Below are 54,187 nucleotides of genomic sequence, written 5' to 3'. Positions count from 1 at the left end.
GATGCGCCAGCACCGCGCGGTCGTCGGCGGTCAGCGTGCCGTCGTCGAGGATCACCGCCCGTCCGCGCCCCAGCTGTTGCCGGAGGGATTTCACCGTGACCAGATAGGGCAGCAGCACTGCCGACCCGATCATCGAGAACAGGATGACCCCGTCATCGCTGCGCGGGATCGGCGGGGTGTCCAGCACGCGCCGCGCCAGCCGGCGATGCAGCCGCTGCTTGACGTGCCAGTTGAGATGTTCGGCGATCGACGGTGTAGCCATGATGCCGCTTTATCGTGGCCGCCTTAACCGCCGGTCAACGCCCGCTCATGCCTGCCGGATATAGGCGCGCATCGCATTCGCCTCCGCCTCGATCCCGTCGATGCGGTGCTTGACCAGATCGCCGATCGACACGAACCCGACCAGCGTGTCGCCCTCCACGACCGGCAGGTGGCGAATGCGCCGCTGCGTCATCAGCGACAGCGCGCCCAGGATCGACGCCGTTGGCGGCACGGTGACCACCGGGCTGCTCATCCGCTCACCGACCGCCATATCCAGCGCGTCCGCGCCGACCTCGACCAGGGCATGGACCACGTCGCGTTCGGAAAAGATGCCGGCGACCTTGCCCGCGACCAGCACCGGTACCGCACCGATCCGGTGCTGCGTCAGCAGTGCCACCACGTCCCGCACCGGCATGTCGGCGCCCACCGACACCACATCGCGTCCGCCCGAAATCGCTGCGATCGTCATCGCCCTCTCCCTTTTCCCGGCGCGGCGGTTCGCTCCCGCATCGCGTCCACGACCTTGAGAATTCCACGCTTCGGCCCCATTGAAAAGCCATGGCGAACGATCTGGACGATCCCGACTATGCCGCCTTCGCGTGGGGCCGGTTTCGCTGGCTGCTGAAGATCATGGCCGGCGTGTCGACCGTGGCCGCGCTGGTCGCGCTGGGGGGTATCTGGTGGTGGGTCGGGTCGATGAACTGGATCGTCGCCGCCGCGACCATCGGCGGAGTCGGCGGATCGGTGATGCTGGGCGGCGCGCTGATGGCGCTGGTGTTCCTGAGCAACGGATCGGGCCATGACGCCGCCGTCGATGCGTTCAATGCCGATCGCGATCCGGGGCGGGATTCGCGGGGGTAGGCGACATCGTGGCTTTGGGTGCGACCCACCCTTCTCGTCACTTTCGCGAAGGCGGAAGTCCATATCCGCTGGCGCCGATGCTCCTGCCGAAACGATAGCGGCTATGGATTCCCGCTTTCAAGGGAATGACAATGGCGGCAACAGCGCGCCGTGCCCCCAAACGCGAAAACCCGCCGGGCGCCTTGTCGGCCCCCGGCGGGTTTTCGCGGTAAACGACCGGCCCGTAATCGGGCCGGCAAGCGCTTACTTGATCTTCGCTTCCTTGAACTCGACATGCTTGCGCACGACCGGGTCATACTTACGGAAGGTCAGCTTCTCGGTCTGGTTGCGCGGGTTCTTCTTGGTGACATAGAAGAAGCCGGTATCGGCCGAGCTGACGAGCTTGATCTTGACGGTGGTCGGCTTTGCCATGACCCAAAATTCCCTTGGGCATGACGCCCGCAAATGACAATGGAAAGCGACCCGCCACGACGCGGGCTGCTGCAAGTTGGGGGCGCATGGGGCAATCCGGCCCCTGAGTCAAGGCCGGACGCCTTCACCGGACCGTAACCTCTGCGGTGCAGGTTGCGAATCAAACGGTTGGAGAGGCGGCAATGCGGATCGAGTCGGTGCATATCGATGCGGAGCGGGCGATGACGAAGGGCGGCATGGCCCAGCCCTTTGCCGAGATCGAGGCGATTCGCGCCATCGCCACCGCCGAATCCAGCCTGCCCGCGCTGTCGGTCCTGGCGCTGGTCGATGCCGCCATCGCGCGGGGTGAGCGTACCTCGCTCCAAGAATGGACCGCGCTGGCGCGCGATGCGGTGCGGTGCGGGCGGAGCGATGTCGCCACGGCACAGGCCTATGCCGCCGCCTGCTCGGTCCGCCTCGCCGGCTGAGCCCGCCTGACGCGATGGACCCGCTACTCCCCGCGCTCGTCGCGGTCCTGCTGGCGGGGGTCGGCGATCGCCCTGCGCTGTTGAGCGCGATCCTCGCCGACCGGCACGGATCTTCCGCGACCCTTGGCGGCATCGTCGGGCAGGCGACCGGATTTGCCTTGGCCGCGACCGGTGGCACGCTGGTGGCGCCCTATCTCACGCCCAATGCGCGCAGCCTGCTGCTCGCGCTCGCGCTGCTGTCGGCCGGCGGCTCGGCGCTGTTCGCCGCGCGGATCAAGGACCGGCTGGACCATTGGCGGCTGCCCGGCTGGCTGACCGGGTTCCTCGGCCTCGGCATCCTCGCGCTTGGCGATCGCGGGCAGTTCCTCGTCTTCGCGCTGGTCGCGCGCACGCCCGATCCGGTGGCCGGCACCATCGGCGCGACCCTGGCCATGATCGCCCTGTCCGCCGCCGCCGCGACGCTGGGCGAGCGCGGCTGGCAATCGCTGCCGTTCCGCCTGCTCCGTCCGGTGACGGCGGGACTGTTGCTGCTCGGCGGCGCGGTCGTCGGCCTCGGCGCGCTGCGGCTGCTGTGATCCAGCCGGTCGATCAACCTATCCAGAAATTTCGGACAGATCGGATGGGAAAGATTCGGCAGCGCGATCGTTGCTGAACCGAATCATATCCAGCCGGAGATTTTCCCGTGACCAACCCCGCGCTCGACACCCCTACCGACCTGCCGAACAACAAGGTCGCCAGCGTCGCCGACGGCCTGAACGCCGCGCTCGCCGACTGCTTCACCCTGTATCTGAAGACGAAGAACTTCCACTGGCACGTCTCCGGCCCGCATTTCCGCGACTATCACCTGATGCTCGACGATCAGGCGGCGCAGATCCTGGCGGTAACCGACGTGATCGCCGAACGCGTGCGCAAGACCGGCAATACCTCGCTGCGCTCGATCGGCGACATTGCGCGGCGCACCGCGATCAAGGACAATGACAAGGACTTCGTGAAGCCCGACGACATGCTCGCCGAGTTGCGCGACGATAATCTCAAGCTGGTCGAACGCCTGCGCGAAGCCCGCGAAGCTGCCGAGGAAGCGGGCGACACCGCCACCAGCAGCCTTGCCGACGACTGGATCGACGAAGCCGAGGAACGCGCCTGGTTCCTGTTCGAAACCGCGCGCAAGGGCTGATCACTTCCGCTCGGCGTAATGAAAGCCCGCCGGTGCCATGCGCATCGGCGGGCTTTTCGGTGCGACGGGAACCCCGACCGTCCCCCACGCGCTACTGGGGCAACGGGGCGATCCTGCCCCATCGGAACGGGAACACCGCAATGTTGAAATGGGCCGTCATCTTTCTGGTACTGGGTCTGGTGCTGGGCGCGCTGGGCTTTGGCGGCATTGGCGGCGCGTTTGTCGGCATCGCGAAAATCCTGTTCTTCGTCGCCATCGCGATCTTTGCCGTCCTGCTGGTCCTCGGCCTGCTCGCCGGCAAGGGCGTGAAGAACGCCATCGACTAAGCTCCCAGCGATGCGCGCCTTTGCCGATCTGCTCGACCGGTTGATCTACACCCGGTCGCGCAACGCCAAGCTGGCACTGATCGGCGCCTATCTGCGCGACACGCCCGACCCTGACCGAGGTTGGGCGATCGCCGCCCTTACCGGCGATCTCGACATTCCGGCGGTCAAGTCCGCCACCATCCGCGCGCTCATCACCGAACGCACCGATTCGGTGCTGTTTGCGATGAGCCGTGATTTCGTCGGCGATACGGCGGAAACCGTCGCGCTGCTGTGGCCCGAACCGCCGCCGGGCAGCGTTGCCGACAGCGATCCGCTCACGCTCGACACCGTCGTCACCCGCCTCGCCGGCCTGTCGCGCTCCGATGCGCCCCGCGCGCTCGCCGACATGCTCGACCGGCTCGAATCGGACGAACGCTTCGCTCTGTTGAAGCTCGCGACCGGGGGCCTGCGCGTCGGCGTGTCCGCCCGCCTGGCCAAGACCGCGCTGGCGCAGGCGTTCGGCCTCGACGTCGATGCGGTGGAGGAGGTGTGGCACGGCCTTGCCCCGCCCTATGCCGAACTGTTCGATTGGGCGGAGGGGCGCGCCGAACAGCCGCACGCCGCCGACCTGCCGGTGTTCCGCCCGTTCATGCTCGCCCATCCGCTCGACGACGGCGTGGTCGACCTCGCCGACTATGCCGCCGAATGGAAATGGGACGGCATCCGGGTGCAGCTGGTCCATGTCGGCGGCGAAACCCGGCTCTACAGCCGCGCGGGCGACGACATCACCGCCGCCTTTCCCGAAGTCGCCGCCGCCTTTCGCACCCCCGGCGTCCTCGATGGCGAATTGCTGGTGCGGGGCCAGGGGCAGGGCGACGCGCTCCATGCCGACGACACCGGCGCCGCCAGCTTCAACGCGCTGCAACAGCGACTGGGGCGCAAGATCGTATCGAAGGCGATGCTGGCCGACTATCCCGCCTTCGTCCGCCTCTACGACATCCTGTTCGACGGGCCTGAGGACCTGCGCGAGCGCCCGTGGCACGAACGCCGTGCCCGGCTGGAAGCGTTCGTTCCCCGGCTCGATGCAGCCACGTTCGACCTTTCCCGCCTGATCGATGCCGTGACCTTCGCCGACCTCGCCGATATTCGCAGTCGCGCGCGCGATTCGGCGATCGAGGGGGTCATGCTGAAACGCCGCGACTCGCCCTATGTCACCGGGCGCCGGGTCGGGCTGTGGTATAAATGGAAGCGCGATCCGCTCGTTGCCGATTGCGTGATGATGTATGCCCAGCGCGGGTCGGGCAAACGCTCGTCCTTCTATTCCGACTATACCTTCGGCTGCTGGACCGCCGACCCGGCGCAGGGCGGCGAACTGTTGCCGGTGGGCAAGGCCTATTCGGGCTTCACCGATGCCGAGCTGAAGGACCTCGACCGCTTCGTGCGCCAGCATACCGTCAACCGCTTCGGCCCGGTGCGCGAGGTGGAGAAGACCCTGGTGCTGGAGGTCGCGTTCGATTCGATCCACGCGTCGAAACGCCACAAATCGGGCGTCGCGATGCGCTTCCCCCGCATCAGCCGTATCCGCACCGACAAGCCGGCGGCAGAGGCAGACCATGTCGCGACATTGCTGAAATGGGTGAGTTAGCGGCACCCAGTCCCGATTCGACCGCCGATAACGTCACCCCAGCGCAGGCTGGGGTCTCCCGGTGATAGGACGGGACAGGAGCCGCCGGATACCCCAGCCTGCGCTGGGGTGACGGTAGAGCGGAACTACTTCACCGGCTCCAACGCAATCTCGAACAGCGTCGGCCACCATTTCCCCGTCACGAACAGCCGCTTGCCCGCCGCATCCCACGCAATCCCGTTCAGCACCGCCTCCGGGTCGAGCAGCGGCCCCAGCTCGGCACGCAGCGGCGCCAGGTCGACCAGCGCATCGACCTCGCCGGTCGCCGGGTCGATCCGCACGATATAGTCGCGGTGCCAGATATTGCCCCACAGCTTGCCGTCGATCATCTCCAGCTCGTTGAGGTTATGCACCGGCCGGCCGTTGGCGGTGATCGTCACCCGCCGCTGCTCCCGGAACGTCTTCGGGTCCATGAAGCGCAGCGTCGGCGTACCGTCCGACAGAATCAGCGATGTGCCGTCGCTCGCCAGCCCCCAGCCCTCGCCCGCATAGCGCGCGCGACCGACTGCTTTCAACGTCTTGCGGTCCCAGCGATGCGCGATCCCGTCCTGCCACGTGATGCTGACCAGTTGCGGGCCATCGACCGCCAGTCCTTCGCCGAACTGCAACCCCGGCAGCTTCGTGCGCGCCAGCACCTTGCCATCGCTCAACCGCACCCGCCGCACGTCGGACACGCCCGGCTGGCCGGTGCTTTCGAACAGGCTGCCGTCCTGCCACACCAGCCCCTGCGTAAACGCGGTTCGGTCATGCGGATAGCGCGCGACGATTCGCGCGCCGATCGCCTCGACCGGGACCGGCACATGGGCGGCGGGGGGCGCGCCGGTCTGGGCGACAGCGGCGGTCGCGAGCGCGAGGCCCAGCGGCAGTGTCCAGCGGATCATGCGCATTCCTGTCGTCGCCCCATGCTTGCCACCGGCTGAACCGTTCAGAACGGCACCGCCGGCCCGGCCGGCACAATGCCGGTCGGATTGATGTCCTTGTGGCTGCGATAATAGTGCGTCTTGATCTGGTCGAGGTCGATCGTGTCGGCGACGCCGGGCAGCATGGCGATTCGTTCGGTCAACGCGCGCAGCCGCGGATAGTCGACTAGCCGCCGGACATTGCACTTGAAATGCCCGTGATACACCGGGTCGAACCGCACCAATGTCGTGAACAACCGCACATCCGCCTCGGTCATCCGGTCGCCGACCAGCCAGTCGCCGGTCAGCCGATCCTCCAGCCAGTCGAGCGATGTGAACAGCGCGACGACCGCTTCGTCATAGGCGCCCTGCGTCGTCGCGAAGCCGGCACGGTACACGCCGTTGTTCACCGTATCATAGACCCGCGCGTTGACCGCATCGATCTCGCTTCGCAGCGCGGACGGGTAATAATCGCCCGCTCTGGCGCCCAGATCGTCAAACGCAGTGTTCAGCATCCGGATGATCTCCGACGATTCGTTGTTCACGATCCGCCGGTCCTGTTTGTCCCACAGGACGGGCACCGTAACCTTTCCGGTCATCCCCGGACTGGCCATCGCATAGAGCTGGTGCAGGTGATCGACGCCGTTGACCGGATCGCCCGTCCCGCCGAACGCCGGCGCAAAGCTCCACCCCTGCGCGCCCATCAGCGGTCCCACGACCGTCACCGGCAGCATCGCCTCCAGCCCCTTCAGCGCGCGCACCACCAGCGTACGATGCGCCCAGGGACACGCCAGGCTGACATAGAGGTGATAGCGATCCGCCGCCGCCGGAACCCCCGCCCGCCCGTCGGGACCGGGCGATCCGTCACGGGTCAGCCAGTCGCGAAACCCGCTTGCCGCGCGCTGGAACGTGCCCGACGCATCGGTCGGCGCAACCGGGGTATCGTTGGTCCATGCCCCGTCCTGCAACATTCCCATCGGCGATCTTCTCCATCCTGATTGCCGGAAGGAACGCGTTCAGCCTGCGTCCGGGTTCCCGCTATCGCGCCGCGCCGCACTTTCGCGCTTGAGCGGCCGCCCCACCGGGCAGACTTCCAGTACGAACCCGTTCAGCGTGTTGGTCAGATTGTCGGGCACCAGCCGGTAATAGACGAACTGCCCGCGCTTCTCGCTGCTGACCAGCCCCGCCGATTCGAGGATCGAGAGGTGCTGTGAAATCGACGGTTTGGACATGTCGAACCGCGCCGCGATCTCGCCAGCGCTCAATTCCGCATGGGCCAGATAGGCAAGGATCTTGCGCCGGGGCACCGACGCCAATGCTTCGAACACGCGCTGCATGGCGCCACAGATAGGCACCGCGTGCCGCCTTGACAAACATGCTTCGTTATTTAGGTTATTTCCTAATTACCGAAGGGGGCGACATGGATGACCGTTCGACGCTGCGGATGAAGGCGACCGCGACCAGCAACGCCGTCCATGGGCAGGTGCGCTGGGCGCCGGGGCGATCGCTGTGGATCGGCGGCATGACGCTGGCCGCGCTGACCCTCGCGCCGTTCCATGTCACCTTTGGCAGCGTGGCGTTGTTCCTCGTGACCAGCGGCATCACGTTGTGCGCCGGCCACTCCGTCGGGCTGCATCGGTTGCTGATCCATCGCAGCTTCGTCGCACCGCGCTGGCTCGAACGGCTGCTCGTCTATTTGGGCACGCTGGTCGGAATGGCCGGGCCGCTCAGCATGGTCCGGCTGCACGACATGCGCGACTGGGCACAGCGCCAGCCGGAATGCCACCCGCTCCACGCCCATCGCGCCCCGATGGCGAAGGATGCGTGGTGGCAGATGCATTGCCGGCTCGACCTCGACCATCCGCCGCGCTTCGTGCCCGAACCCTATCTGCGCGACGACCGCTTCCTGCACTGGCTGGAGGCGAGCTGGATGGCGCAGCAACTCCCCTGGGCATTGCTGTTCTGGTCGATCGGCGGTCTGCCGTGGCTGGTCTGGGGCATACCGGTCCGTGTCGCGGTCGGCGTCACCGGCCATTGGCTGGTCGGCCACATCACCCATCGCACCGGTCCGCAGGGCTGGGTGATCGACGGCGCGGGCGTGCAGGGCCACGACCTGCCCGCCGCCGCCCTCCTCACCTTTGGCGAGGCATGGCACGGCAACCACCACGCCTTTCCCGAATCGGCGCGGCTGGGGATCTTGCCGGGCCAGCATGATCCGGGCTGGTGGCTGTTGCTGGCGCTGCGCCGGGTCGGCTGGGTCAGCGCGCTGAACGAACCGGCGCACCTGCCGCCGCGTGCGGGGCTGCGGCGGGTACATCCACGGCGGATCGCAAAAGGACAGGTCGCATGACCAGCGATATCGATCCGACCCCATCACTTGGCCACCGGGTGGCAATCCTCTGCCTCGTCGCGGTGGTCGGCGTAACCGTCAATGTCGTGCTATGGCAGTTGGGACCGATACTGGCCAATCCGCACATAGGCCTGCCCGCACATTGGCCCCCTCTATCCTTCTTCGTCCTGTGCATCGTCGTCGGATCGTTCCTCGCGATCCCGATGTGCCTCGCAGTCGGCCTGCCGCTGTGGAGGCTCGCCCAGCGTTGGCAGCGACACAGCCTGGCCGATGCGCTGGCGTTCGGTCTGGTTGCCGGCGCGATCATCGGCATCGTCATGGCACTGCCGGAGCTCGCCGGGGAGGCACCCTGGTCCGCGATCGATCGCAGCGACCTGTTCATGCTCGCGGGATATTGCGTTGCAGGCATGTGCGGGGGCGGGCTTGCCCACCGGCTCGGCTATCCGCAAACCTGAGTTGCTCCGTTCGGTTCGAGCAGCTGCGAGCTTGTCGAGAACCCCGGCCCGGCGAATGTACCAGCCGCACCTCTCAAGGATTCTGGATCAACCGCAACAACGAGCAATCGGGATCGAGCAGCGCCCCGATCCGCAACCCGTTCTGCGGCACCGGCGGCTGCAGCCGGGGAAAACCGGTGGCCTGCTCGGGCACCCCGGCGGCCTGCGCGATCGCATAAAAGGCATCGACATCATCGAGTCGCAGGCAGCTGCCATAGCCGCTGGTCGTCGGATCGAAGTCCGGCCATGCGAAGAACTCCAGCTGCAGGTCGCCGCGCGTCAGGATCATCCATCCCGAATCGCGCCAGCCCTCGACGAAGCCCAGCTTGGCATAAAAAGCCGACGTCACCGTAAAATCGCGCGACGGCAGGTTTGGCGTTGCCCGCTCCATCATCCGTCTCCCATGGCTGAGTAGGGCCGATCGGCGGGTGTGCCGCGGCACCGGTCCCAAACGAAAAAGGGCCGGCTATCCCAACGGACAGCCGGCCCCGATTTCATCGCCGAAGCGAGAACCTCACAGCTTGTTGAGGTTCACCGCTGCGTGCTTGCCGCGACGATCGACTTCCAGCTCAAATTCGAGCCGGTCACCTTCGTTGAGCGTCGGCAGACCCGCGCGCTCGACGGCCGAGATGTGGACGAATGCGTCCGGCTGGCCATCGTCGCGCTGGATGAAGCCGAAGCCCTTCATCGCGTTGAAGAACTTCACGACGCCGCTCGCGCGCTCGCCGGTCAGCTGCCGCTGCGGGCCGCCACCGAAGCCGCCGCCGCGGGGTTCCCGCGGTTCGCGCGGAGCGCCGCCGCCGGTGACTTCCATCGGCTCGCCGTCGATCTTGAGGTCGGTCGCCGAGATGCGGCCGCCACGATCGACGAGGGTGAAGCCCATCGGCTGGCCTTCGGCAAGGGCACTGAGGCCCGCCTGCTCGACGGCCGAGATGTGAACGAACACGTCTTCGCCGCCGTCATCGCGCACGACGAAGCCGAAGCCCTTCTGCGCGTTGAAGAACTTGACCACGCCGGTTGCCTCGCCGACGACCTGCGGGGGCATCCCGCGGCCACCGCCGCCGCCGCCACCGAAGCCACCACCGCCGCCACGGAAGCCGCCGCCACCACCGCCGCCGAAGCCGCCGCGATCACCGCCACCGAAGCCGCCGCGGTCGCCGCCGCCATAGCCGCCACCGAAGCCGCCACGATCACCGCCGCCGAAGCCGCCGCCACCGAAACCGCCACGATCGCCGCCGAAGCCGCCGCCGAAGCCACCGCCGCCGTAGCTGCCGCCTTCGTCACCAAAACCGTCGCGCTTGTCCCTGCCGCGCCCACCGCGCTCGCCGCGCCGTCCTCGATCGAAACTCATTGCCCTGTTCGTCTTCCCGGTTCGCCCAACTTCATCGTAAACCCAAGCGTCGAGCGAAAAACGCAGGTGTCCGGGCACCGCCAAACCGGGTGCCACTCCCCTGCCATAGCCTAAAACACCGCAGGCCCAAACCAATTTCGCCGCAGCAATGCGTCCCGTCGTCCCGAACCTTGTACAATTGTGGCGAAACCGGCACAGATTCGCCCCATGGATACCATTTTCGCACTTCTGACCGACCCCACCGCGTGGGCCGCGTTCCTGACGCTAGTCGTGCTGGAGGTGGTTCTCGGCATCGACAACCTGATCTTCATCTCGATTCTCTCGAACAAGCTGCCCGCGCACCAGCAGCAACTCGCGCGGCGAATCGGGATCGGGCTGGCGCTGGTCATGCGGTTGCTGCTGCTGTCGATGATCGCGTTCATCGTGTCGCTCACCACGCCGGTGTTCGACCTGGGCATTCAGGGCGCGGCCGACGGCTATGGTCGCCCGACCTTCGAAACCGCCTTTTCGTGGCGCGACCTGATCCTGATCGCGGGCGGGCTGTTCCTGGTGTGGAAGGCGACCAAGGAAATCCATCACACGATGGACGAAGAACCGAGCGGCGATACGCTGGACAAGAAGGGCGCGGCCGCGATCGGCTTCAGCGCGGCGATCGCGCAGATCGTCGCGCTCGACATGGTGTTCTCGATCGATTCGATCCTGACCGCGGTCGGCATGACCGACGAGGTACCGATCATGATGGCCGCCGTCATCGTGACCGTCGGGATCATGCTGGTCGCCGCCGACCCGCTGGCGCGCTTCATCAACGCCAACCCGACCGTGGTCATGCTGGCGCTGGGCTTCCTGCTGATGATCGGCGCGGTCCTGATCGCCGACGGCTTCGGCGTGCATGTGCCCAAGGGCTATATCTATGCCGCCATGGCCTTTTCCGCCGGCGTGGAGACGCTCAACATCGTATCGCGCCGGTCCAAGGCACGGAAACGCCTGGCGAGGGAAGCCATGGAACGCGAGGCTTCTCGTTGAGGCGTTGCCGGCACCGCAAAACTCGCGTGAGCGAGTTTGCAAACCCTGCTCCAACCGCTAGGCGCATCCGATGACCGTTTACTTCCACGAAGAAGACCTGCCCGCCGACGTCTTCGCGCCCGGTGCCGACATCGCCGTCGATACCGAGACGATGGGCCTCATCACCCCGCGCGACCGGCTGTGCGTCGTGCAGCTGTCTGACGGCGGCGAGGACCAGCATCTCGTCCGCTTCAACCCCGGCAGCACCTATGCCGCGCCGAACCTGAAGGCGGTGCTGGCCGACCAGACCCGCGTAAAGCTCTATCATTTCGGCCGGTTCGACCTGGCGGCGATCGAATATTATCTGGGCGTCGTCGCCGCCCCGGTCTTCTGCACCAAGATCGCGTCGCGGCTGGTGCGCACCTATACCGACCGCCACGGCCTGAAGGAGCTGGTCCGCGAACTGCTCGGACAGGATATTTCCAAGCAGCAGCAGTCGTCCGACTGGGGCGGCCCGGTCCTGTCGGAGGCACAGCGCGACTATGCCGCGTCGGACGTGCGTTTCCTTCACGCGCTGCGCACCGAACTGGCCAAGCGGCTCGACCGCGAGGGGCGTACCGAGCTGGCACAGGCCTGTTTCGACTTCCTGCCGCACCGCGCACGGCTGGACATCGCCGGCTGGCCGGAAACCGATATCTTCGCGCACATGTAAGGAAGCCCGATGTCGGACATCGCCCGCCAGGAACGAACGCGTCGGCAGCGCCGCGCTGCGCCTGGCAGCGCGCATGACCGGCTGATCGCGCTGTTGATGGTCGCCTTGCCGATCGCCATCGGCGTGCTGGCCGCGTTCCTGGTCATGGCGCCGCTGTTCATGCGTGGCGATACCAGCTTCGTCCTCGACAAGAACAAGGTCGATGTCGCGCAGGAACGGATGCGCCTGCGCGCCGCCGAATATCGCGGACAGGATGCTAAGGGACAGCCCTTCGTCCTCGACGCCGGCTCGGCAGTACAGAAGAGTTCGGCCGAACCGGTGGTGCAGTTGCAGCAGCTGGCCGCCGGCATCCGCCTGCCCGACGGTCCCGCCCGCCTCACCGCGCCGCGCGGACGCTATGACATGCGGTCCGAACAGGTCGATGTGCTGGGCCCGATCCAGTTCCGCGCGGCCAATGGCTACTCGCTCGACACCGTCAACGCGACCGTCGACCTGAAGACCCGCAAGCTGCAAAGCGGCAGCGCGGTCACCGGCACCACGTCGATGGGGAATTTCAGCGGCGACCGGCTCGATGCCGATCTCGAAGCGCGCACCGTGCGCCTGACCGGCAATGCGCGCTTGCGCATCGACCTCGCACGCACGAAATAGTCGCCCATGATTCGTTCCGCGCTCCCCGGCCTGATCGCCACTTTCGGCCTCCTTTCGATCGCGGGTTCGGCCCCGGCGCAGACGCGGCACGATTCGAACGCGCCGATCGACGTATCCGCCAACGCCATCGAACTGCAGGACAAGCAGCAGCGCGCGGTCTTCACCGGCGGCGCGGTGTTCCGCCAGTCGACCATGACGCTGACCGCCGACCGCGTGGTCATCGCCTATAGCGGGCAGATCACCGATGGCGCGCCACAGGCGACCCGGATCGACGCGACCGGCAGCGTAACGCTGACCCGGCCGGACCAGACCGCGAAATCCCGCTTCGCCGTGTACGACATCAACCGCCGCGTCGTGACGATGATCGGCGGGGTACGGCTGACGCAGGGGGCCAACACGCTGAACGGCGGGCGGCTGTCGATCGACCTCGACACCGGGCGCGCGACGATCGACGGATCGGGCGTCGGCAGCACCCCGGCGCCGGGCGGCGGCGTGCAGCAGAGCGGCGGGCGCGTTACCGGCCGCTTCTCGGTGCCCAAGCGGAATTAAGGCTTAGCGATCGAAACGCTTGAGCCGAACCGTCGCCCCAGCGAAGGCTGGGGCCTCAACCGGCTCCTGTCCCGCGCTACGACCAGGAGATCCCAGCCTCCGCTGGGATGACGCCTTGGGCAAAAGAACATGGATCGGACTTTGCGTGCAGCTGGCCCGGTTTTTACCGCACTCCCTGCCCGAACCACCGATCGACTCTTCCCTTTTCCGCCCATCCCCTGCAATAATCCTGCCAAAGTCGCGGCGCCAACGCCCCGATACCCATCGCCCAAGCGATCAGGACGTTGCCGATGCCCGACACCACCCTGTTGACCCCCGCCACCGAAGCGCGGCCCTTTGCCGAAATTCCGTCGGACCGTGGCCTGTCGGTCGTGTCGATCGCCAAGTCGTACGACAAGCGGGTAGTGCTATCCGACGTGTCGATGTCGGTCGGCCGCGGTGAGGTCGTCGGCCTGCTCGGCCCCAATGGCGCGGGCAAGACGACCAGCTTCTATTCCGCGATGGGCCTCGTAAAACCCGACGCCGGCCGCATCCTTTTGGATGGCGAGGATATCACCGCGCTGCCGATGTACCGCCGCGCAATCCTGGGCCTCGGCTATCTGCCGCAGGAAACCTCGATCTTTCGCGGGCTGTCGGTCGAAAAGAACATCCTCGCCGTCCTCGAACTGGCCGAACCGGACAAGGCGGCGCGGGCCGCGCGGCTGGAACAGCTGCTCGACGAATTCGGCCTTACCCGCCTGCGTGCCGCCTCCGCCATGGCATTGTCGGGCGGCGAGCGGCGGCGCGCCGAAATCGCCCGTGCGCTGGCGGCCAATCCGACGATCATCCTGCTCGACGAACCCTTCGCCGGCATCGACCCGATCTCGATCGCCGATATTCGCGATCTGGTGATCCAGCTCAAGTCGCGCGGTATCGGCGTCCTCATCACCGACCATAATGTCCGCGAAACCCTCGAAATCGTCGACCGCGCCTACATCATCTATGACGGTCGCGTGCTGTTCGCCGGATCGCCCGCCGAACTGGTCGCCGACGCCAATGTCCGCCGGCTGTATCTGGGCGAAGGGTTCGAACTCTAACCGCCATGAGCCTCGCCCCTCGCCTCGACCTGCGCCAGTCGCAATCGCTGGTGATGACGCCGCAGCTGCAGCAGGCGATCCGCCTGCTTGCGCTGTCGAACCTCGAGATCGAGGGATTCATCGCCGAAGAGGTCGAGAAGAACCCGCTGCTCGATTCCGGCGGCGGCGGCAGCGACGATGACGGCCCCGCCTACGAAGCCGCCGAACCGGTCGCGTCGACCGGCGAACCCGCCGGATCGGACGAATTGCTGGGCATCGGCGCGGCGAGCGGCGAATCGCTCGACCTCGATCTGGGCGACACCTTCCACCACGACAGCCCTTCGGATGGCGTCGGCTCCCTCGACGGCGGCTTGGGCCTCGCCGCGACCGGCGGCGGCGGGTTCGACGAGGCGCCCGACCTCGACGCCTTCGCCAGCGACGACATCTCGCTCGCCGACCATCTGCTGCAACAGGCGGGGACCGCCGTCGCCGGCGCCGACCTGTTCATCGCCAGCGCGATCATCGATCAGATCGACGAATGCGGCTATCTGTCCGGATCGCTGCTCGACATCGCGCATCGGTTGGGCGTGCCGCTCGCTCGCGTCGAAGCGGTGCTGGGGATCGTCCAGACCTTTGATCCCAGCGGCGTCGGCGCGCGCAGCCTCGCCGAATGCCTGACGATCCAGGCGAGGGAGGTCGACCGCTTCGATCCGTGCATGGCGCGGCTGATCGACAATCTCGACCTGCTCGCCCGCGGTGCGTTGCCGCAACTGCGCCGCATCTGTCAGGTCGATGAAGATGATCTGGCCGACATGATCCGCGAGCTGCGCGACTACGACCCCAAGCCCGGCTGCCGCTTCGGCGGGGAACGCACCCAGTCGGTCGTGCCCGACCTGTTCGTGGCACCGCGCAAGGATGGCTGGGCGGTCGAGATCAACGGCGCGACCCTGCCACGCGTGCTGGTCAATCGCGGCTATTTCGCCGAACTCAGCGCCAATGGCGACAAATCGTCCAAGGCATGGCTGTCCGACTGCCTCGCCAGCGCCAACTGGCTGGTCAAGGCACTCGACCAGCGCCAGCGCACCATCCTGAAGGTCGCGACCGAGATCGTGAAGCAGCAGGAGGCATTCTTCCGCCAGGGCGTCGCCCATCTCCGCCCGCTGACGCTGGCCAAGGTGGCGGAAGCGATCGAGATGCACGAATCCACCGTCAGCCGGGTGACCTCGAACAAATATCTCTCCTGCCCGCGCGGGCTGTTCGAGCTGAAATATTTCTTCACCTCGGCGATCCAGTCGGCCGATGGCGGCGAAGCGGTGTCGGCACTGGCGGTCAAGGACGCGATCCGCACGCTGATCGCGAACGAGGATCCCAAGAAGATCCTGTCCGACGACACGCTGGTCGAACTGCTCAATGCCAAGGGCTTCGATATCGCCCGGCGAACCGTAGCCAAGTATCGCGAGGCGATCGGGCTGGGATCGTCGGTCCAGCGGCGGCGGCAAAAGGCGCTGGGCGGGTAGGACTTTCCTACACGGGGCGGCGTCGCCATGATGGCCGGCGCTCTTTCCCACCATCCATTCGCGTCCGTCTACGGGCAAGGTCACGCACGCTGCAAAACGCGCACGAGTGTGAACTTAGTGAACTTTGAAACGTGCGTTTCCGCTAAATGATTGAAATCATTCAATCCCGTTTGGTTCGAGTAGCGATCGAGCCTATCGAGATGAACCAGGTGAACATGCCCCCGGCATGTTCAGGATTGTCCGGGCGGACAATCCGACCTGTTTCATCGTATCGAGAACGGGGTTCCGCTGGACAGGCGTTCTCGACGGACGCTTCTCGACAAGCTCGAAGCTGCTCGAACCCAACGGGGGATTTGGGGAGGGAAGACCCCTAAACGTCCAGCTTCTCGTAATCCGCCGGCGGCGGCACGCCTTCCATCCGCTCGGCCAGCAGCGGGCGGAAGCTCGGGCGGCTCTTCATGCCGACATACCAGCGCTTGGCCAGATCATGCGTCTTGAAGTCGATCCCGCCCAGATAGTCGGCAATCGAAATCTGCGCCGCCGCCGCGAGGTCGGCGAGGCTCATCGTCGCGCCGCCGATCCACTGCCGATGGTCGAGCAGGTAATCGATATAGTCGAGATGCTCGACCGCCGCCTTCATCGCCTCGCGCAGCACGCGGGTGTCGGGCGTCTGGCGGTGGACGATGCGCTTCTCCATCCGCTCCATCAGCAACGGACCCGTGATCTCGCGGTAGAATTGCGTGTCGAACCACGTCACCAGCCGCCGCTGTTCCGCCCGGTCGGCGGCGCTGCCGTTCAGCATCGCCGGCTTGTCGCCCGTCTCCTCGATATATTCGCAGATCGCCATCGAATCGATCAGCCGGATGCCGGCCGCATCGTCGATCATCACCGGGGTCTGCCCGGCGGGATTGATGTGCAGGAATTCGTCGCGCCGCGCCCACGGCGATTCGCGCACCGGCTGATAGCCGATGCTCTTTTCCGCCAGCAACAGGCGGACTTTTCGCGAAAAAGGACATAGCGGGAATTGCAGGAGCTGCCACATGGCCCCGTGTTAGGCGGCAGGCCCGCCGGGCGGAAGGGGATTCGTGTGGGGTTGCTCGCAAGCCTGTTGTGGTTGATCGCGGCGATCATGCTGGCGAACCGCTCGCCCCGCCCTTGGGTGCAGGCGGTCGCAGTGGTCTGCGCAGGGATCGCCGGCACGACGCTGCCCGATCTCGACCTGCTGCTGCCGATCGGCCATCGCAGCGGCCTGACCCATTCGCTGCTGCCGCTGGCGCTTGCGCTGTTCGCCACGGCGTGGCGGCCGGTGATGGCGGGCCTCGCGATTGGCATCGGCCTGCACCTTGCCGCCGATACGTTCCCCAACGCGATGCGGGGCTATGCGACGGTCAAGCTGCCCGGCCTCGATTCGCTCGGGGTCGCCGGCTCCTATGCGTGGCTGGGGGTGCAGGCAATCGTCGCGACGCTGGCCGGCGTGGGGTTGCTGGCGGCGGCACTGCCGCTGCGCTTCGCCCTTCCGACAGCGGCGGCGTTGGCGTTGGTCGGGATCGCCTATCTGTTCGCGACCGATGGCGGCTGGCCGGCGCTGGCCATCTATGCCGCGTTCGGCTGGCTGGCGGTCCGGCGGGGCCGGTCGAGCTAACCGGCTGGCAAGATTTTTCGGATATGCCCGATCGCATGGAAGCGACCTTTTCGATCGTCAACGACATACCCCATGGGTTGATGCGGATCACCATGGCCGGCTTTTTCGCGCCTGCCGACATCGCGCGCTTCATCGCGGCCCGCGACCGCGAACTCGCCGCGCTGCGCACGCGCCCGAACGAGCATCTTACGCTGGTCGATATTCGCGCCATGGACATTCAGGCGGCACAGAGCGTGGCCGCGTTCGGCCAGCTGCTGGCCGATCCGCGTACCGTTTCCCGCCGGATCGCCTTCGTCGTCGGGCGATCGCTGTCGGCGATGCAGATCCGCCGCGCCGCGCAGGGTCGCGACAGCCGCTATTTTGCGGAACCCGACGAGGCCGAACGCTGGCTGCTTGCCGATCGGCCTGCGGAACGAACGGCGTACCGGGCCGGCTGACCGACCCGGCACTCGCGATCAGGCGGCAACCTCCGCCTGCTGCGCCACCGCCGCTTCATCGCTCAACGGATGCGCCACGCGGGTCAGCATTTCCTTGGGCACAACCTGCCAGAAGTGCCGCTTCGCCCGGTCCCAGTCCTCGAGGATCGCACCCGACCAGCGGCTGTCGGTCATCGCGTGATGTTCGGCGATCAGCCCCTTCAGCACGCCTTCCCAATGCGCCGACGCCAACCGGTGGAGCGTGATATTTTCCGGGTTGTGGTTGCGTTCGAAGCTGGCGTCCTGGTCATAAATGAACGCCATGCCGCCGGTCATGCCCGCACCGAAGTTGGTGCCGGTCCGCCCCAGCACGACCGCGACGCCGCCGGTCATATACTCGCAGCCATTGGCGCCGCAGCCCTCGACCACCACGGTCGCGCCCGAATTGCGGACGGCGAAGCGCTCACCGGCCTGCCCCGCTGCGAACAGCTTGCCCGACGTCGCGCCGTACAGGACGGTGTTGCCGACGATGGTGTTCTCATGGCTCTTGAGCGGCGACGACACCATCGGGCGGACGGTGATGATCCCGCCCGACAGCCCCTTGCCGACATAGTCGTTGGCGTCACCGAACACCTCCAGCTTGATCCCCTTGCACAGGAATGCGCCCAGCGACTGGCCGGCGCTCCCGCGCAGGCGGACGGTGACATGCCCGTCGGCCAGCTTGCTCATGCCGAACTTGCGCGTGATCTCCGAGGACAGCCGGGTGCCGACCGCGCGGTGGGTGTTGCGCACCGAATAGGTCAGCTGCATCTTCTCGCCGCGCGAGAACACCGCCGCCGCATCCTTGATCATCTGCGCATCGAGGCTGTCGGGCACTTCGTTGCGGAAGGTCGACAGGCTGAAGCGCCGCTCGCTCTCGTCCGCATCGACCTTCGCCAGGATGGGATTGAGGTCGAGATCGTCGAGATGCTCGGCCCCGCGGCTGACCTGCCGCAGGAACTCGGTCCGCCCGACCACCTCGTCCAGCGATCGGACACCCAGCCGCGCCAGGATCTCGCGCACTTCCTCGGCGATGAAGGTCATCAGGTTGATGACCTTTTCCGGCGTGCCGGTGAACTTGGCGCGCAGCCGTTCGTCCTGCACGCACACGCCGACCGGACAGGTGTTGCTATGGCACTGGCGCACCATGATGCAGCCCATCGCCACCAGCGACAGTGTGCCGATGCCGAACTCCTCGGCCCCCAGGATCGCGGCGGCAACGATGTCGCGCCCGGTCTTGAGGCCGCCATCGGTGCGCAGCACCACGCGCCCGCGCAGGCCGTTCAGGGTCAGCGTCTGATTGACCTCGCTCAGCCCCATTTCCCACGGCGTGCCGGCGTACTTGATCGACGTCTGCGGGCTGGCACCCGTCCCGCCGACATGGCCCGACACGAGGATGACGTCGGCGTGAGCCTTCGCCACGCCCGCCGCGACCGTGCCGATCCCGGCCGAGCTGACCAGCTTCACGCACACCCGCGCCTTCGGGTTGATCTGCTTCAGGTCGTAGATCAGCTGCGCCAGATCCTCGATCGAATAGATGTCGTGGTGCGGTGGGGGCGAAATGAGCGTCACGCCGGGCGTCGCATGGCGCAGCTTGGCGATGAATTCGGTCACCTTGAAACCGGGCAGCTGCCCGCCTTCACCGGGCTTGGCGCCCTGTGCGACCTTGATCTCGATCTCGTCGCAGGCGTTGAGATATTCGGCGGTGACGCCGAACCGGCCCGACGCCACCTGCTTGATGACCGAATTGCCGTTGTCGCCATTCTCGTACGGCTGATACCGGATCGAATCCTCACCACCCTCGCCCGACACCGCCTTGGCACCGATGCGGTTCATCGCGATCGCCAGCGTCTCATGCGCTTCCGGGCTCAGCGCGCCCAGCGACATGCCCGGCGTCACGAAGCGCTTGCGGATTTCGGTGATCGCCTCGACCTGATCGATCGGCACGCCGGTATCGGGGAAGTTGAACTCCAGCACGTCGCGCAGATACACCGGCGGCAAATCCCGCACGCCCCGCGAAAACTGCATGTAGGTCGAATAGCTGTCGGTCGCGACCGCCGTCTGCAACAGGTGCATCAGCTGCGCCGAATAGGCGTGCGCCTCGCCGCCGCCGCGCTGGCGATAGAAGCCGCCGATCGGCAGGTTCACGACCGCGCTGTCGAACGCCGCGTCATGGCGCTGCGTCGCGTTGACGTGGAGCGAGTGATAGCCCTCGCCCGAAATCTTGGCCGGCATTCCGGGGAAGAAATCGTTGACCAGCGCGCGCGACAGTCCGACTGCCTCGAAATTATAGCCGCCGCGATAGCTGGAGATCACCGCGATCCCCATCTTCGACAGGATCTTCAGCAGCCCCTCGTCGATCGCGGTGCGATGGCGCTTCAGCGCCTCGTCCATGCTAATCTCGCCGAACAGGCCGCGACCATGGCGGTCGGCGATGGCGGCTTCGGCCAGATAGGCGTTCACCGTCGTCGCCCCGACCCCGATCAGCACCGCATAATAATGGGTGTCGAGGCATTCCGACGACCGCACGTTGATCGACGCGTACGACCGCAGCCCCTTGCGCACCAGATGCGTATGCACCGCCGCCGCCGCCAGCACCCCGGCGATCGGCACCTTGGTCGCGTCCAGATGCTCGTCGGTCAGGAACAGCTCGCTGCGCCCCTCGCGTACCGCCTGTTCGGCCTGCGCGCGGATGCGGGCGATGGCGGCGCGCAGCGCCTCCGGCCCCTCGCCCGCCGGGAAGGTGCAGTCGATCTCCGCCGCTTGGCTCCCGAAATGGCTCTTCAGCCGCAGCCAGTCGGTGTTGGTCAGCACCGGGCTGTTCAGCACCAGCACCGCACTGCCGCGATCGGCGGTGTCGAGGATGTTGGCGAGGTTCCCGAACCGCGTCTTGAGCGACATGACGTAGCGCTCACGCAACGGGTCGATCGGCGGGTTGGTGACCTGGCTGAAATTCTGGCGGAAGAAATGGCTGATGAGCCGCGGCTTGTCGGAAATGACCGCCAGCGGCGTGTCGTCGCCCATCGATCCGATGGCTTCCTTGCCGCCTTCGACCATCGGCGACAGGATCAGCTCCATATCCTCCAGCGTCTGCCCGGCGCACACCTGTCGCCGCGCGAGTTCGGCGCGGTCGTAGCGGAGCGGTTCGGCGCTGGCGGCGGGGAGGTCGTCGATGGTCAGGAACTTGGCGGTCATCGCGGCATAGTCCGCTTCGCCCGCGATCTTGTCCTTGATCGCGCGGTCCTTGTAGAGCCTGCCTTCGGTCAGGTCGACGGCGAGCATCTCGCCCGGCCCCAGCCGCCCCTTCTCGACCACCGTCGCTTCGGCGACCGGGACCATGCCCGCTTCCGACCCGACGATCAGCAGCCCGTCGCCGGTCAACGTGTAGCGCAGCGGCCTGAGCGCGTTGCGGTCGAGACCGGCGACCGCCCAGCGGCCATCGGTCATCGCCAGCGCCGCCGGGCCGTCCCACGGCTCCATCACGCTCGCCAGATAATCGTACATCGCGACATGCGCCGGCGGCATGTCGGGCGCACCCTGCCATGCCTCGGGCACCAGCATCAGCTTGGCGGTCGGCGCGTCGCGGCCCGAGCGGCAGATCGTCTCGAACACCGCATCCAGCGCCGCCGTGTCCGACGCGCCGGCCGGGATCACCGGCTTGATGTCCTCGCTGCGCTCGCCGAACGCGATGCTCGCCATCTTGATCTCGTGGCTGAGCATCCAGTTCTTGTTGCCGCGGATCGTGTTGACCTCGCCATTATGCGCGAGGCACCGGAACGGCTGCGCCAGCCACCATTGCGGGAAGGTGTTCGTCGAGTACCGCTGGTGAAAGATCGCGACGCGCGATTCGAAGCGTTCGTCGGTCAGGTCGGGATAGAAATCCGACAGGCTCTCCGCGAGGAACAGCCCCTTGTAGATGATCGAGCGGCACGACAGCGAACAGAAATAGAAGCCGGTGATCTGCGCGGCGATGATCCGCTTCTCGATCCGGCGACGGACGAGATACAGGTTCTTCTCGAACTCTGCCTCGTCCATGTCCTCGGGCGCCGGGCCGGCGATCATGATCTGCTCGATCTCGGGCCGGGTCGCCTGCGCCTTCATGCCGATGACCGACACGTCGACCGGCACCTGTCGCCAGCCATAGATCGACCAGCCCGCCTCGATGATCTCCGATTCGACCAACGTCCGGCAGGTTTCCTGCGCGCCCAGATCGGTGCGCGGCATGAACACCATCCCGACCGCGAGCCGCGCATGGAGCGGCTTGTGCCCCGATGCGGCGATCGCGTCGTCGAAGAAGCGGTGCGGCAGGTCGACATGGATGCCGGCACCGTCGCCGGTCTTGCCATCGGCATCGACCGCGCCACGATGCCACACCGCGCGCAGCGCATCGATCGCCGACTGGACGACGCGGCGCGACGGCTTGCCGTCAGTCGCGGCGACCATGCCAACCCCGCAGGCATCGCCCTCGAACTCGGGGCGGTACATGCCTTCGGTGGCGAGGCGGATGCGTTCGGATTCGAGGGTCATGTCAGTTTCCCTTCGCGGGGGCGGCCAGCGACCGCATCGTCATCATGATCGACTGGGTAACCGCAGGCGTGATCGCCTGCCCCAGCTTGTTCGTCTCTTCGGTCACCGCCGCCTGAAGCTTTGGAACGACCGCCTGGAACCGGCGACCGGTGTCGGTGGCACTGAACTTCGCCAGTTCGCTGACCTGCGCCGGCGTCATCGCCTGTAGCGAGCCGACCATATTCATCGATCCGGTCAGGTCGTTCGTCGTGAGCTCGCCATTGGCCTGCGCTGCTGCCGCAATCTTTGCGGTATCGACATTGGCGGCCACCGCACGTTGCAGCGCCTGCCCGGTCGGCGACAGCAAAAACCGCGTCAATTCCTTCAGGTCCGCATTGGAAAGATCGGCGGCCGCCACCGCGCCGACACGCTGCTGCATGGCCGGCAGGCGTTCGCGATAGATCCGCTCCACCACGGCAGCACCGGCGTCGAGCAGCTTGGCACGTATCCCCGGCGTGCGCTGCTCCATCGCCACGAGCGCCGGCTGCTGCGCCAGTGCGCGCCCACCTTCGGTACGAAACGCGGCGACGGCCGCGCGCGTGGTCATTTCGGCCGGGACATAGGCTTCGCCAAAGGCCCGCGCCTCGGCCGAAAGCGCTGCGGTCGTCACGGGCGGCGGAGCGGGTGCAGCTGCCGGAGCCTGCACCAGCAGCAGGGCAAGCGCACCGATCATGCCGCCTGCCTTTCGGCCTTGGCCTTCGCCTTGAGATAACCGTGCATCCGCTCGGTCACGTCGCGCCCGTCACGGATCGCCCACACGACCAGGCTCGCCCCGCGCACGATATCGCCCGCCGCGAACACACCGTCGAGCGAGGTCATCATCGACTTGCCATCGACCCGCACCGTGCCCCAGCGCGTCACCCCTAGCTCAGGCGCGTCGAACAGCGTCGGCAGGTCCTCGGCATCGAAGCCCAGCGCCTTCACGACCAGATCGGCCTTCAGCACGAACTCGTTACCCGGATCGGCCTCCGGCGCGCGGCGGCCGCTGGCATCGGGCGCGCCCAGGCGCATACCGGTCGCGCGGACCTGCACCACTTGTCCGTCGCGTTCATCGAATGCGGCGGGGGCGGAGAGCCAGACGAACTCGACGCCCTCTTCCTCGGCATTGGCGACCTCGCGCTGCGACCCCGGCATGTTGGCGCGGTCGCGGCGATAGAGGCACTTTACCGACTTGGCCCCTTGGCGGATCGCGGTGCGCACGCAGTCCATCGCAGTATCGCCGCCACCGACGACGACGACATGCTTGCCCGCTGCATTGAGCGAGCCATCGTCATAGGCCGGCACGCTGTCACCAAAGCCAACCTTGTTCGACGCGGTCAGATAGTCGAGCGCATCGACCACGCCGCCGCTGCCGACGCCGGGCGCCTTGATCGCGCGGGGCTTGTAGACGCCGGTCGCGATCAGGATCGCGTCATGCTTCTGCCGAAGTTCGTCGAGCTTCGCGTCGCGGCCGACCTCGAACCCTTCGTGGAAGACGATGCCGCCTTCCTTCAGGCGCTCGACACGGCGCATCACCACCGGCTTTTCCAGCTTGAAACCCGGAATGCCATAGGTCAGCAGCCCGCCCGCCCGGTCGTAGCGGTCATAGACATGGACGTCATAGCCGAGGTTGCGCAGCCATTCCGCCGCCGCCAGCCCCGCCGGACCCGCGCCGACGATGCCGACCGACTGGCCCCGCGCCGGGCCAACCGCGACCGGCTCGACCCAGCCATTTTCCCACGCGGTATCGGTGATGAACTTTTCGACCGACCCGATCGTGACCGCGCCATGGCCCGAAAATTCGATAACGCAATTGCCCTCGCACAGCCGGTCCTGCGGGCAGATGCGGCCGCAGATCTCGGGCATGGTCGAGGTGCTGTTCGACAGCTGATACGCCTCCTGCAACCGCCCCTCGGCGGTCAGGCGCAGCCAGTCTGGGATATGGTTGTGCAACGGGCAATGGACCGAGCAATAGGGGACGCCGCATTGCGAACAGCGCCCCGCCTGATCCTTGGCGGTCGGCGAGGCGTAGCGCTCCGCGATTTCGCGGAAATCCTCCGCCCGCAATTCGGGTTCGCGCTTCGCAGGATAGGATTGCGCACGCGAAACGAACTTCAACATTGCTTGATCGGCCATACTGCCCTCCGAACACCCGGAAAGCATATTTTAGGCCTCAAGTCACGCAACAAACGATCTATAGGTAAGTATAGCTGACTTATCTCTAGGTGAGGATATTACAGTCCTAGTCAAGAAGTTACGTCGTCACTATTTTATGGCCGCATCGGACCTATCGCAGTACCAGCCACACCAGCGCCGCCGAACCTACGACGATGCGATACCATGCGAACGGCGCGAAGCCGAAGCGGCTGACGACCTTCACGAACGCCTTGACCACCAGCAGCGCGACGACGAACGCAGCGACGAAGCCGATCGCGATCCCGTGCAGATCGTCCAGCGTCAGCAGCGCCCGATCCTTGTACAGCGAATAGACCGTCGCCGCGATCATCGTCGGCACGGCCAGGAAGAAGCTGAACTCCGCCGCCGTCCGCCGTTCGACCCCCATCAACAGCGCGCCCATGATCGTCGCGCCCGACCGGCTGACGCCCGGCAGCATCGCCAGGCACTGCATCGCGCCGACCGACGCGGCCTTGCCGACGCTCATCTCCTCGACCGAGCGGATGCGCACGTGCTTCACCATCCGTTCGATCAGCAGGATCAGGATGCCGCCGACCACCAGCGCGGTGGCGACGATCGCCGGCCGCTGCATCACCGCACGGATGCCGTCGTAGAACAACGCGCCCGCAACCAGCGCGGGCAGGAACCCGATCAGGATGTTGCGCGTGAAGGCGATCGCCTGTCGATCCCCGCGCGTCAGGCCCAGTGCGACGCCGGTGAAGCGCTCCCGATACGCCACCAGCACCGCCAGGATCGCGCCGAGCTGGATCGCGATCTTGAACACGACCGAACTGTCGTCGGTATAGCCGAACATCTCACCGGCCAAAATCAGGTGACCAGTGGACGATACCGGCAGGAATTCGGTCAGCCCCTCGATAATGCCGAGGATGACATAGGTGATCCAGTCCATCAGGCGCCCTTCAACACCGTGCGACGCCCGAAGCGCCCGTTCTTGCGGTAGACGACCAGCCAGTCGGGGGCGACCGTCGCCAGCGGCACCGGCCGCACGCCGAACGCCTCGATGCCGGGCAGGTCGTCGCCGACCACATTGTCGCGCGACAGCATCGCCCACTGGTCCTTGCTGATCGGGGTGAACGGCATCGCCGCGATCGCACCGCCCAGGTCGTTGGGAATGTCGAGGAAGCGCACGTCGCGGCCAATCGCCCCGGCGATCCAGCGGTTCAACTCACCCATCGAGATCACATCGGGGCCGCCGATCGCATAGCTGTGTCCGCCGAACGTCTCCGGCTCGGCCAGCGCCTTGACGACGACCTGCGCCAGATCGACGACATAGAGCGGCTGGAACTTCGTCGCCGCCGCCATCACCGGCACCAGCGGACGGCCGATCAGCGCCGGCGCACCCGAGATCATGCCGGCGAAGCGATTGACGAAGCCGTCCTCGCGCCCGAACACGATCGACGGGCGCAGGATGATCGCGGTCGGGAACGCGGCACGCACCGCCGCCTCGCCCGCGGCCTTCGACCGGCCATAGGCGGAGGGCGACGCGGCATCGGCACCGATCGCCGAAATCTGAACGAACGCCTTCGCGCCCGCCGCCGCGGCGGCTTCGGCAACGGTCTGTGCACCCGCGACATGCACCTTGTCGAAATCTCCTTCGAGGATGCCGACCAGGTTCACGACCGCATCCGCGCCCGCCACCGCGCGCGCGACCGTATCGGGCCGCGACAGGTCGGCGGCGACGAACTGCGTCTGCCCCAACCCGCCCTGCGTCCGCAGGTACAGCGCCTGACGCGGATCGCGCTGCGCGATGCGGACGCGCGCGCCCGCCTTCAACAATTCCTGCGCGACATAGCGGCCGACAAAGCCGCCGCCGCCGAACAGCGTCACCAACTGGTTCTTCATCGAGTCCGCCTTTGCCTGTCTCACTCCTCAGGCCCCATGCCGCTCCTGCAGCAAAACGGCAAGGACAACGTAAAAATCGCAAAACAAGTTGTTGACACCCCCGGCGACGGCCCGTAGAGGCGCCCTCCTACCCCGTGCCCAGATGGCGGAATTGGTAGACGCACCAGCTTCAGGTGCTGGCGATCGCAAGGTCGTGGAGGTTCGAGTCCTCTTCTGGGCACCATTTTCGCACAGCGTCGAAAACGCTCGGGGATCGTCGGAACGACGGTCCCCCGAGAGCCTTTGCGATAATTGCTTGCGAGCGTCGGCTGCTCCATCAGCCGTACCCGGATCAGGTAAATGCCGCGAGCCGATACTGGCGTGCGCTATTGATGGCGGGCGAACAAGGTTCGCTGCGCCGGGTTTATGGAGGACCGATCCTGGTCTACCTCCCGCTTGGTCGCCGGGATTTCGCGGTTCTGATTATCGTAGAACAGGGTGCCGTGAATGCCCTGCGCGTCCCGCTTCAGGATCGGTCGCTGCCATAGCGCGCCGAGGACCTTGCCCGCTTCCTGCTGCCCGAGCCGTTTGGCAAGGTCTTCGATCAACTCCATGTCCGTACCAGCCGGAAAGATGGCGGCAAATTCCGCATCGGTCGCCTGAAAGATGCTGAAGGTCGCATTCGATGCGCCATCGATGATCTGGACGTTCTTCATACCGGGACTTTGCCCGATACGAGTCTTTCCGCAAGCCAGCCGTCCGCACGTGCCCATTCCCCCGCGGCACGGGCATCCTATATTGGCGCAATGACCACGACCGACCCCCGTTCGTATCTCTATTCCGGCGACCTCGATCCTGCCGCCGCCCTGCGCGCTACGCAGGCGACGCTCTCGCAAGCCGAGGATGGCGAACTCTACCTCCAGTATCGCCGATCCGAGGCGTTCGGGTTCGACGATGGCCGGTTGAAGACGGCATCGTACGACACCCATGCCGGATTCGGCTTGCGCGCCGTGTCGGGCGAGACAACGGCCTTCGCGCACGCCAACGAGCTGTCCGAAGCCGCCATTCGCCGTGCGGGCGAGACGATGGCGCTGATCGATCCGGCGAAGGGCGCCAAGGCGCCGCCACCGCGCGGCAATAACCGGCACCTCTATACCGCGGCCGATCCGCTCGACCTGATCCCGTTTGCCGACAAGGTGGCGTTGTGCCAGTCGATCGATGCCGCCGCCCGCGCGCGCGATCCCCGTGTCGTGCAGGTATCGGCCAGCCTGATGGGGTCGTGGACCGTGGTCGAGATCGTACGGCCCGATGGCTTCCTTGCCACCGATGTCCGCCCGCTCGTGCGGCTCAACGTATCGATCGTGGTAGAGGCAAATGGCCGGCGCGAGAGCGGGAGCTTCGGAATCGGCGGGCGGTATCTGTACGATTCCCTGTTCGCGGAAGCGACGTGGAACCGCGCGATCGACGTCGCGCTGGGGCAGGCACTGGTCAATCTGGAGGCGGTCGACGCGCCGGCGGGCGAGATGACGGTACTGCTCGGCGCTGGCTGGCCGGGCATCCTGCTGCACGAGGCGATCGGACACGGGCTGGAGGGCGATTTCAACCGCAAGGGCACCAGCGCCTTTTCGGGCCGGATCGGCGAGCGGGTGGCGGCATCAGGCGTGACCGTCATCGACGACGGGTCGATCGCCGACCGGCGCGGATCGCTCAGCATCGATGACGAAGGCACGCCGACCCAGGAGAATATCCTGATCGAGGACGGCATCCTGAAGGGCTATATCCACGACCGGCTGAACGCCCGGCTGATGGGCGTCGCACCGACCGGCAACGGGCGGCGGCAGGATTTTTCGCATGTTCCGATGCCGCGCATGACCAACACCTTCATGACCGGCGGCAAGGATGATCCCGCCGAGCTGCTGTCGCGGGTGAAGAACGGCATCTTCGCCAAATCGTTCGGCGGCGGACAGGTCGACATCGTGTCGGGCAAGTTCGTCTTCTCCTGCACCGAAGCGTACCGGGTCGAGAATGGCCGGATCGGTGCGCCGATCAAGGGCGCGACGCTGATCGGCGACGGGCCGGAAGTATTGAAGCAGGTGCGTGGGATCGGGAACGACTTCGCCTTGGACGAGGGGGTCGGCATGTGCGGCAAGGCGGGGCAGTCGGTACCCGCAGGCGTGGGCCAGCCGACGCTGCTGATCGACGGGCTGACCGTTGGCGGGACGGCCTGATGGCGCTGACCGAACTGGGACGGTTTCCGCGGATCGAGGCACAGATCATCGTCGGCAGACTGGAAAGCGAGGGCGTGCCGGCAGTCGCCTTCGATGGTGAGGCGAGCATCGGCGACGGCAGCTGGCTGCTGATCCCGGTGCGGGTGATGGTCGATGCCGACGATCTCGACGCTGCCCGCGCGATCGTGGACAGCGCTGCCTGAAAAACAGGCAATGTTGCCGCGCTGCACAAATTAACCGCGCATTAAACAGGTGCCTGCGGTCATAACGCCCGGAAAATCCAGCCGGGCGGCTTTGGCACGGTCGTTGCGGTACCCTTTGTCGAGCAACATGTGACACGGGGGGCGACATGAAATTAGTCATCGCCATCATCAAGCCGTTCAAGCTGGATGAGGTACGCGAAGCACTGACCGAGATCGGCGTCGCCGGCATGACGGTGAGCGAAGTGAAGGGATTCGGGCGGCAGAAGGGCCAGACCGAAATCTATCGCGGGGCCGAATACAGCACCAACATGGTGCCCAAGATCAAGATCGAGGTCGTGTGCGACAGCGACATCGCACCCCGCGTGGTCGAGGCGGTGCAGGCTGCCGCGAACACCGGTGCCATCGGCGATGGCAAGATTTTCGTCCTCGACGTCGGACAGGCGGTACGCATCCGCACCGGCGAAACCGACCTGACCGCGCTGTGATGGGGGGCATCATGCAACATCCGAAGAAACTGATGGCCGGCGCCGCGCTCGGCCTGTTCGCCGCGCTGCCCGCCTGGGCGCAGGACGCCGCGCTGCAGGCACCGGCGGCGGCCGCGCCGGCGGCGACCGTGAACAAGGGTGACACTGCGTGGATGCTGGTGTCGACCGTCCTCGTGCTGATGATGATCGTGCCGGGCCTCGCGCTGTTCTATGGCGGCCTGACGCGGACCAAGAACATGCTGTCGGTGATGACGCAGATCGGCGCGGTCGCGTCGCTCGCGATGCTGATCTGGGTGATGTACGGTTACTCGCTGGCGTTCGGCCCCGATGTTGCGAACGCGACGTTGGCGAACTTCATCGCCAGCCCCGGCAAGGCGTTCCTTGCCGGCGTCACCGCCGCGTCGCAGGCGGCGACCTTCACGCCGGGCGTCGAAATCCCCGAATATGTCTTCATCAGCTTCCAGATGACCTTTGCCGCGATCACCATCGCGCTGGTACTGGGATCGGTGATCGAACGGATCAAGTTCGCCGCCGTCATGGTCTTCGCGATCGTGTGGCTGACCATCACCTACCTGCCGATCGCACACATGGTGTGGGCATCGAGCGGCTATTTCTTCAAGGCGGGCGCACTCGACTTCGCCGGCGGTACAGTGGTCCATATCAACGCCGGTGTCTCGGCGCTGGTGCTGGCCATCCTGCTAGGCAAGCGGATCGGTTTCCCCACCGAGCGCATGGCGCCGCATTCGCTGACGCTGACCATGGTAGGCACCGGGCTGCTGTGGGTGGGCTGGTTCGGGTTCAACGCGGGTTCCGCGCTGGAAGCGAACGGCACCGCCGGCCTGGCGATGATCAACACCTTCGTCGCCACCGCATCGGCCGGCCTGTTCTGGATGCTCGCCGAGAAGTTCTCGGGCCACAAGGGGTCGGCGCTGGGCTTCTGCTCGGGCATCATCGCGGGCCTCGTCGCGGTAACCCCGGCGGCGGGCAATTCGGGTCCGTTCGGCGCGATCGTGCTGGGCGCCATCGCCTCGATCGTCTGCTTCTTCGCGGTCACCGTCCTCAAGCCCAAGCTCGGCTATGACGACTCGCTGGACGCCTTCGGCATCCACGGCGTCGGCGGGATCATCGGCGCGATCGGTACGGCGGTCGTCTATGCCCCGTCGCTGGGCGGTCCGGGTGCGGCCGATTACGACATGGGCGCCAAGCTGGGCGTGCAAGTGTTCGCGGTGCTCGTCACCATCCTCTGGGCGTCGATCGGCACTACCGTCGCCTGGTTCGTCGCCAAGGCGCTGACCGGCGGCCGGGTGTCGAAGGAAGTCGAGCTGGAAGGCCTCGACCTCGGCGAACATGGCGAGCGCGCCTATAATTACTGAGTTTCTCCTCTTCCGGGCGGCGGCCTAGTCCCCTGTCGCCCGGACCCACAGTTTCCTCCTGCGGAAAACCCCTGGGCCGGTGTGGCGACACACCGGCTCTTTTTTTGTCTGTTGGTGCCAAGGAAGAAAAGAAGGGCTCACGCGAAGGCGCGGAGACGCGGAGGGGTTGCGTTCGCGGACCTGTCGCGCGTCAGCGCTATCGGTTCGTCCGGTTGCAACGGGGATGAGGCCGCTGGCGCGGGTGACGGCGCAGCAATCGCAACCCCTCCGCGTCTCCGCGCCTTCGCGTGAACCCCTTTTCCTTCTCCCGCTTTGCAGCCTAAGACTGCGCGCCATGACGCCTTACCTCGATCTGATGCAGCGCGCCCTCGACCATGGCGTTCCGACCGATGACCGCACCGGGGTCGGCACCCGGTCGGTATTCGGGCACCAGATGCGCTTCGACCTGTCGGCCGGCTTTCCGGTGCTGACGACCAAGAAGCTGCATTTGCGATCGATCATCATAGAGCTGCTGTGGTTCCTGCGCGGGGACACCAATGTGCGCTGGCTGCAGGAGCAGCGGGTCAGCATCTGGGACGAATGGGCCGATGCAAACGGTGACCTGGGTCCGGTGTACGGCAAGCAGTGGCGCGACTGGGTGGCGGCGGACGGGCGGCATATCGACCAGATCGCCGAGCTGATCCACACCATCCGTACCAACCCCGCGTCGCGCCGACAGATCGTGACCGCGTGGAATCCGGGCGAGCTGCACGCGATGGCGCTGTCGCCCTGCCACTGCCTGTTCCAGACCCATGTCGCCAATGGCCGCCTGTCGTTGCAGCTGTACCAGCGCAGCGCCGACATCTTCCTCGGCGTGCCGTTCAATATCGCAAGCTATGCGCTGCTGACCCATATGCTGGCGCAGCAATGCGATCTGGCGGTCGGCGAGTTCATCTGGACCGGCGGTGACTGCCACCTGTACGAAAACCATCTCGACCAGGCGCGCGAGCAGTTGACCCGCACGCCTGGCCCCCTCCCCCGGTTGGAGATCGTGCGGAAGCCCGACGCGATCGACGGCTATGTCCTCGAGGATTTCGTGCTGCACGATTATGTCGCCCAGCCGCATATCAAGGCGGCGGTGGCGATATGATCGACGCGATCCTGGCGCGGGCCGACAATGGCGTCATCGGGGTCGATGGCCAGTTGCCCTGGCACCTGCCCGCCGACCTGAAGCGGTTCAAGGCACTGACCATGGGTCGGGCGATGGTGATGGGGCGCAAGACGTTCGAGAGTTTTCCATCGCCCCTGCCCGGACGGCGGCACATCGTGCTGACGCGCGACCGTGCCTGGCAGGCGACGGGCGCGGAGGTGGCACATGATCCGGATGCGGCGCTGGCGCTGGCCGGGCCGCAAGCGGCGGTGATCGGCGGCGCGGAGATTGTCGCGCTGCTGCTCCCCCGGATCGAGCGGGTCGAGCTGACCGAGGTCCATGCCCACCCGGCGGGCGACGCGATCGTCCCGCCCTTCACCGGCTGGGTCGAGGCGTGGCGCGAGGATCACAGTGCGCAGGGAGAACGCCCGGCGTACAGCTTCGTCACATTGCTCCGCCCGGCCCCCACCGCGTAAGGAACCGGCGGCACCGCGACCGGTGGCCGAAGGAGGAGCGGATGCGCAGGGCGATCTGGTGGGGCGTGGCGTTGCTGGCGATTGTCGCCGCCGCCTTCTTTGCGCTGGTGCCCGGCATCGTCGAGCGGTCGATGAACAAGGTCGAACCGGCCGGATTGCCGACGGTGCGGCCGGGGATCGCCGGCGTGCAGCGCGTCACCGACATCGTCGACCTGCACGCCGATACCTTGCTGTGGTCGCGCGACGTGCTGACGCGGGGCGACCGGGGGCAGGTCGACCTGCCGCGCCTGCAGGCGGGCAATGTCGCGCTGCAGGTCTTCTCGTCGGTGACGAAGACGCCGCGCGGGCAGAATTACGACAGCAACGACGGCGACAGCGACAATATCACCCCGCTGGTGATCGCACAGTTGCAGCCAGTACGGACGTGGGGATCGCTGCTCAACCGGTCGCTATGGCATGCGACGAAGCTCAGGCGGGCGGCGGCGCAGTCGGACGGGCAGCTGTGGCTGATCCGGTCGGCCGCCGATCTCGATTCGCTGCTGCGCGCGCGAGAGGCGCAAGCCATCGCGTTCCATGACAAGCGACCGGCACCGGTCGGTGCGCTGCTGTCGATCGAGGGACTGAACGGGCTGGAGGGGAGCCTCGCCAATCTCGATCGGCTGTATCGCAGCGGGTTCCGCATGGCAGGCCTGACCCATTTCTACGACAATGCGGTCGCCGGATCGATGCATGGCCGGGCGAAGGGCGGTCTTACCCCGTTCGGACGACAGGTCGTCGCCCGGATGGAAGACAAGGGCATGATCGTCGATGTCGCGCATCTGAGCCATGCCGGTATCGCCGACGTGCTGAAGATCGCGCGGCGGCCGGTGGTGTCGAGCCATGGCGGGGTGCAGGCGACATGCCGGGTCAACCGCAACCTGACCGATGACGAAGTGCGCGGCATTGCGCGGACCGGCGGCATCGTTGGCATCGGATATTGGGCGGGCGCGGTGTGTTCGACCGATCCCAAGGCGATCGCGAAGGCCATCGCCCATGTCCGCGACCTTGTCGGGATCGACCATGTGGCGCTGGGTTCCGATTTCGACGGCGCGGTGACGACGGCGTTCGACACCGCGCAACTGGCGCAGGTGATTCAGGCGCTGGCCGATGCCGGGTTCGACCGCGACGAAGCCGCCAAGGTGATGGGCGGCAATGCGATCCGGGTGCTGCGCGCCGGGATGCAGCCTCTTTCGCCGGCAGCCCCCGCCCGCTAAGGGGCGGCAATGCAGCGTCTGGACGGGGGCGCGGCGGTTCCCGGCCCTTTGCGCGGGGGCATCGTCGCACTGGGCAATTTCGATGGATTCCATGCCGGGCACCAGGCGGTGGTCGGGCGAGCGGTCGAACGCGCGCGGGCCGAGGGGCGGCCGGCGATTGTCGCGACGTTCGACCCGCATCCCCGCCGCTATTTCCAGCCGGGGCTGCCGCCGCTGCGGCTCACCAGCCTCGACCAGCGCGAGCGGCTGTTCGCGGCCGCCGGGGCCGATGCGATGCTGGTGTTCGGCTTCGATGCGGCGCTGGCCGGGCTGTCGGCGGTGGAGTTCGCTGCCGAGCGGCTGGTCGGGCGGATGGGTGTCGGCGGGGTGGTGACCGGCACCGACTTCACCTTCGGCAAGGCGCGCGGCGGCAATGTCGGGGTGCTGAAGGCGCTGGGCGATGCCCATGGCTTTTCGGCCGAGACGGTCGCGCCGGTCGGCGACGGACAGGCGGTGGTGTCGTCGTCGCGCATCCGCGATGCCTTGCGCGAAGGCCGTCCGCGCGAAGCGACCGCACTGATGACCCGCCCCTTCGCGATCGAAGGCGTGGTGGAGCATGGCGCGAAGCTCGGCCGGCAGCTGGGCTATCCGACGGCGAACCTGTCGATGGGCGGCTATCTGCGGCCCGCCTATGGCATCTATGCGGTGACCGGGCGGTTGCCCGACGGGCGGGTGCTCAATGGCGCGGCCAATCTGGGCATCCGGCCGACGATCGAGGGCGAGCCGGTCGAGCTACTCGAACCCTATTTCTTTGATTTTTCCGGCGATCTGTACGGGCAGACGATCGAGGTCGCGTTGATCGACTATCTGCGCGGTGAGGCGAAGTTCGAGTCGCTGGAGGCGTTGAAGGTCCAGATGGCGGCGGATTGTGTGACGGCGCGGGCGGTGTTGGCGCTGTAGAATAAGGTCGTTTTCGCGCGGAGACGCGGAGGGGTAGCAAAGGTGGAACCAGCACCCGCGCCAGCGCTCCTTCGACGCGTTGCCACGATGCCGGGCGTCTCCCAGTCGCCGGGCCTTTGCCAGGATCGCAACCTCCTCCGCGTCTCCGCGCCTCCGCGCGAACCCCTTTCTTCTTCCGGCATAGCGTCGCCCGACCGACATCGCCCCTGTAGGAAAGCGGTTTGCGTGGGGCCGCGCATCGGCTAATCGCGGGCATTCCTATGACCGACACGCCCGAACCGACGCGCGACTGGCGCGATACCGTCTTCCTGCCGAAGACCGACTTCCCGATGAAGGCCGGCCTTGCCGCCAAGGAACCCGCGATCCTCGATCGCTGGGCGACAATCGGGCTGTACGATCGCCTGCGTGCCGAGCGGCAGGGCCGCGAGCGCTTCCTGCTGCACGATGGCCCGCCCTACGCCAATGGCGACATCCATATGGGCCATGCGATGAACAAGGTGCTGAAGGACATCGTCGTCCGCACCCAGTCGCTGATGGGCAAGGATGCGCCCTATATTCCGGGGTGGGATTGCCACGGCCTGCCGATCGAATGGAAGATCGAGGAAGCCTATCGCGCCAAGAAGCGCAACAAGGACGAGGTGCCCCCAGCGGAGTTCCGCGCCGAATGCCGCGCCTATGCCGCCAAATGGGTCGATGTGCAGAAGGGCCAGTTCCAACGGCTCGGCATTCTGGGCGACTGGGAAGACCCGTATCTGACCATGAAGTTCGACGCCGAGGCGACCATCGCCGAGGAATTGTTGAAGTTCGCCATGTCGGGCCAGCTCTATCGCGGCGCCAAGCCGGTGATGTGGTCGCCGGTCGAAAAGACTGCGCTGGCCGAGGCCGAGGTCGAGTATGAGGATGTCGTGTCGACGCAGATCGACGTGGCGTTCGAGATCGTCGATGCGCCGAATGCGCCGGAATTGGTCGGCGCACATGCGGTGATCTGGACGACGACGCCGTGGACGATCCCGGTCAATCAGGCTTTGGCTTATGGGCCGGAGGTTGAGTATGTTCTGCTTCCGGCTAACGGAAAGCGCTATTTGGTCGCGCAACGACTGGCGCAGCAGTTCGCTGACCGTGCCAATCTCGGCTACTCCGATGTAACCGAGTTCTTCGATAAGTTCATTAATGAGCGTGGACAGTTCATCCAAGGCTCCGACCTTGTCGGCGCGACCGCCCGCCACCCGATGCACGCGCGCGGCGGGTTCTTTGCCAGGCCGCGGCCGCTGCTGGCCGGTGATTTCGTCACGACCGATGCCGGCACCGGCCTCGTCCACATGGCGCCCGACCATGGCGAGGACGATTTCGAGCTGTGCAAGGCACATGGCATCGAGCCGGTGTTCGCGGTGCAGGGCGATGGCCGGTATCGCGACGACTGGGCGTGGCTGGGCGGCGAAGGCAGCGTCATCAACCCGAAGTTCGTCGCCGCGGGACGTGGCGGCAAGCTGGAGGAAGGGCCGATCTGTCGCGACCTGCGCGAGGCGGGCGCGCTGCTGGCGGCGTCGGACGACTTTGCGCACAGCTATCCGCATAGCTGGCGGTCAAAGGCGAAGGTGATCTTTCGCGCGACGCCGCAATGGTTCATCCCGATGGACCGTTCTTCTAAGCCCTCTCCCCTCCAGGGGAGTTCGGGGTCAACAGCGCCCCGCGCTGTTGAGGTTGTGCCGGGGGCACAACCGACCCCGAACTGGTTGGGAGAGGGGGTGTCGGGCGATCCGTTGCTCTCGGTCACTCACCTCGACGGTAGTCCCCTCTCCCCTGAAGGGGAGAGGGAGTCGAACGGGGCTACGTTGCGTGAAATCGCGCTCGACGCGATCGAACGCACGCGGTTCGTGCCGGAGAAGGGCCGCAACCGGATCGGGGCGATGGTGTCGGGGCGGCCCGACTGGGTCATCAGCCGGCAGCGGGCGTGGGGCGTGCCGATCGCGATGTACGTTAACCGGGCAACCGGCGATTACCTGCGTGACGAGGCGGTCAACGACCGCATTCTGACCGCCTTCCGCGAGGGCGGGGCCGATGCGTGGTATGCGGCGGATCATCAGGCGCTGCTGGGGCCGGACTATGCCCTTGCCGACTATGAGGTCGTGACCGACATCCTCGACGTGTGGTTCGATTCGGGCTGTACCCATGTCTTCACGATCGAGAAGCGCTTCGGAGCGGGCACCCGCGCGAACCTCTATCTCGAAGGGTCGGACCAGCATCGCGGCTGGTTCCAGTCGTCGCTGCTGGAAAGTTGCGGCACGCGGGGACAGGCGCCCTATGACGCGGTGCTGACGCACGGCTTCGCGCTGGACGGCAATGGCCGCAAGATGTCGAAGTCGCTCGGCAATGTCGTCGATCCGTTGAAGGTGATCGGCGAATCGGGCGCGGACATCCTCCGCCTGTGGGTCGCGCAGACCGATTATTTCGAGGATGTGCGGATCGGCAAGGAAGTGCTGGCCGGCACCGGCGACACCTATCGCAAGCTGCGCAACACCTTCCGCTACCTGCTGGGCGCGCTCGACGGGTTCAGCGAGGACGAGCGGGTGCCGGTGGCGGAGATGCCGGGGCTGGAGCGCTATGTCCTGCATCTGCTGGGCACGCTCGACACCGAATTGCGATCGGCGGCGGAGGCGTATGAGTTCAACCGCTATGCGCGCGCGCTGACCGATTTCGCCAACGAGGATCTGTCGGCGTTCTTCTTCGATATCCGCAAGGATTCGCTCTATTGCGATGCGGGTGACGACGTGCGGCGGCGGGCGTATCGCACCGTGCTGGACGTGCTGTTCCACGCCCTCGTCCGCTATGCCGCACCGATCCTCGCGTTCACCGCGGAAGAAGTGTGGCAGGCGCGCTTCCCGAGCGAGGATGGGTCGGTCCATCTGCTCGAATGGCCCGAACTGCCGTCGCTGCCGGCCGACCAGCCGCTGGGTACCGCCTGGGCCGAGGTGCGCGTGCTGCGCCAGCAGGTGACCGAGGCGATCGAGCCGCTGCGCCGTGCCAAGACGGTGCGCTCCAGCCTGGAAGCCGAGGTTACCGTGCCGTCACTGCCGCTGCCCGCGGAGGAGCTGGCCGAACTGTTCATCGTCGCGAAAGTGACCGAAGCCGATGGACCGATCACGGTGACGCGGACGGAGGAGGCCAAGTGCGGGCGCTGCTGGCGGCACCTCCCCGACGTTAGCGTCGATGGCGACCTGTGCGGCCGCTGTGCGGAGGTGGTGGCATGACGTTGCGCAAGATGGCGGTCGTGGTCGCGCTGGTCGTGCTGATCGTCGACCAGTTCGTCAAATACTGGGTCACCGGCCCGATGGGGATCGATTATCCCGGCGCCGAGCTGAACCTGCTGCCGGTGTTCACGCTGCGCTTCGTCCAGAATTTCGGCGTGTCACTGGGGCTGTTGCAGGCTGGCAGCGAATTCGCGCGCTGGGCATTGGTCGCGATGACCGCGATCATCGCCACCGGCGTGGCGGTATGGATCCGGCGCGAGACGCAGAAGCCCGAACTGATCGGCCTGGGGCTGGTGCTGGGCGGGGCGCTGGGCAACATCATCGACCGGGTGCGCTTCGGCTATGTCGTCGACTATGCCGACTTCCATGTTTTCGGCTACAGCCCGTTTCTGGTATTCAACATCGCCGATGCGGCGATTTCGATCGGTGTCGTGATCCTGCTCGTCCGCGCGCTGTTCACGCCAAAGCCGAAGCACGATGTTCCTGTGGAGAAGGCCAATGCGTAAGTTTGTCGTCATCAGCAGCCTCGGCCTGATCCTTGCCGGGTGTCAGGGCAATGCCCTGAACCGCCAGCGTCCCGACGAATTCGCCGTCGCGCGACAAGCGCCGCTGGTGATCCCGCCCGATTATGCGCTAGTCCCGCCGCAGCCGGGCGCCCCGCGTCCGCAGGACACTGCCGCCTCGACGCAGGCGATGCAGGCGCTGTTCGGTGGCCCGGCACAGCGCAGTGCGACCGAGCGGCTGACGCTGGAACAGGCCGGCGGTTCGGGCGCGGCCGATGCGGGCATCCGGTCGGGCGTGGCCGATCCGGGCACCAACGTCGTCGACAAGGGCGCGACCACCCGCGACATCATCGCCGCCCCGGCGGGCGACGGGCAGACGGCGAAGACGACCACGCCGTAACGGATTTGGGTTCGAGTATGAGAAAGGCCGGTTGCCCGTGAGGGCGACCGGCCTTTTTCTTTATGTGCTCCCCTGCCCCAATCCGCTTGCTTCGGGCGCAGGGTCGAGCCTGTTGAGAAGGGATTGCCCCGAACACCGGGTTCTCGACAGACGCTTCTCGACAGGCTCGAAGCTGCTCGAACCGAACGGTTAGGGGAGATGAGGGGCAGGCGCGGTCACCCGCCGCCTGCCCCCTGGATCAGAACGCCGCGGTCAGCGACACCACCACCGTGCTGGCCGCGATCGGGCTGCCGTTGGTCGACTTGCTGAAGTTCGGCTGGAGATAGGTGATGTCGCTCTTCGACAGGTCACTGTCGACATAGGCGACGCCCAGCGTCAGGTTCTTGTAGGTGAAGTCGGTGCCGAGCGACCAGTCCCAGTAATTGCCGGTCGGCGCCATGCTGGTGCCGTTGGGGCCGAGGCCGGGATTGCCGTCCGAATAGCCGATATGCGCCTTCAGCGTGACCGGGGTGTTGGGGACGCCGGCGGCGGCATCGCCCGACAGGTAGATATTGTCCTCCTTGCGCCCGTCGCCGGCGATGAACGGCGTGGCCGACGCGGTGGCGTAGCTGAGCGAGGTCTGCTTGGGCGCGTAGAAGACACCGGCGGTCAGCGTGGCGGGACCGGCGGTGCCCGACAGCTTGCCATAGAATTCGACGACATCGGTTTCGTCGAAGCCGCCCGGATAGGTGTACCAGGTAACGCCGGCATCGACCGTCGCGGTGCCGAACGTCTTCTTGTAGCCGGCGATCAGGTCAAGTTCGAGGTTCGCGCCGCCGAACGTGCCCCAGCCGGCGAGATTCGACCCCCAGGTGCCGATATAGACGCCGCTTTCGTGCGCGATGGTGATGCCGCCCTGTACCGCGACATTCTTGTCGGTCTGCGACACGCCGCGGAAGCGGTAGTCGGAGGTGACGCTGGCGCTGCCACTGATGGTGACGGGCGGCGGCGGCGCGGTGTCCTGCGCAAAGGCGGGCATGGCGGTCGTGGCAGCGAGGATCGCGGCCGGGAGAAGGATCGAGAATCGCATCGTAAACCCTTTCTAGGTTCCGTGGTGATTCTCCTGCGTTCGAGGGTCGCCGCGATTCGGTGGACCTGCAGGTCCGGGCGGTCTGGCCCTCTGCGACCGAATATGTCGAACCGTGCCGCGCTGCACAATGGAAATTGCGCAAGGGTGGGATACGACACACCCGCTGTTGCAGGGGCGCAACAGCGGGTGTGCCGGAAACGAAGAACGGATCAGGCGCGGATCGCGAGGATCGCGTCGATTTCCACGACGGCGCCGAGCGGCAGGACGGGCACGCCGACCGCGCTGCGGGCATGGCGGCCGGCATCGCCGAACAGTTCGACCATCAGTTCCGACGCGCCGTTGGCAACCTTCGGCTGGTCGGTGAAGCTGCCGGCCGAATTGACGAACACGCCGAGCTTTACGACGCGCTCGATCCGGTCGAGGCTGCCCAGTGCCTTTTCGGCCTGTGCCAGGATCATCAGCGCGCACTTCTGTGCCGCCGAGGTCGCGTAGGCGAGGTCGCGATCTTCGCCGGCACGGCCGGTCATCAGATTGCCGTCCTCGAACGGCAGCTGGCCCGACAGGTGCAGCAGGCCGCCGGCCTCTACCGCGGGGACATAGGCCGCGACCGGAGCGGCGGCGACGGGGAGCGACAGGCCGCGTTCGGCCAGCTTTGCGGGGATATCATAAGCCATGGTGCGTTCCTCTCGTGGTTGATCGGTGGGGTCAAGCCCCGGCCGGTTGCCCTTCGGCAAAGCGCGCCTCGATCCAGGCCTGCGCCGTGATCCAATCGTCGATCCGGGCATGGGCGGCAGGCGCCGGGGGGACATGGACGGCAAGGTCGGGTTCGGAAATCATGTGCAGCCGGAACACGCCCGGCGCGCTCTCCGCGACCGATTCGTGATGGACGGCGAGGTCGTCGACGAACACCGCGACGCTGGGGTTGTATTCCGCCAGCAGCCGGGCGACCGGCGGGCCCTTGCCCCCCTGGTTGCATTCGACGCGGTGGACGATGCCGTGGGTCGCCAGCTGGTCGATCCGGTGCGTACGGCAATGGTCCTGCAGATTGGTCAGCACGACGATATCGGCCTGCTGCGCCAGCGCGGCCAATGCGTCGCGCGCGTGCGGGACGAGGGTCTGGCGCCCCATCTGGGCGGGGAAGAAGCCGTCGAGCATCCCCCACATCGCCTCGCGGTCCAGCGCAGTCCCGTCGGCGCGGGTCATCGACCGCGCGAAATCACCGCCGGCCATGTTGAAGTCGATCGCATGTTCCTCGCCCAGCCAGTGCCCGAAATGGCGGACCATGTGCAGCAGGACTTCGTCGCAATCGGTGATGAGCAGGGGTTTCATGCACGCTCCAGTTCGGCACGCGCCCGGACCAGGGCGGTCGGGGCCACAGCCAGCGCCTCGGCACAGGCGATAAGGTCGGGTTCGTAGGATTCGAGATGGCCGAGCAGCTGCGCGAGGAAGCCGGGATCGCCTGCCCGCGCGCGCAGCTCGACCGGATCGATGCCGGTCAGCGCGAGGAACCGGTCGCGGCGGGTGTCGTCGCCGATCACCCACACCAGCGCGTTCAGGCCCAGCGTCGCCGCGTCTTCATTTGTTTCCGGCCTGCGCATCGCCTAGACAGCCTTTCGAACTTCCAACGGGATGCAAAGCGCGTGGCAAAAAGGGTACTCGTTGTCGAGGACAACGAACTGAACCTGAAGCTGTTCTGCGACCTGTTGCGCGCGCATGGCTTCGAAACCGAACCGGTGCGCGACGGACGCGAGGCGGTAGCGAAGGCGCGGGCGTTCCTGCCCGACCTCATCATCACCGACATTCAGTTGCCGCACATGACGGGCCTTGAGCTGATCCAGATGCTGAAGGCCGATGCGCGCTTACGCACCGTGCCGATCATGGCGGTTACCGCCTATTCCGGGCGCGACGACGAGGACCGGGTGCGCGCCGCCGGGGCCAATGCCTATGTCACCAAGCCGATTTCGGTGGTGCGGTTCGTCGGCGAGGTGCGGGCGTTGTTGCCGGTCGACGAGGCGTCAACGCTGGACGGCGGGTCGGCGGATGGAACTGCGCGCGACGACTGAACTTCGTCATTCCCGCGCAGGCGGGAATCCATAACCGCCGACGTCCCGGCTGGAGTCGCAGCGTCAGCGTGTATGGGCTCCCGCCTTCGCGGGAGTGACGAAGGGGGGTAGAACGCGCGAGCCCCTCACTCCCAAGCCACCTTCGCCACCAGCATTGTCAGCAAAGCCGCCAGCGCCGCCGCGACCCAGAGCGACGCGAGGCCCAGCCAGTTCCAGCCGATGCCACCGATCGTCACCCCGGCGACGAAGCCCAGCCATAGCAGCAGGTCACGGCGCGGCCCCGGTGCATCACGCTCCCCCATCAGCCGCCGGGCCAACCGCTGGCCGATGCGGACCAGCGTGCCGGTCATGTAAGTGAGGCCCACCCGCACCTCGCCATCGGGCGCGACGACGCCGTTCTGCGCCCCCATCGCGGCGGCAAGCAGCAGCATTGCGAGGGTCAGCGGGGCGAAGGTCGCGAGTGCCGCGCCCAGCGCCAGCAGGATGGTGACGAGGCCCATCACCGCCTCCGCCCGCCGCCCCTGCCCCAACCGCTCGGCCGCCGCCGCCCCGGTGATGGTACCGAACATCGCGCCGGCGACGAACGACAGCACCAGCGCGGCGGCGATCGCGGACGCGCCGTTCCAGCCATGGGCGAGGCCGACGCCGAACCGGGTCGAATTGCCCGACATGAACGAGGCGAAGAACCCGCCAAGGCCGCTGAACGCCAGCGCATCGACGATACCGGCCAGCGCGGCGAGCAGGACGGTGACGAGGGTGGCGGCGGGAGTGAGACGACGCATGGATTTCCTAATGCCCGATCGGCCGGGGGCGGGGCAATGCCCCCTCGCCACTCGCCCATCCGTACGATAGCGAGGCGGGATGGTTCCCTCTCCACAGGCGCTGGGGCAGATGCTCGGCGCGCTCGACATGATCGGTATCGCGGTGTTCGCCGCGTCGGGCGCGCTGGCGGCGACACGCGCGGCGCAGACGTTCGTCACCGCCGCGTTCTTCGCGCTGATCACCGGGGTCGGCGGGGGGACGGTGCGCGACCTGCTGATCGGCGCGCCGGTGTTCTGGGTCCATGGGTCGCCGGTCGCGGCGATCTGTATTGGGGTCGCGTTGCTGGTGTGGATCACGCCCGAACATTGGTGGCGGGACAAGGCGCTCGACTGGCTCGATGCCGCCGGCCTCGCCGCCTATGCGGTGTTCGGCGCGGCAAAGGCGCTCAGTTTCGGGGTGCCGCCATTGCAGGCGGGGATGATGGGGGTGCTGACCGCGTGCGTCGGCGGCATATTGCGCGACGTGCTGGCCGGGGTGCCATCGATCCTGATGCGGCCCGAGCTGTACGTGACGGCGGCGGCGCTGGCGGCGGGGCTGCATGTCGTGCTGGTGGGGTGCGGTCTGCCACCGTTCGTCGCGGCACTGCCGGCGGCGGCGGCGGGGTTCGTGCTGCGCGGGGCGGCGATCCGGTTCCGGATCGCGCTGCCGGCGTATCGGGGGAAGCGGTAGGGGGGGCTGTCTCCTTTTCTCCACTCCGTTTGGTTCGAGCGGAGGTTCGAGCCAGTCGAGAACCGAAGTCGACAAGGGGGTGCCCCAAACGCTGGAGTTCTCGACGGACGCTTCTCGACAGGCTCGAAGCTGCTCGAACCGAACGGATTTGTTCAGGGTGAGGTTACCCCCGCACCACGCCCGTCTCGCTGAATGGCTTCGGCTCGCGTGGCGACACCGCGCTGTCGTTCAGCTGGCATTGCCAGAAGCCGACATCGATCCAGCGGCCCTGCTTGAACCCGATTTCGCGATACACCCCGGCGCGGCGGAAGCCGACCGCCTCGTGCAGCGTGATCGAGGCGTCGTTGGGCAGCGACAACACGCCGATCGCCTGGGTAAAGCCCTGCGCGCGGAGCGTGTCGACCAGCGCTTCGTAAAGCAGCCGGCCGGTGCCCTTCTGCTGCGCGCCGCCCGCCATGTAGATCGAGGTTTCGACGACATAGCGGTACGCCGGGCGATCACGGAACTTCGTCGCATAGGCATAGCCCAGCACCGCATCGCCGTCCGCCGGACCGGTGGTCGCGACCAGCCACGGATAATAGCCGTCGCTGTGCGCCATCCGGTGGCGGATCGCGCGGGCGTCCGGGGCCTCGGTTTCGAACGACACCGTGCCGCCCAGCACATAGGGGGCGTAGATCGCGGCGATGGCGGCGGCATCCTCGCTCCGCGCCGGGCGGATCGCGATCATGCGAACCACCGCGCGACGATCAGGTCGAAGAGCGAGGCATCCTCCGCCGACGCGGCGACCGGCCCCAGCCCGGCGCATTCAAGGCAACGCGCCTGCACCCCGGTCGGCGCGGTCAGCATCCGCCGCGCATCGCCCAGCGCCTGTGCCAGCACGCCACGCTGTTCGAGCGCAGCCCGGCCGAGCAGGTCGGTCGCCGCCTGATCCGGCGCGTCGCCGCGTTCGCGGTCGGCAAAGCCCTTCAGCGCCTTTTCGAGCGCCGAGGGTTCCTTTTCGAGATAGACGGCCTGCACCTTGGCCGGATCGAGCCTGGCAAGGCGGGCGGCTTCGGCAACGGCGTCGCCCAGATTGCCGAAGCGGTCGACCAGTTTCAGCTGGTGCGCGGTGCCGCCGTCCCAGACGCGCCCCTGCCCGATCTGGTCGACGCGCGCCTGCGGCAGCTTGCGCGATTGCGCGACCAGGCCGGTGAAGCGGGCATAGATATGCTCGACCCCGCTCTGCATGATTGCGTCGAACGCGCCGTTGGTGCCGCGCAGCACGTCAGGCTGGCCGCTCAAGGGCGTGGTGCCAACACCATCGGCCGACACGCCGACCTTCGACAGGGTGTTCTCAAAGGTAGGGATGACGCCGAACACGCCGATCGACCCGGTGATGGTGTTTGGTTCGGCAAAGATCACGTCACCCGGCGTCGACACCCAATAGCCACCCGATGCGGCAAGGCCGCCCATCGATACGACGACCGGGATCTTCGCGACATTCTTCGCCTGCAGGATCGCCTGCCGGATGCGTTCGGACGCCAGCACCGATCCGCCGGGCGAATCGACGCGGACGACCAGTGCCTTCAGGTTCTTGGTCGCAAGGCCATCGAGCAGCAGCTTGGCGATGGTGTCCCCGCCCGCCGTGCCCGGCTTCGCCTCGCCATCGACGATCGTGCCGGCGACGGTGATGACGCCGACCGCATCGCCCGAGGTCGAGACCGGGTTCGCCGCCAGCCAGCTGGCATATTTGATCGTACGGAAGCTGCCTGCCGCCTTCCCCTTGTCCTCGCCGGCCAATGCCGCGACGCGCTTGCCAAAGGCGATGCGGTCGCCGAGCTGGTCGACCAGCCCGCTGCGCAGATTGGCCTGCGCGACGTCGCCGCCCGCCGCCTGGATCACCGCTTCGGGACGGGTCAGGAACGCGTCGAGCTGTGCCTTGGGCCGCGCCTTCTGCACTGCCGACCGCCACTGATCGAAGATCGCGCCGTACAGCGCCTGGTTGGCGGCGCGGGCCGGTTCGGACTGGTCGGCACGGGTAAAGGGTTCGACCGCCGACTTGAACTGGCCGACGCGATAGACATGGGCGTTGACGCCCAGCTTGTCGATCAGGCCCTTGTAATAGAGCTGCGGGCCGCCGGGGCCGCGAAACATCGTGCCGCCGAACGGATTTTCCCACACTTCGCTGGCGTTCGACGCGATGCGATAGCCGCCGTCGGTATAGAGCGTGGCATAGGCCAGCACCGGCTTGCCGCTGGCGCGCACGCGGGCAACGGCATCGCCGACCTCGGCCAGCGCGGCGGGATAGCCGCCGGCGAACTTGTCCATGTCGAGGACCACCGCCTTCACCCGCGCATCGTCCTTTGCGGTGTCCAGCGCGCGCACGACGTCACGCAGCCGCAGTTCCTGTGCCGCCGGCTGGCCGCTCAAGAGCGCGACCGGATCGGCCTCCGCCGGTTGTTCGACGATCGAACCCGACAGGTCGAGGACCAGCGCGCCATCGGCGATGCGAGTGTTGGGGCGGCTGGACAAGGCCGCGAACAGGCTGCCGAAGAACAACAGCATCAGGAGCAGCACGAGACCGTCCTTGATGCCGACCAGCAGCTTCCACGCACCCCGGACCAGTTTCACGGCAATTCCTTCGAGCTTATCGTCTAGCGATAAATAAGCGGATGGTCGGGGGAGTAAAGCACCGATGGTCCCGACCGGATACGAAAAGGCCCCGCACGCAACGCGCACGGGGCCGTTTATGCGACGACCGTGCGCGCGTCAGACGCGCATCGGCATCAATACATAGAGCGCGGGCGACGCGTCGTTCTCGCGGATCAGCGTCGGGGCGGCGGCGTCCGACAAATGAACTTCGCACAGATCGCTGTCGATCTGCCCCAATATGTCGAGCAGATAGCGGCTGTTGAAGCCGATTTCGAACGGCAGCGCGGTATATTCGCCGGGCACTTCCTCCGCCGCCGCGCCGTTTTCGGGGCTGGTGACCGATAGGGTGATCTTGTCGCGATCGAGCGCCATCTTGACCGCGCGGGTCTTTTCGGTGGCGATGGTCGACACGCGGTCGACGCCGGCCATGAAGCTCTTCGGATCGAGCTTGAGCAGCTTGTCGTTCGCGGTCGGGATGACGCGCGAATAATAGGGGAAGGTGCCATCGATCAGCTTGCTGGTCAGGATTGCCTGTCCCAGGTCGAAGCGGATCTTGCTGCCCGACAGCGACACGCCGACCGACCCGTCGACTTCATCGAGAAGCTTGCGCAGTTCGGCGACACATTTGCGCGGCACGATGACGTCGGGCATCTTGTCGGCGCCCTCGGGCCGTTCGACCGTCATGCGCGCGAGGCGGTGGCCATCGGTCGCGGCGGCCTTCAGCACCGGCTTCCCGTTATCGTCCGCGACATGCAGGAAGATGCCGTTGAGATAATAGCGCGTTTCCTCGGTCGAGATCGCGAAGCGGGTCTTGTCGATGATCGCCTTCAGCGTGGTCGCGGGGAGTTCGAACTGGGTCGGCAGTTCGCCCTCGGCGATCACCGGGAAATCGTCGCGCGGCAGCGTCGACAGGTTGAAGCGCGCGCGGCCGGCGACGATGGTCAGGCGACCTTCGGCGGCGGACAGCTGTACCTGCGCGCCGTCGGGCAGCTTGCGCGCGATGTCGAACAGGGTGTGCGCCGACACGGTGATCGCGCCCGGCTGGTCGATCGCCGCGGCGATGGTTTCGTCGATCTGCAGGTCGAGGTCGGTCGCCATCAGGCGGATGCTCGATTCGCCCGCCTCGATCAGGACGTTCGACAGGATCGGGATGGTGTTGCGCCGCTCGACCACCGACTGGACGTGGCTGAGGCCCTTCAACAGGGTCGCGCGTTCGATCGTCGCCTTCATGATGTTCCCCCGCGCGGATGCGCATCGTAATCGAGGTCCGGCGGACTCGGCCGGCACCTCCTAAAATCCAATGCAGCCTGTCTAACGCAAAGAAAGGCCGGAGCAAGCTGCTCCGGCCTTCCTCGCGTCCAAGTGGTTAGCACATGGTTAACGCGCTAACCCTGTTTGTTCATCAGAACCGGATGCCGACGCCGGCGACGACCTGGTGGCGGTCGGTGTCGATGTCGAAGTTCGACGTGGTGCTGCCGTCGCGGAACTGGAAATCGGCGTTGTTGTAGTTCGAATAGCGATATTCGAGCTTGGCATAGGCGCGCGAGCCGATCGCCTGTTCGACACCGGCGCCCAGACGATAGCCGTTCAGTTCGAAATTCTCACGGCTGTCGACCGTGCCATCGCTGGCCACGACGTTCAGGCGGGCATTGGTGTAGCCGCCCTTCACATAGACCAGCGTTTCCGGACCGGCGAGCAGGCCGGCGCGCGCGCCGACATACAGGTCGCGGCCGGTCTTCACGCTGCCGAAGCCGAAGAAGTTCGGGTCGGTGCGCGCGGTTTCGACCTTGCCCGTCGACCCGGTATATTCGCCCTCGACCCCGATCAGGAAGTTGCTGAGCGCGAAGTCGTAACCGGCGTCGACGCCGTACACCATGCCGTTCACGGTCTGGTTATCGCCGTCGAGGTCGCTATCCTCGGTGCTGCCCGGACGGATACCGTCATAACCGGCCAGCGCACCGACGCGGAAACCAGTGAAGGCGGGGTTCACGTCCTGCGCGAAGGCAGGGGTCGCCAGCATCGTGCCGGCAGCGGCAAGGCCAAGGATGAGGGTACGCATACTGAAAACTCCATTATCACCGCCCATGGTCAGGGCGCGGAGGTTCAATGGACGTTTTGGACAGGCGTTGCATGAACCTCACCTAAACAGCGAAATCCGTTGCAATTGCGCAACACCGGCTTGAAAGCAGAACCATGACGACCCAGCCCCCAGCCCGACGCCAAGGCCGCGACTTCATCGCCCGGCATGGCGAGACGGTCTATAATATCGCGCAACGGATGCAGGGGGACCACCCGCACACCCCGCTGACCCGCGCCGGCTTTGCCCAGGCCGACGCGATGGGCGCGGCGCTGCGCGAGATGCTGGGCGCACGGCCGAACCTGACCCTGTGGGCGTCGAGCGCGGGGCGGGCGTTGCAGACGCTGGCGATCATCGCCGAGCATCTGGAACTGGACTGGCACGCGGCGCGCCGCGACGACCGGCTGGTCGAGATCGGCATGGGCGAATGGTCGGGCCGCTATTATCGCGAACTGACCGGGGCGGATGCCGATTTCCTCGATGTCGAGGCGCGGCTGTACCGGCGTCCGGCGCCGGGCGGCGAGTGGTATGACGCGATCGCCGCGCGGGTCGGCCGCTGGGCGGCGGATACGGCGGAGGATCCCGGCGACCGGTTGGTCATCATGCACGGCATGTCCAGCCGGGTGCTGCGCGGGGTGCTGACCGGCGCGCCCATCGATCCGCGCTTCGACGCGCCGGTCGCCGACGATCTGCCGCAAGGGTCGATCGCGCTGATCGCGGGCGGGCGGGAAAGCGTACCGCATGTCGGCCGGGGGCGGGCTTCGCTCGCCGCACCTGCTTGATCGCGCTGCTGCTGGCGGTGGCGGCACCGCAGGCGATCGGTATTCACCAGCGCTGGGGCGCGTTTCGGGGCGAGGGACCGACGCGCTGCTATGCGATCAGCCGCCCGGTGCAGGGCAAGACCGGCGCGCCGTTCGCCAGCGTCGCGACCTGGCCAGGGGCGGGTGTGCGCGGACAGCTGCATGTGCGGCTGAGCCGGCCCAGGAGCGACCGGGCGCGCGTCGTGCTGGCGATCGGCGAGCGGCGCTTCGACCTCACCGCCGGGCGGATCGATGCGTGGAGCCCCGACGCGGCGACCGACCGCGCGATCGTCGCGGCGATGCGCGGCGGACGGTCGATGAGCGTCGAGAGCGTGGCCACGAACGGCGCGGCGTTCGTCGACGTCTATGCGCTGTCGGGAGCGGCGACCGCGATCGATGCGGCAGCGCTGGCGTGTTTGTGAGGGCAGCTTTCCCACGACGTCGCCTCAGCGAAGGCTGAGGCCTCCAGCGGCTCCTGTCCCGTGCTGTCACCGGGAGATCCCAGCCTGCGCTGGGATGACGTGCGGGGTAGCGGATACCCGCCAGTGGAAATCCCGCCCGAAATCGGCTATGTCCCGCCGATGCTGACAGTCTCGACGCCGCCCATGCCGATTCCCGGCCATGTCGATCCCGTGCCCGTGCCTCGTGGCCTTGCCCCGCGTCCCGATGGGCGTACCGATCTGGTCGGACTGTCGAAGCCCGAGATTCGCGCCGCACTGGAAGCGGCCGGCTTCGATGGCCGCCAAGCCAAGCTGCGCGCCAAGCAGCTGTGGCACTGGATCTACAATCGCGGCGCGACCGAGTTCGCCGCGATGACCGACATTGCCAAGGCGCAGCATCCGGTGTTGGAAAAGCACTTCGTCGTCGGGCGGCCCGATGTGAAGGAAGCGCCGGTGTCGACCGACGGCACGCGCAAATGGCTGCTGACCTCCCCCGACGGGCAGGATTACGAGATGGTGTTCATCCCCGACGCCGATCGGGGGACGCTATGCGTGTCGAGCCAGGTCGGCTGCACCCTCAACTGCACCTTCTGCCACACCGGCACGATGCGCCTCGTCCGCAACCTGACCGCTGGTGAAATCGTGGGGCAGGTGATGCTGGCGCGCGATGCGCTGGGCGAATGGCCGAGCCAGCCCGAGGGGCGGATGCTCACCAACATCGTGATGATGGGCATGGGCGAGCCGCTGTATAATTTCGATTCGGTGCGCGATGCGCTGGGCGTGGTGATGGACGGCGATGGCCTCGCCCTGTCCAAGCGGCGGATCACGCTCAGCACGTCGGGCGTGGTGCCGATGATGGCCCGCGCGGGCGCGGAGATCGGCGTGAATCTGGCGGTGTCGCTGCACGCCGTGACGAAGGAAGTGCGCGACGAGATCGTGCCGCTCAACCGCAAATACGGCATCGAGGAACTGTTGCAGGCGTGTGCCGATTATCCCGGCGCGAACAATGCGCGGCGGATCACGTTCGAATATGTCATGCTGAAGGACAAGAACGACAGCGACGACGATGCGCGCGAGTTGGTGCGGCTGCTGCGCAAATACCAGCTGCCGGCCAAGGTCAATCTGATCCCGTTCAACCCGTGGCCGGGCGCGCCGTACGAATGCTCGACGCCGGAGCGTATCCGTGCGTTCAGCGACATCGTGTTCGAAGGCGGCATCTCCGCCCCCGTCCGCCGGACGCGCGGGCAGGACATCGGCGCGGCGTGCGGCCAGCTGAAGACGGCGGCGGAGAAGAAGAGCCGGGCCGAGCGCGATCGCGAGGCGGCGGAAGCGGCGGCCTGACGCCGCCCTGCTACGTCGCCAGTCGCGCGGCCACCCAGTCGCGCAGCATCGCCGCCTCGGCTTCGTCCACGCCGCCGGCAAAGCCGATCGTCCGCGCGCCATGATCGAATTGGACGGCGCCCATCCGGCTGATGAACGGGGCGAATCCGGCCTGGCTCTTGTCGAGGAAACCCTGCGCCGGCGCACGCAGGTTCCGCACCTCGCCGCCGCGATAGATGCGCGTCCGTTTGAATGGTCCTGCGCGCAACTGTAGCCAGAGGTCCCCGGCGCGCACGGCAACCACTTCCCGCCCGGCGAGCTGCCACAGGATCGAGGAAGCGGCAAAAGCCCATCCGGCTGCCCAGCCGACCAGCCAGACGCACAGGAACCACTGAAATTCCCGCGTGACCTCAGCGATCGCCGCGACGCCGCCGAACGTCCACATCGTCAGCCAGACGCACAGGAACGGCAACGCGAACCAGTTGCGACGGGCGGGAAGGACGATGGATGCGCCCGTACCGTCGACGACGATCCGGTGGCGGGGCGGGCGGGGCGTGACATAGCGCGGGGCGGCGGGCATCGCACTATACGCTATGCCACGCTCCTGTGGGTGTCACCCCCTCGACAGCGTGTCGGCGATAGTATCTAGCGACACCATGCTCGATGCGACCTCCCTGGCCCTTGCCGCCGGTGCCGGCGTCCTTGGCGGTGCGATGAACGCGCTGGCCGGGGGTGGCACCTTTGCGACGATGCCCGCGCTGATCGCACTGGGGCTGCCCGGATCGATCGCCAATGCGACGTCCAACGTCGCGTTGCAGCCCGGCGCGATCGCCAGCGCATGGGCATTCCGCCGCGGGCTGGGACCGTTGGGCGGGATACCGATCCGGGTGCTGGCGTCGATCACCTTTGTCTCCGGACTGCTGGGCAGCCTGTTGCTGGTGTGGACGCCCAGCACCCTGTTCGACGTCATCGTGCCATGGCTGTTGCTCATCGCGTTCCTCGCCATCGCGTTCGGGCGGCGCGCGGCGGACTGGCTGCACGACAAGGTGACGATCGGCCCGGCGACCCTGGTCGTGGCGCAGGTGCTGCTGGGCATCTACGGCGGCTATTTCGGCGGCGGCGTGGGGATGATGGTCACCGCGACCTATGGCCTGCTTGCCGGACAGAGCGTGAAGTCGATGGCCGCGCCGCGCACGCTAATGCTGGCCACAGCCAACAGCGCGGCGGCGATCATCTTCGTGGCGACCGGCATGGTCGCATGGGCCGCGTGCGTGCCGATGATCCTCGGCGGCATCCTCGGCGGATGGCTGGGCGCGAAGCTCGGCGTGCGGCTGACGCCGGGGCAGATTCGTGGGTGGACGTTGCTGGTGACGTTCAGCGTGACGGTCGTGTTCTTCGTCCGCGCCTATCGCTAACCCGGTCGGCGCATCTCGAAGCGGTCGCCCGGTTCGAAATAATCCCCTGCCCCGCCGCCGCGCAGGATCGGATGGGCGCGTTCGGTGCGATAGACTCCATCGTCGAGCAGTGCCGGGTCGATATGCACCTGCACCACCTCTCCCAGCACCAGCCACGTATCGATGTCCCCGCCCCGATGGTCGGTCAGGCGGACGATCTGCGTCGTGCGGCATTCGAACTGGACCGGCGATCCGGCGACGCGCGGCGGCGCGACGATCGTGGAGGGCAAGGTGTCGAGCTTTGCCAGCGTGAATTCATCCGTCTCGGTCGTCGCCGAGGTAGCGTTCATCGCCTCCGCCTGCCCCCGCGTGGCGAGGTTCCAGACGAACTCGCCGGTCGCGCGGGCATTGGCCAATGTATCCTTGGCCCCGGTCGACGCGAAGCCGATGATCGGCGGGCGATAGTTGAACGCGTTGAAGAAACTGTAGGGTGCGAGATTGCGTTTCCCTTCGTACGACAGGCTGGAAATCCAGCCGATCGGGCGCGGGGCGACGATGGCATTGAACGGATCGTGCGACAGGCGATGGCCATCGGCCGGGGCATAGGAATGGAAATCGGTCATGGGGTTGCTCAACGCACGATATGGACCGGGGGTGCAACGCCCCTTCGCACCGCCCGCGTCGCGGCATAGGATGGCGGCATGACGACGCGAACGATCAGGCGCCACGCGCTCGCCACCCGGCTGTGGCACTGGGTCAATGCCGTCGCGGTCATCATCCTGATCGGCAGCGGGCTGATGATCCTGAACGCGCATCCCCGGCTCTATTGGGGCCGCTATGGCGCGAATTTCGACCATGCGTGGATCACGTTCGACCGGTTTCCGGGATGGGTCACGATCCCGCAGACCTATAATCTGGCGCTCGCGCGCAATTGGCATTTGTCGTTCGCGCTGGTGCTGGGGTTCGGGCTGCTGGCCTATATGATTGCCAGCCTGCTCAACCGGCATTTCCGGCGCGACTTGACGATCCGGCGGGGCGAACTGGCCCCGCGGCACCTGCTGGCCGATATTCGTGCGCATCTGGCCTTCCGCTTCCATGATCCGGAGGCGCCGGGTGATTACAATGTGTTGCAAAAGCTGAGCTATGTCTTGGTGATCTTCGGGCTGCTGCCGCTGGTGATCGCGACCGGCATCACCATGTCGCCGGGGCTGAACGCAGCGTTTCCGTGGTTGCTTGAGCTATTGGGCGGGCGGCAATCGGCGCGCTCGATCCATTTCCTAGCGGCCAGCGGCATTACGTTGTTCGTGATCGTCCATCTGGTGCTGGTGATCCTTGCCGGTGCGGTTAACGAGGTGCGCTCGATGATTACCGGTCGCTGGCGGGTGCCCGAATGAGCCGGCTGCTCTCCCGCCGGTCGGCGCTGGTGGTCGGGGCCGGTGGACTGGTCGCGGCGTGCGACAAGGTGGCGCAACTGCCCACGGCGCAGAAACTGCTGGGTGGCGCAGAAACCGTCCATCGCGGCCTGCAACGCGCGATCACCGCGCGGGACGCACTGGCGGTCGAATATCGCCCCGACCAGCGATCGCCGATCTTTCGCGCCAATGGTACCAACAATCCCAACACGCCCGGTTACAACGCCCATGTCGCGAACCGCTTCGCCGATTGGCGGGTGACGATCGACGGACTGGTCGCACGACCGCTGTCGCTGCGGCTCGACCAGATCCGGTCGATGCCGTCGCGCCAGCAGATCACGCGGCATGATTGCGTCGAGGGGTGGAGTGCGATCGGCAAATGGACCGGGCCACGCCTGTCGCGCCTGCTCGACCTTGCGGGGTTGCGGCCGGATGCGCGCTATCTGGTGTTCCATTGTGCCGATGCGATCGGCGGACGGCGCTATTATGAATCGATCGATCTGGTCGACGCCTTTCACCCGCAGACGATCCTGGCCTGGGCGCTCAACGACCGGCTGCTGGCCGTGCCCAACGGCGCGCCGCTGCGCCTCAGGGTCGAGCGGCAGCTGGGCTACAAGCATGCCAAATATGTCGAGCGGATCGAGGCGGTGGCGGCGTTGACCGGAATCGCCGGGGGCAAGGGCGGCTTTTGGGAAGATGTCGCCGGCTACGACTGGTACGCCGGGATCTAGGCCGGATCGACATTCATCGTAGCCAGATCATGGCAGCGGCGAGATGGACGAAGCCGGTGAAGTGGATGATGCGGCGGTCGTAGCGAGTAGCGAAGCGTCGGAAATGTTTGAGGCGACCGAAGC

60 protein-coding genes, 1 tRNA gene and 2 pseudogenes (1 of these 63 cut by a window edge) are annotated in these 54,187 nt (G+C 66.7%); 36 read left to right on the top strand and 27 right to left on the bottom strand.

All coding sequences use genetic code 11. The features are described 5' to 3' along the window. Both QZ755_RS01215 and QZ755_RS01210 read right to left on the bottom strand, forming a co-directional pair. Positions 1-262 carry the 5' end (the start) of a hypothetical protein gene (locus tag QZ755_RS01215; protein ID WP_294318742.1) on the bottom strand. It extends 686 nt beyond the left edge of the window, so only the first 262 of its 948 coding nucleotides appear in the window; it begins with the start codon at positions 260-262; its stop codon lies beyond the left edge, outside the window. 45 nt (positions 263-307) lie between these two features. After that, positions 308-730, bottom strand: coding sequence for a CBS domain-containing protein (locus QZ755_RS01210; RefSeq protein ID WP_294318740.1), 423 nt, complete (start codon positions 728-730; stop codon positions 308-310). Between the two features lie 89 nt (positions 731-819). Here QZ755_RS01210 and QZ755_RS01205 point away from each other — a divergent pair, with 89 nt between their 5' ends. Further along, positions 820-1,122, top strand: a complete 303-nt coding sequence (locus tag QZ755_RS01205; RefSeq protein WP_294318737.1) for a hypothetical protein — start codon at positions 820-822, stop codon at positions 1,120-1,122. 243 nt (positions 1,123-1,365) lie between these two features. Here QZ755_RS01205 and rpmG read toward each other — a convergent pair whose 3' ends face one another. After that, positions 1,366-1,533, bottom strand: a complete 168-nt coding sequence (gene rpmG, locus QZ755_RS01200) for a 50S ribosomal protein L33 (protein WP_055757016.1) — start codon at positions 1,531-1,533, stop codon at positions 1,366-1,368. Positions 1,534-1,715: 182 nt separating this feature from the next. Between rpmG and QZ755_RS01195 the strand changes: the two genes are divergently transcribed. The 5 genes from QZ755_RS01195 to QZ755_RS01175 all read left to right on the top strand — a co-directional run bounded on the left by QZ755_RS01195 (position 1,716) and on the right by QZ755_RS01175 (position 5,124). Further along, a complete protein-coding gene (locus QZ755_RS01195; RefSeq protein WP_294318736.1) occupies positions 1,716-2,000 on the top strand; it encodes a hypothetical protein in 285 nt (94 codons plus the stop codon). Positions 2,001-2,014: 14 nt separating this feature from the next. Continuing rightward, complete coding sequence (locus tag QZ755_RS01190; RefSeq protein WP_294318732.1) at positions 2,015-2,575, top strand: TMEM165/GDT1 family protein; 561 nt, start codon at positions 2,015-2,017, stop codon at positions 2,573-2,575. Between the two features lie 107 nt (positions 2,576-2,682). Beyond that, positions 2,683-3,174 carry a DNA starvation/stationary phase protection protein gene (locus QZ755_RS01185; RefSeq protein WP_294318730.1) on the top strand — a complete coding sequence of 164 codons (492 nt, stop codon included), beginning with the start codon at positions 2,683-2,685 and terminating at the stop codon, positions 3,172-3,174. Between the two features lie 140 nt (positions 3,175-3,314). Beyond that, a complete protein-coding gene (locus tag QZ755_RS01180) occupies positions 3,315-3,500 on the top strand; it encodes a DUF1328 family protein (RefSeq protein WP_242415128.1) in 186 nt (61 codons plus the stop codon). Between the two features lie 10 nt (positions 3,501-3,510). Next, positions 3,511-5,124: a cisplatin damage response ATP-dependent DNA ligase gene (locus QZ755_RS01175; protein WP_294318723.1), complete on the top strand. Its 1,614-nt coding sequence runs from the start codon at positions 3,511-3,513 to the stop codon at positions 5,122-5,124. Positions 5,125-5,249: 125 nt separating this feature from the next. Here the strand turns inward: QZ755_RS01175 and QZ755_RS01170 are convergent, their stop codons facing one another. From QZ755_RS01170 to QZ755_RS01160, 3 genes are read right to left on the bottom strand one after another with little or no spacing between them, the layout of a single operon-like run. Beyond that, complete coding sequence (locus QZ755_RS01170) at positions 5,250-6,044, bottom strand: glutaminyl-peptide cyclotransferase (RefSeq protein WP_294318721.1); 795 nt, start codon at positions 6,042-6,044, stop codon at positions 5,250-5,252. A 44-nt stretch (positions 6,045-6,088) separates the two neighbouring features. After that, positions 6,089-7,039, bottom strand: a complete 951-nt coding sequence (locus QZ755_RS01165; protein WP_294318717.1) for a glutathione S-transferase family protein — start codon at positions 7,037-7,039, stop codon at positions 6,089-6,091. A gap of 39 nt (positions 7,040-7,078) precedes the next feature. Beyond that, positions 7,079-7,399: a metalloregulator ArsR/SmtB family transcription factor gene (locus QZ755_RS01160; RefSeq protein WP_294318713.1), complete on the bottom strand. Its 321-nt coding sequence runs from the start codon at positions 7,397-7,399 to the stop codon at positions 7,079-7,081. An 83-nt stretch (positions 7,400-7,482) separates the two neighbouring features. Here QZ755_RS01160 and QZ755_RS01155 point away from each other — a divergent pair, with 83 nt between their 5' ends. Both QZ755_RS01155 and QZ755_RS01150 read left to right on the top strand, forming a co-directional pair. Beyond that, a complete protein-coding gene (locus tag QZ755_RS01155; protein WP_294318710.1) occupies positions 7,483-8,412 on the top strand; it encodes an acyl-CoA desaturase in 930 nt (309 codons plus the stop codon). Next, positions 8,409-8,867: a hypothetical protein gene (locus QZ755_RS01150; RefSeq protein ID WP_294318708.1), complete on the top strand. Its 459-nt coding sequence runs from the start codon at positions 8,409-8,411 to the stop codon at positions 8,865-8,867. Before QZ755_RS01155 ends, QZ755_RS01150 begins: the two co-directional genes overlap by 4 nt. 73 nt (positions 8,868-8,940) lie before the next feature. Here QZ755_RS01150 and QZ755_RS01145 read toward each other — a convergent pair whose 3' ends face one another. Continuing rightward, positions 8,941-9,300 carry a bleomycin resistance protein gene (locus QZ755_RS01145; RefSeq protein ID WP_294318706.1) on the bottom strand — a complete coding sequence of 120 codons (360 nt, stop codon included), beginning with the start codon at positions 9,298-9,300 and terminating at the stop codon, positions 8,941-8,943. 120 nt (positions 9,301-9,420) lie between these two features. Continuing rightward, entirely contained in the window at positions 9,421-10,257 is an 837-nt protein-coding gene (locus QZ755_RS01140) for a cold-shock protein (RefSeq protein WP_294318756.1), read from the bottom strand. Positions 10,258-10,464: 207 nt separating this feature from the next. Between QZ755_RS01140 and QZ755_RS01135 the strand changes: the two genes are divergently transcribed. The 6 genes from QZ755_RS01135 to rpoN all read left to right on the top strand — a co-directional run bounded on the left by QZ755_RS01135 (position 10,465) and on the right by rpoN (position 15,740). Next, on the top strand, positions 10,465-11,280 hold the full coding sequence (locus QZ755_RS01135) for a TerC family protein (protein ID WP_294318703.1): 816 nt from the start codon (positions 10,465-10,467) through the stop codon (positions 11,278-11,280). Positions 11,281-11,350: 70 nt separating this feature from the next. Further along, entirely contained in the window at positions 11,351-11,971 is a 621-nt protein-coding gene (locus QZ755_RS01130) for a ribonuclease D (RefSeq protein ID WP_294318702.1), read from the top strand. Positions 11,972-11,980: 9 nt separating this feature from the next. Next, positions 11,981-12,619: an LPS export ABC transporter periplasmic protein LptC gene (lptC, locus tag QZ755_RS01125; protein ID WP_294318698.1), complete on the top strand. Its 639-nt coding sequence runs from the start codon at positions 11,981-11,983 to the stop codon at positions 12,617-12,619. Positions 12,620-12,625: 6 nt separating this feature from the next. Then, entirely contained in the window at positions 12,626-13,168 is a 543-nt protein-coding gene (locus QZ755_RS01120) for an LptA/OstA family protein (protein ID WP_294318695.1), read from the top strand. A gap of 290 nt (positions 13,169-13,458) precedes the next feature. Beyond that, on the top strand, positions 13,459-14,244 hold the full coding sequence (lptB, locus tag QZ755_RS01115; protein WP_294318691.1) for an LPS export ABC transporter ATP-binding protein: 786 nt from the start codon (positions 13,459-13,461) through the stop codon (positions 14,242-14,244). Positions 14,245-14,249: 5 nt separating this feature from the next. Continuing rightward, entirely contained in the window at positions 14,250-15,740 is a 1,491-nt protein-coding gene (rpoN, locus tag QZ755_RS01110) for an RNA polymerase factor sigma-54 (protein ID WP_294318688.1), read from the top strand. 370 nt (positions 15,741-16,110) lie between these two features. Here the strand turns inward: rpoN and QZ755_RS01105 are convergent, their stop codons facing one another. After that, entirely contained in the window at positions 16,111-16,782 is a 672-nt protein-coding gene (locus tag QZ755_RS01105; protein ID WP_055784663.1) for a glutathione S-transferase family protein, read from the bottom strand. A 45-nt stretch (positions 16,783-16,827) separates the two neighbouring features. Between QZ755_RS01105 and QZ755_RS01100 the strand changes: the two genes are divergently transcribed. After that, a complete protein-coding gene (locus QZ755_RS01100) occupies positions 16,828-17,382 on the top strand; it encodes a hypothetical protein (protein ID WP_294318676.1) in 555 nt (184 codons plus the stop codon). Positions 17,383-17,405: 23 nt separating this feature from the next. After that, positions 17,406-17,819 (top strand): hypothetical protein, encoded by a 414-nt coding sequence (locus QZ755_RS01095; RefSeq protein WP_294318673.1) that lies wholly within the window; start codon positions 17,406-17,408, stop codon positions 17,817-17,819. 18 nt (positions 17,820-17,837) lie between these two features. Here QZ755_RS01095 and gltB read toward each other — a convergent pair whose 3' ends face one another. From gltB to QZ755_RS01070, 5 genes are all read right to left on the bottom strand, one after another. Beyond that, positions 17,838-22,364, bottom strand: a complete 4,527-nt coding sequence (gltB, locus tag QZ755_RS01090) for a glutamate synthase large subunit (protein ID WP_294318671.1) — start codon at positions 22,362-22,364, stop codon at positions 17,838-17,840. 1 nt (position 22,365) lies between these two features. Then, on the bottom strand, positions 22,366-23,076 hold the full coding sequence (locus tag QZ755_RS01085; RefSeq protein ID WP_294318668.1) for a hypothetical protein: 711 nt from the start codon (positions 23,074-23,076) through the stop codon (positions 22,366-22,368). Next, entirely contained in the window at positions 23,073-24,518 is a 1,446-nt protein-coding gene (locus QZ755_RS01080) for an NAD(P)-dependent oxidoreductase (RefSeq protein ID WP_294318665.1), read from the bottom strand. The genes QZ755_RS01085 and QZ755_RS01080 overlap by 4 nt, the downstream gene beginning before the upstream one ends. Before the next feature lie 151 nt (positions 24,519-24,669). Beyond that, entirely contained in the window at positions 24,670-25,467 is a 798-nt protein-coding gene (locus tag QZ755_RS01075; protein ID WP_294318662.1) for an undecaprenyl-diphosphate phosphatase, read from the bottom strand. Beyond that, on the bottom strand, positions 25,467-26,420 hold the full coding sequence (locus tag QZ755_RS01070; RefSeq protein WP_294318659.1) for a complex I NDUFA9 subunit family protein: 954 nt from the start codon (positions 26,418-26,420) through the stop codon (positions 25,467-25,469). The genes QZ755_RS01075 and QZ755_RS01070 overlap by 1 nt, the downstream gene beginning before the upstream one ends. A gap of 136 nt (positions 26,421-26,556) precedes the next feature. On the opposite strand from QZ755_RS01070, the gene QZ755_RS01065 reads away from it, so the two are divergent. Then, positions 26,557-26,643 (top strand) — tRNA-Leu (locus QZ755_RS01065). A gap of 142 nt (positions 26,644-26,785) precedes the next feature. Here QZ755_RS01065 and QZ755_RS01060 read toward each other — a convergent pair. Further along, positions 26,786-27,115 carry a hypothetical protein gene (locus QZ755_RS01060; protein WP_294318657.1) on the bottom strand — a complete coding sequence of 110 codons (330 nt, stop codon included), beginning with the start codon at positions 27,113-27,115 and terminating at the stop codon, positions 26,786-26,788. Positions 27,116-27,205: 90 nt separating this feature from the next. On the opposite strand from QZ755_RS01060, the gene tldD reads away from it, so the two are divergent. The 11 genes from tldD to QZ755_RS01005 all read left to right on the top strand — a co-directional run bounded on the left by tldD (position 27,206) and on the right by QZ755_RS01005 (position 38,636). Continuing rightward, a complete protein-coding gene (gene tldD / locus QZ755_RS01055; protein WP_294318654.1) occupies positions 27,206-28,627 on the top strand; it encodes a metalloprotease TldD in 1,422 nt (473 codons plus the stop codon). Continuing rightward, a complete protein-coding gene (locus QZ755_RS01050; protein ID WP_294318652.1) occupies positions 28,627-28,830 on the top strand; it encodes a DUF2007 domain-containing protein in 204 nt (67 codons plus the stop codon). The genes tldD and QZ755_RS01050 overlap by 1 nt, the downstream gene beginning before the upstream one ends. Before the next feature lie 146 nt (positions 28,831-28,976). Then, positions 28,977-29,315, top strand: a complete 339-nt coding sequence (locus QZ755_RS01045) for a P-II family nitrogen regulator (RefSeq protein ID WP_055757464.1) — start codon at positions 28,977-28,979, stop codon at positions 29,313-29,315. A gap of 11 nt (positions 29,316-29,326) precedes the next feature. Further along, positions 29,327-30,688 (top strand): ammonium transporter, encoded by a 1,362-nt coding sequence (locus QZ755_RS01040; RefSeq protein ID WP_294318647.1) that lies wholly within the window; start codon positions 29,327-29,329, stop codon positions 30,686-30,688. A gap of 334 nt (positions 30,689-31,022) precedes the next feature. Then, positions 31,023-31,817, top strand: a complete 795-nt coding sequence (locus tag QZ755_RS01035; protein ID WP_294318646.1) for a thymidylate synthase — start codon at positions 31,023-31,025, stop codon at positions 31,815-31,817. After that, positions 31,814-32,293, top strand: coding sequence for a dihydrofolate reductase (locus QZ755_RS01030; protein WP_294318644.1), 480 nt, complete (start codon positions 31,814-31,816; stop codon positions 32,291-32,293). The genes QZ755_RS01035 and QZ755_RS01030 overlap by 4 nt, the downstream gene beginning before the upstream one ends. Positions 32,294-32,334: 41 nt before the next feature. Then, positions 32,335-33,546 (top strand): dipeptidase, encoded by a 1,212-nt coding sequence (locus QZ755_RS01025; protein WP_294318642.1) that lies wholly within the window; start codon positions 32,335-32,337, stop codon positions 33,544-33,546. Positions 33,547-33,555: 9 nt separating this feature from the next. Continuing rightward, positions 33,556-34,485, top strand: a complete 930-nt coding sequence (locus QZ755_RS01020) for a bifunctional riboflavin kinase/FAD synthetase (RefSeq protein WP_294318639.1) — start codon at positions 33,556-33,558, stop codon at positions 34,483-34,485. 260 nt (positions 34,486-34,745) lie between these two features. Next, complete coding sequence (locus QZ755_RS01015; RefSeq protein WP_294318636.1) at positions 34,746-37,733, top strand: isoleucine--tRNA ligase; 2,988 nt, start codon at positions 34,746-34,748, stop codon at positions 37,731-37,733. Next, the gene (gene lspA, locus QZ755_RS01010) at positions 37,730-38,239 is read left to right on the top strand and encodes a signal peptidase II (protein ID WP_294318633.1); all 510 of its coding nucleotides are present in this window, start codon (positions 37,730-37,732) and stop codon (positions 38,237-38,239) included. The genes QZ755_RS01015 and lspA overlap by 4 nt, the downstream gene beginning before the upstream one ends. Further along, positions 38,232-38,636 carry a DUF3035 domain-containing protein gene (locus QZ755_RS01005; protein WP_242414989.1) on the top strand — a complete coding sequence of 135 codons (405 nt, stop codon included), beginning with the start codon at positions 38,232-38,234 and terminating at the stop codon, positions 38,634-38,636. Before lspA ends, QZ755_RS01005 begins: the two co-directional genes overlap by 8 nt. 238 nt (positions 38,637-38,874) lie before the next feature. Here QZ755_RS01005 and QZ755_RS01000 read toward each other — a convergent pair whose 3' ends face one another. The 4 genes from QZ755_RS01000 to QZ755_RS00985 form a co-directional block, all read right to left on the bottom strand. Continuing rightward, positions 38,875-39,705: a TorF family putative porin gene (locus tag QZ755_RS01000; RefSeq protein ID WP_294318623.1), complete on the bottom strand. Its 831-nt coding sequence runs from the start codon at positions 39,703-39,705 to the stop codon at positions 38,875-38,877. Between the two features lie 209 nt (positions 39,706-39,914). Beyond that, positions 39,915-40,379, bottom strand: a complete 465-nt coding sequence (locus QZ755_RS00995) for a RidA family protein (protein ID WP_055757447.1) — start codon at positions 40,377-40,379, stop codon at positions 39,915-39,917. A gap of 31 nt (positions 40,380-40,410) precedes the next feature. After that, complete coding sequence (locus QZ755_RS00990; protein WP_294318620.1) at positions 40,411-41,034, bottom strand: HAD family hydrolase; 624 nt, start codon at positions 41,032-41,034, stop codon at positions 40,411-40,413. Beyond that, positions 41,031-41,303 carry a DUF3572 domain-containing protein gene (locus QZ755_RS00985; RefSeq protein WP_294318618.1) on the bottom strand — a complete coding sequence of 91 codons (273 nt, stop codon included), beginning with the start codon at positions 41,301-41,303 and terminating at the stop codon, positions 41,031-41,033. The genes QZ755_RS00990 and QZ755_RS00985 overlap by 4 nt, the downstream gene beginning before the upstream one ends. A 42-nt stretch (positions 41,304-41,345) precedes the next feature. On the opposite strand from QZ755_RS00985, the pseudogene QZ755_RS00980 reads away from it, so the two are divergent. Next, a pseudogene (locus QZ755_RS00980) lies at positions 41,346-41,705 on the top strand (response regulator); the annotation flags it as partial. 188 nt (positions 41,706-41,893) lie between these two features. On the opposite strand, the gene QZ755_RS00975 reads toward QZ755_RS00980, so the two are convergent. Next, entirely contained in the window at positions 41,894-42,550 is a 657-nt protein-coding gene (locus tag QZ755_RS00975; RefSeq protein ID WP_294318615.1) for a YoaK family protein, read from the bottom strand. A 79-nt stretch (positions 42,551-42,629) separates the two neighbouring features. Here QZ755_RS00975 and QZ755_RS00970 point away from each other — a divergent pair, with 79 nt between their 5' ends. After that, entirely contained in the window at positions 42,630-43,259 is a 630-nt protein-coding gene (locus QZ755_RS00970) for a trimeric intracellular cation channel family protein (protein ID WP_294318611.1), read from the top strand. A gap of 163 nt (positions 43,260-43,422) precedes the next feature. Here the strand turns inward: QZ755_RS00970 and QZ755_RS00965 are convergent, their stop codons facing one another. From QZ755_RS00965 to QZ755_RS00950, 4 genes are all read right to left on the bottom strand, one after another. Then, on the bottom strand, positions 43,423-43,986 hold the full coding sequence (locus tag QZ755_RS00965) for a GNAT family N-acetyltransferase (protein WP_294318753.1): 564 nt from the start codon (positions 43,984-43,986) through the stop codon (positions 43,423-43,425). Continuing rightward, positions 43,983-45,869, bottom strand: a complete 1,887-nt coding sequence (gene sppA, locus QZ755_RS00960; RefSeq protein WP_294318610.1) for a signal peptide peptidase SppA — start codon at positions 45,867-45,869, stop codon at positions 43,983-43,985. Before sppA ends, QZ755_RS00965 begins: the two co-directional genes overlap by 4 nt. A gap of 138 nt (positions 45,870-46,007) precedes the next feature. Continuing rightward, the gene (dnaN, locus tag QZ755_RS00955) at positions 46,008-47,120 is read right to left on the bottom strand and encodes a DNA polymerase III subunit beta (protein ID WP_294318608.1); all 1,113 of its coding nucleotides are present in this window, start codon (positions 47,118-47,120) and stop codon (positions 46,008-46,010) included. Positions 47,121-47,292: 172 nt separating this feature from the next. Next, a complete protein-coding gene (locus QZ755_RS00950) occupies positions 47,293-47,949 on the bottom strand; it encodes an outer membrane beta-barrel protein (protein ID WP_294318606.1) in 657 nt (218 codons plus the stop codon). A 134-nt stretch (positions 47,950-48,083) separates the two neighbouring features. Here QZ755_RS00950 and QZ755_RS00945 point away from each other — a divergent pair, with 134 nt between their 5' ends. The 3 genes from QZ755_RS00945 (at position 48,084) to rlmN (ending at position 50,548) form a co-directional block, all read left to right on the top strand. Beyond that, positions 48,084-48,749, top strand: coding sequence for a histidine phosphatase family protein (locus QZ755_RS00945; protein ID WP_294318603.1), 666 nt, complete (start codon positions 48,084-48,086; stop codon positions 48,747-48,749). Then, positions 48,746-49,189, top strand: a complete 444-nt coding sequence (locus tag QZ755_RS00940) for a hypothetical protein (RefSeq protein ID WP_294318601.1) — start codon at positions 48,746-48,748, stop codon at positions 49,187-49,189. Before QZ755_RS00945 ends, QZ755_RS00940 begins: the two co-directional genes overlap by 4 nt. A 159-nt stretch (positions 49,190-49,348) precedes the next feature. Next, positions 49,349-50,548 (top strand): 23S rRNA (adenine(2503)-C(2))-methyltransferase RlmN, encoded by a 1,200-nt coding sequence (gene rlmN, locus QZ755_RS00935; RefSeq protein ID WP_294318599.1) that lies wholly within the window; start codon positions 49,349-49,351, stop codon positions 50,546-50,548. A 10-nt stretch (positions 50,549-50,558) separates the two neighbouring features. On the opposite strand, the gene QZ755_RS00930 is transcribed toward rlmN, so the two are convergent. Then, positions 50,559-51,107: a hypothetical protein gene (locus QZ755_RS00930; protein WP_294318596.1), complete on the bottom strand. Its 549-nt coding sequence runs from the start codon at positions 51,105-51,107 to the stop codon at positions 50,559-50,561. Positions 51,108-51,183: 76 nt separating this feature from the next. On the opposite strand from QZ755_RS00930, the gene QZ755_RS00925 reads away from it, so the two are divergent. Then, on the top strand, positions 51,184-51,942 hold the full coding sequence (locus QZ755_RS00925; RefSeq protein ID WP_294318593.1) for a TSUP family transporter: 759 nt from the start codon (positions 51,184-51,186) through the stop codon (positions 51,940-51,942). On the opposite strand, the gene QZ755_RS00920 is transcribed toward QZ755_RS00925, so the two are convergent. Then, complete coding sequence (locus QZ755_RS00920; protein ID WP_294318590.1) at positions 51,939-52,544, bottom strand: flavin reductase family protein; 606 nt, start codon at positions 52,542-52,544, stop codon at positions 51,939-51,941. The genes QZ755_RS00925 and QZ755_RS00920 overlap by 4 nt on opposite strands. A gap of 78 nt (positions 52,545-52,622) precedes the next feature. On the opposite strand from QZ755_RS00920, the gene QZ755_RS00915 reads away from it, so the two are divergent. Continuing rightward, on the top strand, positions 52,623-53,315 hold the full coding sequence (locus tag QZ755_RS00915) for a cytochrome b/b6 domain-containing protein (RefSeq protein WP_294318588.1): 693 nt from the start codon (positions 52,623-52,625) through the stop codon (positions 53,313-53,315). Further along, entirely contained in the window at positions 53,312-54,064 is a 753-nt protein-coding gene (locus QZ755_RS00910; protein WP_294318586.1) for a molybdopterin-dependent oxidoreductase, read from the top strand. The genes QZ755_RS00915 and QZ755_RS00910 overlap by 4 nt, the downstream gene beginning before the upstream one ends. A 13-nt stretch (positions 54,065-54,077) precedes the next feature. Here the strand turns inward: QZ755_RS00910 and QZ755_RS00905 are convergent. Beyond that, positions 54,078-54,187, bottom strand: a pseudogene (locus tag QZ755_RS00905) (IS5/IS1182 family transposase); the annotation flags it as partial.

This window comes from uncultured Sphingomonas sp., from assembly GCF_913776855.1.
Lineage (GTDB): Bacteria > Pseudomonadota > Alphaproteobacteria > Sphingomonadales > Sphingomonadaceae > Sphingomonas.
Note: the sequence above shows the minus strand (reverse complement) of the source record. Positions and strands in the feature narration are given on the sequence as shown.

Excerpts from the sequence above, each read along its gene's own strand:
- QZ755_RS01150 (WP_294318708.1), top strand. The coding sequence starts at position 8,409 with ATGACCAGCGATATCGATCCGACCCCATCACTTGGCCACCGGGTGGCA.
- QZ755_RS00975 (WP_294318615.1), bottom strand. The coding sequence starts at position 42,550 with ATGCGTCGTCTCACTCCCGCCGCCACCCTCGTCACCGTCCTGCTCGCC.
- QZ755_RS01025 (WP_294318642.1), top strand. The coding sequence starts at position 32,335 with ATGCGCAGGGCGATCTGGTGGGGCGTGGCGTTGCTGGCGATTGTCGCC.
- QZ755_RS01195 (WP_294318736.1), top strand. The coding sequence starts at position 1,716 with ATGCGGATCGAGTCGGTGCATATCGATGCGGAGCGGGCGATGACGAAG.
- rlmN (WP_294318599.1), top strand. The coding sequence starts at position 49,349 with ATGCTGACAGTCTCGACGCCGCCCATGCCGATTCCCGGCCATGTCGAT.
- QZ755_RS00950 (WP_294318606.1), bottom strand. The coding sequence starts at position 47,949 with ATGCGTACCCTCATCCTTGGCCTTGCCGCTGCCGGCACGATGCTGGCG.
- QZ755_RS00915 (WP_294318588.1), top strand. The coding sequence starts at position 52,623 with ATGACGACGCGAACGATCAGGCGCCACGCGCTCGCCACCCGGCTGTGG.
- QZ755_RS01085 (WP_294318668.1), bottom strand. The coding sequence starts at position 23,076 with ATGATCGGTGCGCTTGCCCTGCTGCTGGTGCAGGCTCCGGCAGCTGCA.
- QZ755_RS01135 (WP_294318703.1), top strand. The coding sequence starts at position 10,465 with ATGGATACCATTTTCGCACTTCTGACCGACCCCACCGCGTGGGCCGCG.
- QZ755_RS01005 (WP_242414989.1), top strand. The coding sequence starts at position 38,232 with ATGCGTAAGTTTGTCGTCATCAGCAGCCTCGGCCTGATCCTTGCCGGG.
- QZ755_RS01175 (WP_294318723.1), top strand. The coding sequence starts at position 3,511 with ATGCGCGCCTTTGCCGATCTGCTCGACCGGTTGATCTACACCCGGTCG.
- lptC (WP_294318698.1), top strand. The coding sequence starts at position 11,981 with ATGTCGGACATCGCCCGCCAGGAACGAACGCGTCGGCAGCGCCGCGCT.
- dnaN (WP_294318608.1), bottom strand. The coding sequence starts at position 47,120 with ATGAAGGCGACGATCGAACGCGCGACCCTGTTGAAGGGCCTCAGCCAC.
- QZ755_RS01165 (WP_294318717.1), bottom strand. The coding sequence starts at position 7,039 with ATGGGAATGTTGCAGGACGGGGCATGGACCAACGATACCCCGGTTGCG.
- tldD (WP_294318654.1), top strand. The coding sequence starts at position 27,206 with ATGACCACGACCGACCCCCGTTCGTATCTCTATTCCGGCGACCTCGAT.
- QZ755_RS00925 (WP_294318593.1), top strand. The coding sequence starts at position 51,184 with ATGCTCGATGCGACCTCCCTGGCCCTTGCCGCCGGTGCCGGCGTCCTT.
- lspA (WP_294318633.1), top strand. The coding sequence starts at position 37,730 with ATGACGTTGCGCAAGATGGCGGTCGTGGTCGCGCTGGTCGTGCTGATC.
- rpmG (WP_055757016.1), bottom strand. The coding sequence starts at position 1,533 with ATGGCAAAGCCGACCACCGTCAAGATCAAGCTCGTCAGCTCGGCCGAT.
- QZ755_RS00920 (WP_294318590.1), bottom strand. The coding sequence starts at position 52,544 with ATGACCGATTTCCATTCCTATGCCCCGGCCGATGGCCATCGCCTGTCG.
- QZ755_RS01105 (WP_055784663.1), bottom strand. The coding sequence starts at position 16,782 with ATGTGGCAGCTCCTGCAATTCCCGCTATGTCCTTTTTCGCGAAAAGTC.
- gltB (WP_294318671.1), bottom strand. The coding sequence starts at position 22,364 with ATGACCCTCGAATCCGAACGCATCCGCCTCGCCACCGAAGGCATGTAC.
- QZ755_RS01060 (WP_294318657.1), bottom strand. The coding sequence starts at position 27,115 with ATGAAGAACGTCCAGATCATCGATGGCGCATCGAATGCGACCTTCAGC.
- QZ755_RS01130 (WP_294318702.1), top strand. The coding sequence starts at position 11,351 with ATGACCGTTTACTTCCACGAAGAAGACCTGCCCGCCGACGTCTTCGCG.
- QZ755_RS01075 (WP_294318662.1), bottom strand. The coding sequence starts at position 25,467 with ATGGACTGGATCACCTATGTCATCCTCGGCATTATCGAGGGGCTGACC.
- QZ755_RS00970 (WP_294318611.1), top strand. The coding sequence starts at position 42,630 with ATGGTTCCCTCTCCACAGGCGCTGGGGCAGATGCTCGGCGCGCTCGAC.
- QZ755_RS00945 (WP_294318603.1), top strand. The coding sequence starts at position 48,084 with ATGACGACCCAGCCCCCAGCCCGACGCCAAGGCCGCGACTTCATCGCC.
- QZ755_RS01030 (WP_294318644.1), top strand. The coding sequence starts at position 31,814 with ATGATCGACGCGATCCTGGCGCGGGCCGACAATGGCGTCATCGGGGTC.
- QZ755_RS00985 (WP_294318618.1), bottom strand. The coding sequence starts at position 41,303 with ATGCGCAGGCCGGAAACAAATGAAGACGCGGCGACGCTGGGCCTGAAC.
- QZ755_RS00910 (WP_294318586.1), top strand. The coding sequence starts at position 53,312 with ATGAGCCGGCTGCTCTCCCGCCGGTCGGCGCTGGTGGTCGGGGCCGGT.
- QZ755_RS01095 (WP_294318673.1), top strand. The coding sequence starts at position 17,406 with ATGCCCGATCGCATGGAAGCGACCTTTTCGATCGTCAACGACATACCC.
- QZ755_RS01140 (WP_294318756.1), bottom strand. The coding sequence starts at position 10,257 with ATGAGTTTCGATCGAGGACGGCGCGGCGAGCGCGGTGGGCGCGGCAGG.
- QZ755_RS01180 (WP_242415128.1), top strand. The coding sequence starts at position 3,315 with ATGTTGAAATGGGCCGTCATCTTTCTGGTACTGGGTCTGGTGCTGGGC.
- QZ755_RS01145 (WP_294318706.1), bottom strand. The coding sequence starts at position 9,300 with ATGATGGAGCGGGCAACGCCAAACCTGCCGTCGCGCGATTTTACGGTG.
- QZ755_RS00930 (WP_294318596.1), bottom strand. The coding sequence starts at position 51,107 with ATGCCCGCCGCCCCGCGCTATGTCACGCCCCGCCCGCCCCGCCACCGG.
- QZ755_RS01120 (WP_294318695.1), top strand. The coding sequence starts at position 12,626 with ATGATTCGTTCCGCGCTCCCCGGCCTGATCGCCACTTTCGGCCTCCTT.
- QZ755_RS01170 (WP_294318721.1), bottom strand. The coding sequence starts at position 6,044 with ATGATCCGCTGGACACTGCCGCTGGGCCTCGCGCTCGCGACCGCCGCT.
- QZ755_RS01080 (WP_294318665.1), bottom strand. The coding sequence starts at position 24,518 with ATGGCCGATCAAGCAATGTTGAAGTTCGTTTCGCGTGCGCAATCCTAT.
- QZ755_RS01155 (WP_294318710.1), top strand. The coding sequence starts at position 7,483 with ATGGATGACCGTTCGACGCTGCGGATGAAGGCGACCGCGACCAGCAAC.
- QZ755_RS01035 (WP_294318646.1), top strand. The coding sequence starts at position 31,023 with ATGACGCCTTACCTCGATCTGATGCAGCGCGCCCTCGACCATGGCGTT.
- QZ755_RS01045 (WP_055757464.1), top strand. The coding sequence starts at position 28,977 with ATGAAATTAGTCATCGCCATCATCAAGCCGTTCAAGCTGGATGAGGTA.
- QZ755_RS01050 (WP_294318652.1), top strand. The coding sequence starts at position 28,627 with ATGGCGCTGACCGAACTGGGACGGTTTCCGCGGATCGAGGCACAGATC.
- rpoN (WP_294318688.1), top strand. The coding sequence starts at position 14,250 with ATGAGCCTCGCCCCTCGCCTCGACCTGCGCCAGTCGCAATCGCTGGTG.
- QZ755_RS00965 (WP_294318753.1), bottom strand. The coding sequence starts at position 43,986 with ATGATCGCGATCCGCCCGGCGCGGAGCGAGGATGCCGCCGCCATCGCC.
- QZ755_RS01000 (WP_294318623.1), bottom strand. The coding sequence starts at position 39,705 with ATGCGATTCTCGATCCTTCTCCCGGCCGCGATCCTCGCTGCCACGACC.
- QZ755_RS01160 (WP_294318713.1), bottom strand. The coding sequence starts at position 7,399 with ATGCAGCGCGTGTTCGAAGCATTGGCGTCGGTGCCCCGGCGCAAGATC.
- QZ755_RS00995 (WP_055757447.1), bottom strand. The coding sequence starts at position 40,379 with ATGGCTTATGATATCCCCGCAAAGCTGGCCGAACGCGGCCTGTCGCTC.
- QZ755_RS01020 (WP_294318639.1), top strand. The coding sequence starts at position 33,556 with ATGCAGCGTCTGGACGGGGGCGCGGCGGTTCCCGGCCCTTTGCGCGGG.
- QZ755_RS01205 (WP_294318737.1), top strand. The coding sequence starts at position 820 with ATGGCGAACGATCTGGACGATCCCGACTATGCCGCCTTCGCGTGGGGC.
- QZ755_RS01040 (WP_294318647.1), top strand. The coding sequence starts at position 29,327 with ATGCAACATCCGAAGAAACTGATGGCCGGCGCCGCGCTCGGCCTGTTC.
- QZ755_RS01070 (WP_294318659.1), bottom strand. The coding sequence starts at position 26,420 with ATGAAGAACCAGTTGGTGACGCTGTTCGGCGGCGGCGGCTTTGTCGGC.
- QZ755_RS01190 (WP_294318732.1), top strand. The coding sequence starts at position 2,015 with ATGGACCCGCTACTCCCCGCGCTCGTCGCGGTCCTGCTGGCGGGGGTC.
- QZ755_RS00990 (WP_294318620.1), bottom strand. The coding sequence starts at position 41,034 with ATGAAACCCCTGCTCATCACCGATTGCGACGAAGTCCTGCTGCACATG.
- QZ755_RS01015 (WP_294318636.1), top strand. The coding sequence starts at position 34,746 with ATGACCGACACGCCCGAACCGACGCGCGACTGGCGCGATACCGTCTTC.
- lptB (WP_294318691.1), top strand. The coding sequence starts at position 13,459 with ATGCCCGACACCACCCTGTTGACCCCCGCCACCGAAGCGCGGCCCTTT.
- QZ755_RS01210 (WP_294318740.1), bottom strand. The coding sequence starts at position 730 with ATGACGATCGCAGCGATTTCGGGCGGACGCGATGTGGTGTCGGTGGGC.